Below are 57,671 nucleotides of genomic sequence, written 5' to 3'. Positions count from 1 at the left end.
GCTAGTGAGCGCTTCAAATCGGCAGACATCCATCCAGGGAGTTGGTTAAAAGTAACCGGCCTGAACATAGATGCTGTTTTTTGCGGTTCTACAGGTTGTTTAAGTTGCTTGGAATGCCAAAACCACCAGGATGTTGTACCTAGTGCAACAATAGCGACAAATAATGATGTATAAAGTATTTTCGTTTTCATAGAGGGTAATTTTTACACGTTATGGAAGAAAATGCAACTAAAAACTGGTTGTTTTTAACGCATATTACGGGCTGCGACTTTTAAAAGATCAATAGTGTAACCCATCAACGAATTGATTTCATTTATTTTCTTGTGGGAATTACCTATACAGACCCCAGATAACGCCAGCTACTAATCCCTAAACGAATTAAACGCTCATTGCCCGCACAATTGGCCATTGTGCGGGCACTAATATAACGAATTTGCAAAAAAGAAACCGGCACCCCCTCCTCCATCAAAACCACAGAAATGCGTTGATGGTAGCTTGTTCGTTTTTGCCCTTGGTCATAAACCATTAAACAGGGAAAGGAGCCTAAATCCTCGATAAAATATTGATAACTCAATTCCCCCTCATTCAAAAAACAGCCCTGATGCTGCAACAAGGTGTTCAACGCGCGATTAGCTGAGTCTTGATGACGCATGCAGCCTGAGGAAAGAAGTTTTTGCTGAGCCAATTGGAGTGCCACGGCCTCTAACTGATAAAAACGCTGGTGCAATGCTTCTTGATGATTGCTTACTTTGAAATATAACAATAGATGGTGCATGGAGCTAACTACCAACAAACTGATTACAGCAGTGATCAATAAAACGATTAGAAAAATAAACCCTTGTTCTTGTCGTTTCATGAGCCACGTACCGTAACCATAATATTTTGCGTCCCTCCCTCTGCAAGCCCTAATGCTACTTGCATAAGAACAGCTCCATTCTGGTGTTGGCGATAGCTATGCAAAGACTGGATTAATGAAGTAACCTCTTCTGGCTGCCCAAGTTGATAAAATAAAGCAGGTTTTCCTTGGGCATTTTTCTTAATAAACCAACGCTCTTCCCAATATTCACCAACATAAACCACGCCTGTATATTTAAACTGCAAGGGCTTATCCAAAGTAATTAAGACACCCTTCGCATGGGTTCTCATCGAAAAGCTTCGTTGTATTTCTGCCTGTTCACAATCCGCAATAATTAAGGGGCGTTTTTTATTAAAGGAACTCGCTTGAGGCACAAGAATTTGCCTGGTATTCGGTATATTTATTACCTCCGCAAACTGTTCATGCATGCGATTGATTTGCAGTAAATATCGCGGTCCATTTTCAATGTGCAAACCATGAACGAGCATTCCTTGTTTTTTAAGATTTAGCTGATCAATGCCTAAACATGGGGTAAAACCTGCACGACGAATGCTGTCACTCAATAAATCACTAACCCAGCGTAAATCAAAATTAGTAGCGAGCATACGTTCCATCTCAATATAACCCTGTTTACTTTGGCTATAAAATTGCATTAGCATCGTCATTAGCAGACTTGAAAGAAACAAGCCGATTAATACTTCTGATAAGCTAATTCCCGCATGTTTCCTCATAAAGAACCCGCCAACTTCATATGATGGCGCGTAAACACATTCGGCTTGGCAGCATGATGTACACGCAATATCGTGCCTTGAGAATTATGTTCAATCTGTAACTGATAGGATGGAGGAGGAGTTGGAAGTTGTTGCAGATGAGCCAATAAGGCTTCGTCAATTTGATCCAAAAACTGGGCGCTTTGTTCACGCCAGATTAATTGTTTGAGTAATTGCTTACTTTGCCATTGCTGTTGCAATAAGAATAGAGCAACCATTGTTGCGAGCAAAAGCGATGCCAGCACTTCAACAAGGGAAAATCCCTTTTGCTGATTCATATTCCATATTCCTGAGGTTGGTTAACCTGCACAGAATAGCGCTCTAATCCTGAAAATTCAACAGGGCAAGCGCCAGAATACCTTCAAAAGATATTGCAGGGTGATTAATTCAATATGCGCTTGCACTGGCCAAGGCATAGATTTTTACATGGGTTAATATTTCGTTAATCTTTGATCAGTATATTACGACACAAGATAATTTTAATTCAATGTGTGGAAAAATAAATCCCTTAATATGGAGTATCTATCATGAGCATTAAAAATCAGCACAATCATTCTTTCTTTACAACAACTTTATCTGAAAGGATAAAGAAACGTATTTCTGAAATAAAAAATGAAGTACTCTTTGACGTGGCGTTTAATGAGGCATTAAAAGTAATGAAAGAAGAACGTAATGAAGAAAAGCTTTTTGATTCCGCATTTGAAAAGATGCTTGAAGAAGAACTTTTTGATTCAGCTTTTAAAAACACGTTTAATCTCTAAAAGTCATTTGACAAGGAAATGACCTTAGATTGAGGTTCCTGGCTGGAAGTATCGATCTGCTTTTTTAATCTAATGGAGCATTTTTATGCTCCATTAGAAATCAAATTCTCAATGTACAGTTTAAAAGCAAATTTAGAGTTAGACCGTAAATTTTTGATACGGATAGAGAGAGTGTTCATCTCACTATGTCACCTCATTGATTATCTAAGTCACAGATTTAAGCTGTGTTAATAAGGTGTTTTTGATGAATAAAGTTGTCATTATTGGTGCTGGCCCCGTAGGGTTATATCTTGCCTATAAACTAAAAATGAAAGGAATCAATCCCACCATTTTTGATCCACGTGCTGGTGTTTATTTACGCCCTGGACATGTGAATGCGGAAGACATGGAAAAGGTGTTGAGTGAAATAAATGAGGCTGTACTGATAACGGGACAAATTCATATCAAAGATATTGAACGTGTGCTTTATGATAAAATTCAAACGCTTTACATACCCGTAGAAAAAAAATTATTTATTCGTTTAAGCACCGAAGGGAAAGGTATTATTGTTGCTAATAATGAAAATATAGAAGAATTCGTCGAGTGTGATTTTGTCTTTGATTGTACAGGTTCCAAACGAAGCGTAGTTAAAGCGGTTAATAGCACCGTCTCACCCGCCCCATTTACCATAAAACCAATTTACTCAGAAGTTAATGTCAAAAATAATTTTCTTGCTTATGTCGATATGACTGCAAGTAACCAACGTATTATCGACCTATTTGAAAAAGAATCGAACACCCTTATGCTTGGCCGTGAAAAACCGCTTGCCTATGTTAAAAGAATAGAACAATTACGAGCATTAGGCTGGAAAGAGCTGGGCTATCCCAAATACTACAGCGTTAAGTTCAGCAAAAACAAAGTGTGTATTTATATGGAGGCACCAGATAATTTGCCGTCTGAACTACAAAGCACCTGGGTTGAAACACTGCTTCGCAGTATGTCCGGGGTTAATTCCATTTCCTTTCAGCAATTACCGCCCTCCAATAAACCACGTTTTATTCAGTTTCAAGTTTACCCTCAGGAAGTCCTGGAAGTTGCTTATGAAAATAAAAACCATCCTACCGTAATCCCACTTGGTGATGCACAAATGGAACCCCATTACCGCCTAGCTTTAGGATTAAAATCAGGCATGGGACGGGTAGATATACTAATAGATCATCTTGAAGCATATCAGAATAATATTGCTTTTTTTGATGCTCAAGAATATTTTGAATTAATTAAAGCAAGTCTCGGTGATCATAAAAGGCGTATTGGCCTACTTTATGCAGAACGTGCAGAATATCATAAAAACTGGCTGCTACAGGCAGAGGAACATTATAAAGATGCGATTCAAGAAGCTCGAAAACAACAAATTCCTACAATAAATTTTGAAAAAACACGTGTAGAAATCAAAGCGCAAATTAAATATAAAGAAGCCAAAAAACTTGTAGCAAAGCTTGGCAGCAATGATAAGATCACTCAACTTGTAGAAAGCAACCCTGAGCAAATAGAATCTCAATTATCCTCAATATATAACCTCCTGATAAATGCGCAAGCTAACTTACCTGAATCATTTACTGAAGAACATGCAAAACTAACACAAAATTTAGCTCACTTAGCGAATATATGGAACAAATTAGGGGATCATTATTTTAAAGAATTATTATTCAGCTCAGCTAAATCAATGTATGAAAAAGGTTTAGCGGTCTACAAAAACATTAAATGTCAAGAAGCCCATGCCCTTCACGAATTGACACTTTACTTCAATTTAATTGTTAGCAAACGTAAATTGAATGAGAATGAAGAAATTATTGAGCTTGGAACAACAGCCTTAGCAAAATATCCGAAAAAGCCTGAACTCATGGTAATTAGTAAAACAATTTTGGCTCATTTGCTTCTTGCCACAGAGGAAATGATGCAATCAGGTTTGCTTACAGGCGATGAACTCAAAGAGCAAGTACGAGAAATTTCCGAGTTATATCCTGAATTAATTGATAAAACCTTGAAAAAAAATCTGGAGGATGCGGGGAATACTACAAATTATCTTCAGGAGTTTGGGTTGTTTAAATATGATGCGGAAGTGGCAACACATAACATAAAACAAGCATTCTTTACACCTAACCATTCATTGTAATTATTTTCACTCACGATAGCGCTCATTAAATTTAAAACGCGCTTCGTGACAGAAAGCGTTGCCTTAGGTAATATGAAATCAATTACTTAGCAAGGAATGTTATGGCAGTTAATTTTCAAGAAGTACCTCATCAAGGAATACGTTCATTAGTGCCTTATAAACCAGGAAAATCCATTGAAGAACTGGCTCGTGAGAAAGGGATTAGTAATATTATTAAATTAGCCAGCAACGAAAACCCTTTGGGATGTAGCCCTAAAGCTTTAGCCGCTTTGCGTGATATGTCGCCCCATGTATTGGCAATGTATCCCTCCCCTGCGAATCATCCATTAATACCTAAATTAGCCCAAAAGCATCAAGTAGATACAAATCAACTTTTCGTTAGTAATGGCTCCGATTACATCTATACCATTTTATTAAATTCATTCGTATTACATCATGATAAACACATCCTTGTTCATGATTATGCGTTCAGTACTTATGCGATTCAGGCACAAACATTAAACATCCCCGTACATTCTGTTGCGATACATGATGACTGGCATGTCGATATCACCGCAATTATTGAAGCGTGTACTCCCAAAACAGGCATTATTTTTTTAGCCAATCCCAATAATCCAACTGGGGTACTTATTAACCAACAAGAAATACAGCATCTGCTTAATAGCATTCCTGAACGTACTTTATTAGTCATTGACGAAGCCTATTATGAATTTGCAGCATCACATTATAATAACAACAGCATCGACTGGTTAGCCAAACACCCGAACCTAATCATTACGCGCACTTTTTCTAAAATCTATGGCTTGGCCGGACTACGTTTAGGTTATGCGCTAGCTCATCCCTCGATTATCGACATCATACAACGGGTACAACTCCCATTTACCGTCAATCAAGCAGCATTAACTACCGCACATGCAGCCTTAGATGATCAAGAGTTTCTCCAACTAAGTTTGAACATCAATGCAGAGGGAATGGAACAAATGCGTTCAGGTTTTGAGGACTTAGATCTGGAATACCTACCCTCCGCCTGCAATTTCTTTACCTTTAACTGTAAGGAAGATGGGATATCGCTCTATAATTATCTTTTAGACAGAGGTATCATTGTTCGACCGCTTCATCCCTATAAAATGAATAATTTCATCCGAGTAACGATTGGTACTCAAGAACAAAACGCTCGTTTTCTTGAAGCACTAAAAAGTTACTATCGTTAAAAGGAACAAAAATGACTAGTGATTTAAGTAGCAAACATTGTGAATCATGTGAAGGAATTGGGGCTGCATTGACTGCAGAGCAAGTTAAAAATTTGCTACCTCAATTAAATAAGCAATGGCAAGTTAGCGCAGATAACCGTATTATTCGACGAGAGTTATCATTTAAAGATTTTTACGAAACAATGGCTTTTGTAAATGCACTTGCCTGGATAGCAAATGTTGAAAACCATCATCCTGATTTAGAAATTGGTTATAATTACTGCAATGTAAATTTTATGACCCATGCCTTGGATGGTTTAAGCCATAATGATTTTATTTGTGCTGCCAAGTTAGACCATTTGTTATTGGGTTAATATGAAATAGAAAAGAATTGCCACGAGAAGTCAGCTTCGTGGCAATATAAATATCGAATATTTCTTAATAGAATCCCATTGACTAAAAATTGAATTTAGCGCGCTAAAAGATGGGATTCAATAACGCATTAAAACGGATCTTGGTTGAGCCAAACATACCGTATTCAGTTATCAAACCAGGATGAATTACATCTGTAGACATTTTAAACTCCAAAATAAATCTTTTAATATTTCATTACCGCGCGCTCTTCACCAAGTAGGTTAGTTAAAAGTCCTAATAATTCATCACTTGGCTCAACATACCACTGTTTTGCTAAGCTGAGCTGTGCCTTTGCATGCTCATTGGTGTAAGCAAATTGCACGGCACAGACACCTGAATGGCCTTTTAATATGGTTTGAATCGCGGACAACATACTCTGGTGCTCTGATTTTAAACGCAACTCCAAACAACGAGCAAATCTTGAGCGTGCTGAGGAGACATTATACAGACAAGTAGCCGTCATTTTAACTCCCCCACTAAAATCATCGTGAGCAACCTCACCCTCCACTACAAGCATATCCCCAGAAGCCAAGGGGGAAGTAAATGATTCAAATACTTCGCCAAAGACCACGACATCCATCCTAGAGGTCGAATCATCCATGCCAATGATTACCAGTTTTTTACCGCGTTTGGTAATAATCTTACGAATACCGGAGACTTGGGCACAAATCACGGCTTTTTTATGCACCGAAGGATTTAATTGACTTATGGGGACGATAAAATCTACAAACTCGCGACGATATTGATCTGCAGGATGGCCTGTTAGATAAAAACCTAAAACCTCTCGTTCACCATCAAGTCGCTGCGCTTCAGACCAGGGTTTGGACTCTACATATTCCTGATTGCTGGCATTATCCTCTAAGAGAGTAAATAAATCGAATTGACCGCTGGATTGATTTTGATGTTCTTTTTCAGCTACTTTGAGCGCCTTTTCCAAGGAAGCAGTCAACACCGCACGCTCAACCTTCCATACATCAAAAGCACCACTTTTAATCAATGCTTCAAGCACCCTGCGATTCACCTTTCGTAAATCTAATCGTTGGCAAAAACTATATAAATCAGTATAGATTCCTTGAGCCTCACGCTCCTGGGTAATACAATCAATCGCATTTTCCCCTACTCCCTTGATTGCACCAAGACCATAGACGATGGTCGTGTCATCAGTCACCGTAAAGTGATACATCGATTGATTAACTAATGGGGGTAGCACGGTTAATTTCATATGTGCGCATTCATCGATAAAAGTTACTACTTTATCGGTGTTATCCATATCCGAAGACATTACTGCGGCCATAAACGCTGCTGGATAATGGGCTTTAAGCCAAGCAGTTTGATATGCAACTAAAGCATATGCAGCGGAGTGGGACTTGTTAAAACCATAGCCCGCAAATTTTTCCATCAAGTCGAAGATGTAGCTTGCGACTTTTTCATCGACCCCGCGCGCGGTAGCACCCTCGGTAAAAATTTCCCGCTGCTTGGCCATCTCTTCGGGCTTCTTTTTACCCATCGCGCGACGTAATAAATCCGCAGCACCTAGAGTATAATTCGCAAGAACCTGGGCGATCTGCATCACTTGTTCCTGGTATAAAATAACCCCATAGGTTGGTTTCAAAATAGGTTCTAAATCAGGATGAGGATAATCAACCGCCGCACGCCCATGCTTACGGTCAATAAAGTCGTCCACCATTCCCGATTGTAAAGGTCCAGGTCGGAATAAGGCTACTAATGCAATGATGTCTTCAAAACAGTCAGGTTGTAATCGACCAATCAATTCCTTCATCCCGCGGGATTCCAGCTGGAATACAGCGGTTGTTTTACAGGCTTTGAGCAAATCAAAAGTGGCTTCATCATCCGTAGGAATTTGGCTGATATCAATTGTGGGCAGGCCATTTTTTTGATTTTGTTTGTTTACGGTAGCTAAAGCCCAATCAATAATGGTCAGGGTTCTTAAACCCAAAAAGTCGAACTTCACCAAGCCCGCGGCTTCAACATCATCCTTATCGAACTGGCTGACAATTTGCGTAGAGCCTTCTTCACAATAAATTGCGGTAAAGTCGGTAAGTAAGGAAGGTGCAATAACCACGCCCCCCGCATGCTTTCCAGCATTACGGGTAATCCCTTCCAGTTTAAGTGCTAAATCAATTAGCTCTTTAACTTCTTCTTCCTCTTGATAACGACGGTCTAGCTCAGGCTCCTGCTCCATCGCCTTGCTTAAGGTGATTCCTATTTCAAAGGGAATTAGTTTAGCAAGTTTGTCCACAAAGCCATAAGGATGACCTAGAACTCGCCCCACATCCCGCACCACCGCTTTTGCAGCCATAGTACCGAAAGTAATAATCTGAGACACACTTTGACGACCATATTTTTCAGCCACATAGTCAATGACCCGATCGCGACCTTCCATACAGAAGTCAATATCAAAGTCAGGCATAGAAACCCGCTCGGGGTTCAAAAAGCGCTCAAACAGTAATTCATATTCTAAAGGATCAAGGTCAGTAATTTTTAGCGCATAAGCAACTAAGGAGCCAGCACCCGATCCCCTCCCTGGGCCTACAGGAACGCCATTGAGCTTGGCCCATTGAATAAAGTCCGCAACGATGAGGAAGTAACCAGGGAATCCCATGTTGTTAATTACATCGAGCTCAATTTGCAAACGCTCGTCGTATGCACCACGTAGAGCGGCTAACTCTTCGGCGGATTTGTTTTTAAATATTTGTGCTAAACGCTCTTCCAAACCGACTTGAGATAGATGCGATAAATAATTCTCAACAGTAGATCCTTCTGGAATAGGGAAGTTGGGTAGGTAATTATTGCCTAAATCCAGTTTTACCGTACAGCGCTTGCTAATTTCTACCGTATTTTGAATAGCAGAAGGCAAGTCGGCAAATAAAGCCTCCATTTCCTCTGCTGAACGCAAGTACTGTTGGGCACTATATTGTTTACTACGGCGTGGATCCGCTAACGTATATCCATCGTGAATACAAACGCGCGCTTCATGAGCGTCAAAATCTTCTGCATCGATAAAGCGTACATCATTAGTTGCCACTAACGGCAATTGCAATTCATCTGCTAAAGCAATTAATTGCTCGTTGTATAGCGTTTCATCCGGTCTGCCGGTGCGTTGTATTTCTAAATAAAAGCGATTGGGAAAAAGATTTTGCCAATGACGTGCACGGTTTCTAGCTAATTCTAAATCATTAGCCAATAAAGCTTGCCCTATATCGCCAAACTTACCACCAGACAAGGCAATTAAGCCTGTTGAGTATTCTTCAATCCATTGATTCTGAACGCGTGGCTGTCCCTGATGTTGCCCCTCTTGGTATGCTTTAGAGACTAAACAAGTTAAATTTTTATAGCCTTGCTCATTGAGACATAAAAGCACTAAAGACGAAATCCGCTCTGGTTGCAAAGGATCATGGCAAGGAAGGTCACTACCGATAATCGGTTTAATTCCTGAGTCTAATGCATATTTGTATAATTTTACCGCGGCAAATAAATTGCAATGATCGGTAACCGCAACGGCGCACATCCCCCGTGAGGGCAATACCTTCATTAATGGCTTAATTCGCACAAGACCATCAACTAAAGAAAATTCCGTGTGAACGCGCAGGTGAACAAAACGTTGTTGCATAAAAGGATAAACTCAATCGCCGATTTTAATCTGGGTCGATTTTAACGTAATTATTGTCGGGGATCAAAAGCGTCTCTCACTGCATCAGCAAATAAGTTAATTGCCAGAACCAACAGAAACATAAATATAAAGGCCGCCAGCATAGGCCACCACACTACCGGATCCCGCGCTAACTCAAGTCGAGCACTGTTAATCATATTCCCCCAACTGATGGTCATGGGTGACACACCAACGCCAACGTAGGATAGCAAGGCTTCCGCCATAACTAAGAAACTAAAATCCAGAACCAGGGTAATTACCACGATGTGCATCACATTAGGCAATAAATGTTTGCGTAAAATGGTAAACCAATTAGAGCCTAAAGCACGAGCCGCTAAAACATAATCAACTTCACGTAATTTCAAGGCTTCGGCCCGTAAAAGACGACATAAACTAGTCCAACTGGTTACCCCTAAAATCAGGCACAAGGCGAGCAAACGGGCATCTGCGCTTTGCGCCAAAGTAGGAAATTGTTCAGGATGATTGGCAATATAGGTTTGTAATGATAAAACGGATGCGGTAATTAACAATACTCCAGGAATAGAGCTTAAGGTGGTGTAAACATATTGAATAATATCGTCTGCGAGGCCACCAAAGTATCCGGCAACTACGCCTAAAAATAAAGCCAATGGCAGCATAAAGAACGTGGTTAATAAACCAATGATTAAACCGGTGCGAATACTTTTTATCGTAAAATAAAAAATATCTTGGCCAATTTGTCCTGTTCCTAAAACGTGGAACACTCGGGATAACTGATAACCATAAACAATAAAAAAAGCCAGTATGCTTAGCGTAAGCACTACACTGAAATTTGTAGTACTGAAATGGCAACTGGGCTTGTTACCTCGCATGTAACTAGAAAAGATGAGTATACCGGCAAACACGAGGCCAACTCCTAAGCCCCATTGCAGCGAATTCCAAGCCTTGCTTTTAATGACTTGTTCCTTTTCTGCCTCAGTGCTTACCCATTTTGCAGGATAATTTAAACGTGGAAAAAACTGAGTGACTACGCCATTAACTAAGGTGGTATCTGTAACAAATTGGTATAAGGCTAAGGGGGCTGAGTAGGTCTTTTCATTAATTTCATCAATTGGCGATAAGATTTTATCCAGTACTGATATGGAGGAATCGGACTGATGATTAGATTGAAAATGAATTGAGTCTAATACGCCTATGGTGATAAATGCTAAAAGAATAATCCCCGCACTTACGGCAATAGGGCGATGGAGAATCATCGAGAACGATCGTCGGATGTGTTGTTTGCGTAAACTCAATAAAATAGTAAGCGTTCCCAATGCCAAGAGGATGAGAAAACATTTATCGGTCCATAAAAATTCAAATGTCATTTTTTATTCTCTTTTATCATCACAGATTTCTTCGACATTCTACGACTGGTGCATCCTTCCAACTCGCCCTAAGTACAGAGACCGAATTACCGTGGCAAGCGCTAATTTGGGAGACGGGCTAAATGGACACTGCGGCCAAGCCGTGATCATTCGTGAGTATGCTCTTATGTTATAAATAATTACGACAACTTAACCCGCGGATCAACCAACATATAAGAAAAATCAGTCAATACTAAACCCACGATATACATAATCGACCCCAAAAATACCATGGCGCGTACAATCGCAAAATCCTGTTGTTGGATCGCATCAATAATGTAACTACCTAAACCGGGAATACCAAAAAAGGATTCCAAAATTAAGCTTCCCATAAATAGTGAAGGAATAATAACCACAATCCCAGTAAGAATCGGCAACATGGCATTTTTTAGCACATGCTTAAACATAATTTTGCGCTCAGTTAAACCTTTAGCTCGCGCCGTTTTCACATAATCCTTATTCATTTCTTCCAAAAACAAAGTCCGATACCAACGGCCACCGGCTCCTAAACTTCCCAGTACCGCCACCACCACCGGCAGAATAATAAACTTAAAGGCATCCACTCCTCCATCGTAGCCTGAAATGGGCACCAGACGCAGTAATTTTCCAAACAGATATTGTCCACCGATAATATAAAATAAACTAGAAATGGACATTAAAATAATACAAATAATCACCCCAGTTAAATCAAGATAAGTGCCGCGGAAAAACACCATCGCCATCGCCAAAACAATATTGCTCAGCACATCAAGAAATAAAACCGGTATGGCAATCGCTAAACTAGGCCACATCCTAAAGGTAATGTCCTGACTGATGTCACGACCGGCATCCGACATCCCAAAATCGAAAGTAAATAAGAGCATCGATTTTTGGAAAAATAAGGTCGCTTCAAGCGTCTCTAAGCCAATTTTCTGCTCGTTAAAAAACAAGGGTAAATCATAGCCATGTGCCGCCTTCCAATCATCAATAACTTGCTGTTGCACATGCTTTTGCCCCAAATGCATGCGAGCAATATCATCTGGAGTATTTACCATAAAAAACAAAATAAAGGTGAGCATATTAATGCCAAAGAGGATGGGGATTGCATAAAAAAATCGGCGTATTAAATACTTCATCATGACAAATTAGTCCTCTTAGCAGGCTGTTTTTCTTTCTTTGCATAGGCAATAAATAAGGGGACGACCAAGGCCAAAATTAAAATAAGCAACAAACCCAATGGCCAAAAAATGGGTTGATTCCATTCCAGCCGTAATCGATTACGTTCTGGTACATCAATCGCTACATATTTTAAAGTGCCTAAAGCAATGCTGTTATGTTTCGTCGGCGAAACCCAATTATGAGCGAGAATAAAATTCTCCGTGTTATACCCCCAAGACCAGGGTGCATCACGGCGAACAATTTCCAACATACGGTCAATAATCTCTTGTCTTGTAGCATCGTTTTTACGATTTTTCATCAGATCAAATAAACGGTCAAATTCAGGATTTTGGTAATTAGACGCATTTTCACCGCCATGCTTTACCTTCCCATTAGCACTATAGAGCTGAAACAGGAAATTTTCCGGATCGGGGTAATCCGCAATCCAACCCCAGCTAAATATTTGGGCATTGCCTGCCCGCATTTTTTCTTGGAATCGATTATACAAAGTTGCTCGCACATTCAAATCGATACCAATACTGGCAAATTGTTTACGCATCCAATCCAGTATGGCCTTATCCCCAGGCCCTCCGGTACTCATGGTATCGTAATGCAAAATAAGCGCCTTGCCGGTTTGCGGATCAAGGCCTCCAGGATAACCAGCCTCAATCATTAATTTTTGCGCATCACTTATTGGACGTCGAACAGCCTCGTTATTGTTCCATTCAAAAACATAAGGATTAATACCATCCTTCCCCTCTCGGTATCCAAAAATACCAGGAGGAATAGGACCTTGAGCCGCATTTCCGCGCCCATTATAAAAAATAGCAATGCGCTCATCGTCATTCACCGCAATGGAAATTGCTTGTCTTAATTTACGCGCACGCTCACTCAAGCCCCCAACAACACTATCTAACATATTAAATCCCAGATAGTAGACGCTAGGTTCTTGATCCTGAGCTAAATACACACCCTTCTGACGCATTTCTGGAGTTAAAATTGCATTTCCGTGCTTATTAATATGGATTGCCTGATCGAAGCTGTCCGAACTGATAGTGGAATCGTCATAATAGCCTTGTAAAAACTTATTCCACCGTGGAATAGTTTCTTTTTCTAAAGTAAATACAATCTTATTGATTAAGGGCAAACGCTCTCCCGCATGACGCAAGAATCCCGCTTTTTTATCTTCATCTGAACCAACTTTTGGAAAAAACTGTGGGTGAAAATTAGGATTTCGCTCCAAGACCATGCCGCGATTGGGATTATTAATGGTCAGCATAAAAGGCCCTGTACCTATGGGATACCAACTTAAAGAAATGTTTTTATCACTCATTCCAGGTTGGGAGTAAAATACATCCGCCTCCCAAGGAACAGGGGCGAAAAAAGGCATCGCCAGCCAAAACAGAAACTGCATGTATTGACCTTTCAAGGTGATCTCAAAAGTATAATCATCCAGTTTTTTTAGCCCTGCCATGGGATACTTGCGTACATCGGCATATGCATTTAATCCAGGAAGTGTTTTCCCAAACTCTTTAAAACCAACGATGTATCCGCTCATTAATCCATAAATTGGGGAGCTTACCGCAGGATTAGCCAAACGTTTAATTTGATAAATGTAATCATCAGCGATCAGCTCGCGTGTGTCGGTGTCTTTAAAGTCAGATAGCTGATTAATGTGATGATCATCTAAATAATCGGGGGCTAAATGATGATATAAGTAACGGCCATCTTGGGCTCGTGCTAATGCAGGATGAGGTTGATAATAAATACCTTTATTAAGGTGTAGGGTATATACGGTATAAGCTGCTGCTGTTTGGCTGTTTTCGGCTAAAGGTTTACCTTGAGCATCTAAATATCTGGTTTGTGGTAACTGGGCTGCGGTGTAAGGTATTAACTGATAGGGTCTGGTTAGATAATCATATTCGAGTAAGGGCTCATAAATTTGCGAAATAAACAGGTATTCGTTTAATGAGTAGGATAAGGCCGGATCTAATGTTTTTGGTTGTTCGCCAAAGGAGGCGTAAAAAATAAGTTCGTTTGCCTGGCTTTGTGGATAAGGATTGTTAAAAACCCATTGAGCATAGGTTTGATTGAGGCTGTTGAGCATCAATATTAGGAACAATCCTGTTCTTAGTGTCATTGTACATCCTTATTTTTTAACTAATTGTGGTTATGGATTATATTGGGGGCCATGGCCCCAACCTACACATCATTACAAAATGCTTTATAACCCGGCAAGCAAGCCCAAAAACTGCTCCTCGTCCAAAACCGTAACACCCAAACTAGTCGCCTTATCCAACTTAGACCCTGCTTCAGTCCCTGCAACCACATAACTCGTCTTCGCAGACACACTACCACTAACCTTCGCCCCCAAAGCCAATAATTTAGCCTTCGCCTCTTCTCGACCCATGGTACTTAAAGTTCCAGTCAAAACCACTGTTTTACCAAAAAATGGGTTTTCCTGATTAATTTGTTTTTTCTCAACCCTTGGCCAATGGATCCCTAACTCCAATAAGCGTTTAATAATTTGCAAATTATGTTCTTGAGCAAAGAAATGCACTACATAAGATGCGCCTACGGGGCCAATATCATTTAAACTCATTAACTCTTCTTCAGTAGCCGCTGCAATTGAAGGAATATCACCAAAATGCTCAGCTAAAACACGAGCGCTAGCCTCGCCTATCTCGCGGATACCTAATGCGTATAAAAAGCGATTGAAACTGGTTTTTTTACTCTCTTCTAAAGCCTGTAACAAATTATGTGCAGATTTAGCACCCATACGTGGCAAATTTTCTAAGGTGGCGGCATCAAGCTCATAAAGATCCGATAAATGACGAATGAAGCCTTCATCAACCAATTGCTCGATCAATACGGAACCTAAACCCTCAATGTACATCGCTTTACGCGAAGCAAAATGCCACATCATCCGTTTTAATTGTGCTTTACAAAATAAACCACCTACGCAACGTGCAACCGCCTCCCCTTCTTCACGCACCACATCAGAACCACAAACAGGGCATTTTTCTGGTAAGTGAATCATTTGCGTATGCTCAGGGCGACGCTCCATAACCACCGAAACGACCTCAGGAATTACATCTCCAGCACGACGAATGATTACGGTATCGCCGATGCGAATATCTTTCCTGGCAATCTCATCCATGTTATGTAAGGTCGCATTACTCACCTTAACACCCGCTACACTAACTGGCTCTAAACGAGCTACTGGAGTTAATGCGCCTGTACGTCCTACCTGAAAATCAACGGCCAGTAATACGGTCATTTCCTCGGAAGCGGGAAATTTATGGGCGCAAGCAAAACGAGGCGCTCGAGAAATAAAGCCTAATTGCTGTTGCAAACGGATGCTGTCAATTTTGTAGACAACCCCATCAATTTCAAAAGGCAACTGCTCCCGTTTTTCCAGGATGCTATGGTAATAATCCAAACAACCAGCCATTCCATTTACGCGCTTGGTTTCCGATGAAACACGAAAACCAAATTCCTTCAACAACTCTAATTGCTGCCAATGTGTTTCGGGAAGTTTATAGCCCTCGCAAGCACCAATACCATAACAATAAATGGCTAGTGGACGCTGTGCTGTAACGGCCGGGTTTAATTGGCGTAAACTCCCAGCTGCTGCATTACGTGGATTGGCAAAAACCTTTTCTCCTTGCATTTGCGCTTTATTATTGTATTCAGCAAAACCCGCTTTGGGCATGTACACCTCGCCACGAATCTCAATAAAAGGTGGGGGATTATCGGTTAGTAGCTTTAACGGCACTGACGCGATTGTTTTAATATTGGCAATAATATTTTCACCAGTAGCACCATCTCCACGAGTTGCCGCAGAAATCAAGATCCCGTTTTCATAAGTCAGATTAACGGCCAAACCATCCAGTTTGGGTTCACAAACAAATACTAACTGTTGATTGGGCTCATCCAATTTGTCCGTGACTCGTTTTACAAAAGCATGTAATTCGTCATCGGTAAACACGTTAGAAAGAGACAACATTGCTTGTCGGTGGGACACCGGCATAAACGCATCAGCAGGAGCACCGCTAACACGCTGTGTAGGTGAGTCTGCGGTAAGAAAGTGTGGATTTTGTGTTTCTAAATCTTGTAAGGCCCGAAAGCAGCGATCGTATTCTATATCAGGGACTAAAGGTTCATCGAGCACATAATAGTGATAATCATAGTGTCGAATTTTCTCTTTTAGTTCGTTAATTTGCCCTGCTATTTCGTTACTCATAAACTATCCGTTAAATTAATAAAAAAATTTTGCCTAAACGCTCATCCTTAAACCCAGCGAATGAGCGCAATGGCAATGTTTTATACGTCATTATAAAAATGGCTAAACCGGGAATTAAAACATTAGTTTATCACTAAAATTTATGCTATAGATACAGGTTCAATCGAATATTGAGGCATGATAAAAATGGACTTTAAACGTGTTTTAATTGCTTTTTTATTAGCTGTATTTTCAACATTAACTCAAGCCGATGATAATTCTGGCATAGCCTTTGTTCATGGTACAGGGGATCATCGTGAAGATGCTTATGGAGACTATTGGAAAATTGATTTTATTGACAGCGTCACTCAAGGATTAGCAAATCCTGAAAATTATGTCGTCACTCATTGTAATTACACTAATTACATGTGGGATGAAACAGCAGGCGAATGCACCGTGGATCAATTATTAAAATTCATACACGATAAGAACATCAGCAAAATCACCGTCTACACCCATTCCAATGGGGCCAATGTCTTGCGCTGGATTTTATCAAACCCCACCTACAACAGCCGCTACATGGAGTTAAAAAAACACATTGGAAAAGTAGTTGCTTTAGCGCCATCAAGCACCGGCACTCCCCTTGCTGATTTAGCATTAAGTGGCCATGTAATAAGCTCAAGCTTATCCTGGATTTTAGGCTTACATGGCGATGCCATCAAACAACAACGCGTTGGTGATATGCGTATATACAACCAAGAATTACTCTTGGGTACCCAAGGCCGTCCCTCATTGCCAGTAGCGTTTAACCCAATCATTGGTACTGATGTGATTGCCTCACCTTTATCCTCTGCCAGTTATTGCAATGGCTACTTGCTGAACAGTGGATTAAAAATTACTAAATTATATCTTGATAAATGTTCGGATGGATTTTTAAATTGCAGCTCTCAGGAGGCAGCAGGAACAGTCTGGTTTTACGATAAAGATCACCTGGAAAACAATTGGACTTTAAGTCATAACCAAAGCAGACATTCCTGTTTTGGGCTGGATAAAATTCTTATAAGTGCCTTAGCTACAAAAGGAGCTGTACAATGAAAACAACCCATCTTTTTTTAATGTCTGCATTTTGCTTGAGCCAAGCCCATGCATATACATTGCCTCAGCATCCTACTAAAACTTATGAATGTAAGGAGTGCTATAAATTATCTCATGAAACCTTACGCGCTAGCTGGACAATCGCTCAGACGCCCTTAACACCTACGGTCAATAACTATCAGAAAAGTTATAGCTATAATCAAATCATTACTCAAAAGCAGCTACGTCAAGGAGTCGCCATATCGACGCGCGCCCCTGGTGCGGTGGTGCGAATTACCCCTCTACAAAAAAAATCGGTTCCAACATTTGTACTGCAAACACCACAGAAACAAGATCTAAGTTTGAAGGAAGCGTCCACTCTGTACTCTCAAGATGAAGATTTAGATGAATCCTTACTTGCAGCAGAGCATCAAACCATGACGCAACTAAAGCCTGAATTAGGCTTCGGCACCTTTATTCTTAGAAGCCAAACTACTTCGGCCAATGATGCTAACTCGTACCTGATTAATGTGTTTGATAAGTTTTCATTGCTCTATTTAAAAGTTGAACCCAGTTCCTTGCAGTATCAATATGGCGATGAATTTTCGGCAACAATTTCCTTAAAAGATTATGACACTGACTATTCTGTAGATGAGGTTAATGTGTCATTAATAGGTACCAATGACGAATTCATCCCTTTAAAGCTGAGCAGAATAAAGCGTAATGAGTTTCAAGCTAAAGCGAAATTAGTGTCTGAGTTAAACACACAGGGCGATAATTGGTATGTAGAGGCTGAGGTATTCAGTGAACAAGATGATGGCTATGTACGACGGACTGCACGAAGCGCATTTTCATACTCAATTCCATCAGCAAGTTTAGTCACGTTAAAAAAAGTATCCTCTAATCCTTTAACCTTTACGGCAACCGTGGATGTGGCTACTGCAAGTCGCTATGCGCTGCAAACCGTATTGTTTCAACACAACAACAAAGGACAACTGCAGCCTGTCGAAACATCTCAAAGTGCGCAGTGGCTAGAACCCGGAAAACAAACAATTAAATTTAGCTTTGACAATTCAAAGCATTTAACAGAGGATACGCTATCCGTTGGTTACCTACATCTTACTGATTACGGTCAGTTAAAAACCGTTTATCAATACGATGAACCAATTAAACTTAGCAAACTCATGGATTAATGCATGCAATTTTTATCGCCGTACACCCTGCTTGAGGGCATTGCGTTGGCAATTGCCCTACAGTTTTTCTTCTTTATTTGGTTCTTGGTCAGACAAAGCCAACACAAAAAGCTAAGCGCACAACTTAATGAAAAAGTAGTTGAAACCTTTACCAACCAACTGCATCAAGTGCATCTCGATCTTAATGAGAAAATTGGTCAGGGACAGTTGCTTACACAACAATTAATTCATGACACCGTACACAAACAAATGACTGATGTACGTGAACAAATCAGCCATAGCTTCAAACAACACGCCAGCGCCCTCACCTCTCATCTACAAATTCTTACCGAGGAAATTCGCAACCATTTACATAGTCTAACGCAACAAGTTAATCATAAACTGACAGAGGGCTTTGAAAAAACTTCATCGACGTTTATTGATGTAGTAAAAAGACTAACGATTATTGATGAGGCGCAAAAGAAAATTACTGAACTCTCCAGTCATGTCGTCAGTTTGCAAGATGTATTAGTTGATAAAAAAGCGCGTGGAGCCTTTGGTGAAGTTCAACTCTCTGCCTTAATTGGTAATATGATTCCAGCAACCCACTATCAAATGCAGTACACGCTGAGTAATCAAAAACGCGCCGACTGTATTTTGTTTTTACCAGACCCCACTGGAAATGTGGTTATTGATGCGAAATTCCCCTTAGAAACGTATCAACGTCTTATGAATAGCGACATAAGTTCCGTTGAGCGCAAAACCTTGCAACAGCAATTTCGCCAAGATATTCAAAAACACATTAAAGACATTGCCGAAAAATACATCATCCCTACTGAAACCAGTGATGGAGCCATGATGTTTATTCCTGCTGAATCGATTTTTGCAGAAATTCATGCTAACTACCCCGATTTAATTGCTTTATCGCAACGCTTAAAAGTATGGATGGTTTCTCCCAGCACCTTAATGGCCGTATTAACTACAGCGAAGGCAGTGCTTAAAGACGATGCGACTCGCAAGCAAATTCATATCATTCAAAAACATTTACACGCATTAGCAGATGATTTCCAACGTTTTGAAAAGAGAATGGATAAATTATCCAAACATATTAATTTGGCACATCAAGATGTAAGCGAAGTCAATACTTCGGCGAAAAAGATTAGCTCCCGCTTTCAAAAAATTGAATCGGTAGACATCGATTTAGAAGAGATAGAATTAATTGAAACGGATGAAATAAGTCAGGAAGCTTAAAAATGGGTATGTGTTTATCTCATGCAACGAGTAGGTCGTGTGTAGGTATTAAATCCTTAACCATGGGACGAGACGTAGTTGAGAATAAACTCATCAACAAATTGAACAGTTTATATTCTAACTTCTCAATTTATTTGCTACAATTCACCCCGATTTTACAACACTGGAGTAAAACATCGTGATAACACTATATAACTATTTCCAATTTGCAAAAACAGCGATTACCATTGGTCTTTTGGTTGCTGCTGGTTTACTTTTCTGGCCAGGTGCTTTAGCAACCGTTGCTAATTTCTCTCTTCTTGGGTTATCTATTGCTGGATATGTTGGCTCCAATGTTCTGTATCAAGCAGGCGCTGTAGCTGCTTTAACCTTTGTTGGTCTGCATACATTAGGCATTGCTATAGATGTAGTTGGTGGATTTTTCAGCTTACTTAAATCCTGTTGCTGTTCTTCTCGAGCTTCAGAAGATAACTACCCTACTCCTGAGCAGGGAATAGGAGCAACACAACACGCAAATTCATATCAAATGTTTAACCAGTCAATGCCTCCTTCAAATGGACACAATGTTGTGCAAACTCAGCCACCACCTAATTATTATACGATTTACCAAGCTCAGCCTGGTTATCAGCCAATTTACCCTCAACTTGATGGCCGTGGCAATCAGGTACCGACAGAAACATATGGCGGATACACCAAGAACTAATGGCGTAGCCTGGTTGCTTGCAAGCAGCCAGGCTACCGTTAAATGGCAATACCGTAGCCGTATTACGACTACGTCTGATACGGCTACGAATTTTTAATTTTTGAAGATTAAACAAGTAATGAACATGGATACCCTACTTTACCAAAGCACACAAACCAAACAAATATGGGGACAACTCCATGGCAGCAGCTTAGCTCTTGCTTTAGCTGAATATTGCCAAAAAACACCAGGCATCAAATTACTCATTGCCCAGGACAATCTCAGTGCCAATCAATTGCAGTCTGAGTTAGAGTTCTTTTTAAATCCCAAACAATCCGAGCAAGAACTCTTATTTTTCCCCGATTGGGAAACCTTACCCTATGACCAATTTTCTCCACATCAAGATATTATTTCAGAACGGCTCTACACCTTAAGCCGTATTCAGCAAGTCAGCGATGCCATTATTATTACTTCTGCAAACACCTTAATGCATCGACTCTGCCCACCTGAGTTTTTAAACCAATACGCCCTTATGCTTAAGAAAGGGCAAAAACTGGATCTGGAAGCCTTCAGAAACCAACTGCAACAATCAGGTTATCATTGCGTTAATAAAGTATTAGAGCATGGTGAATTTGCCTTACGCGGCTCAATTATTGATGTGTATCCCATGGGTTCGACCCGCCCCTTCCGTATCGAGCTCTTTGACGATGAAATCGACAGTTTAAGAGAGTTTGATACCGAAACCCAACGTACTATAGAAAAAATTCCTTATATTAATGTATTACCTGCGCGTGAGTTTCCACTCAACGAACAAAGCCAAACACTATTTCGCCGGGCATTCCGTGAATTATTCCCAGGAAACCCCAGCCACTGCCCTATCTATGAAGCCATCAGTCATGGGCAGTTTCCTGCAGGCATCGAATACTATCTCCCGTTATTTTTTGAAAAAACGGTCACCATTTTTGATTATTTGCCTCAAGATGCAAAAGTCTGTCTGATTGAAAATATTCAAGATAATGCTGAGCAATTTTGGCAAGAATTAACCGGGCGTTATGAGCAACGTCGTTATGACATTAGCCGCCCTATTCTTGAGCCAACAGCTTGTTTTCTTAATCCGACTGAGCTGTTAACTAAAGCCAATGAATATCAACAACTGCGTTTATTCCATACTCCGAGCAGTAAAAAAGGTGCGGTAACTAACTTTGATATTACCCCAGCGCCTGAATTACCTATTGATAGAAAAACACAAGAACCATTAAGTCGTTTACGTGAATACTGTGCGGATACCTCCCGCCGTTATCTAATTGTGGTGGAAAGTGCAGGACGTCGTGAAGTATTACTGGATCTACTTAAACCCAGTGGCATCCTTCCTAAAACTCAAAGCAATTGGCATGATTTTATCAAGGATACCGCTCCAATTAATATCACCACCGGAGCCTTGGTTACTGGTTGTGAACTAACCCAAAACAAGACGGTTTTAATTGTAGAATCGCAACTATTTGGTGAGCAAAGCACTCCCCAACGTCGTAGCGCACAAAAAACGGTTGACCCGGATTTAATTATCCGAGATATGGCCGAATTGCGTTTAGGTGCTCCTGTTGTTCATTTGCAATTTGGTGTGGGACGGTATCAGGGATTACAACATATCGAAACCAATGGTACAGCCAGTGAGTTTTTAATTCTAACTTATGCAGGTGAAGATAAAATCTATGTTCCGGTTACCTCCTTGCATTTAATTAGCCGTTATACCGGCGTAGACAGCGAACATGCTCCTTTGCATAAATTGGGTTCGGACCAATGGCAAAAAGAGCGAAAAAAAGCTGCCGAAAAAATTCATGATGTGGCCATCGAACTGCTTGATCTCTATGCAAAGCGCGAAGCACAACCTGGGCATCAATATGAGCTCAGCCACAATGAATATGCTCGCTTTGCCAGTGCCTTTCCCTTTACAGAAACCCCGGATCAGCTACTGGCTATAGATCAGATCATGAATGACATGTCTTCAACCAAACCTATGGACCGCTTGATTTGCGGTGATGTAGGTTTTGGTAAAACTGAGGTCGCGATGCGCGCTGCATTTATTGCGGTACAAAATAACAAACAAGTTTGTGTATTGGTACCAACTACCCTGCTTGCTGGACAACATTTTGAATCCTTTAGAGATCGGTTTGCCGATTTTGCCGTGAATATTGAACTGCTTTCGCGTTTTCGCTCAGCCAAAGAAACAGAGGCAGTGCAAGCTTCCTTAAAATCAGGGAAAGTCGATATTGTTATTGGTACGCATAAGCTATTTCAAAGCTCTATTGCCTTTAAAAATCTGGGCCTATTGATTATCGATGAAGAACACCGCTTTGGTGTTAAACAAAAAGAGCACATCAAAGCATTACGTATTCATGTTGATATTTTATCCATGACGGCAACCCCTATTCCAAGAACGCTGAATATGGCCATGGCAGGAATTCGTGATATATCACTGATGACTACCCCACCCGCGAAACGTTTGGCAATTAAAACCTTCTGGCAGGAAAAGAACGATACCACCATACGTGAAGCGGTTTTGCGTGAAATATTAAGAGGCGGCCAAGTTTTCTTCTTGCACAACAATGTGGAAACTATTGAGCGTATTAGTCAGGATATACAAACACTGGTTCCTGAAGCCAAGGTTCGCACCGCGCACGGTCAAATGCGCGAGCGCGAATTAGAACGAGTGATGTCTGAATTTTATCATCACCGCTTTAATGTATTGGTATGTACCACCATTATCGAAACAGGAATCGATATTCCTACAGCGAACACCATCATTATTGATCGCGCGGATAAATTTGGTCTGGCTCAGTTACATCAATTACGTGGCCGTGTTGGTCGTTCACATCACCAGGCTTATGCTTATTTATTAACTCCAAATGAAAAATCATTAACGTCTGATGCGGTGAAACGCTTAGAGGCGATTGTGTCCTTAGAAGACTTAGGTGCAGGCTTTACCTTAGCAACCCATGATTTAGAGATTCGTGGTGCGGGCGAACTGTTAGGCGCAGAACAAAGCGGTAATATGCATGCCATTGGCTTTAGCTTATTCATGGAAATGCTCGACAAGGCAGTCAGCGACTTGAAAGCCGGAAAAATACCCGAGCTGTCGGCTCCAATGTATCAAGGTCCTGAAATTGATTTACGTATTAGCGCGATTATCCCTGAGGATTATATTGGCGATATTCACAATCGACTCATTATGTATAAGCGCATTTCTAATGCCAAAGACAAACAGCAATTGCATGAGCTACAAATTGAGTTAATTGACCGCTTTGGTTTATTACCACCACCGGTGAAGCATTTACTGTTAATCACCGATTTAAAATTGAAAGCACAGCAAATGGGCGTTCTAAAAATCAGCGCCGGCGCACAACAGGGTAAAATTGACTTTAATGAAAACCCCTCGATTGATCCAGGAGTTTTAATCAGCCTGATTCAAGTGCATGCCAAGCGCTATCAAATGGAAGGTCCGCAACGTTTACGTTTTACCTTGGATGGTACGACTCCAGAAGAGCGTATTTTTGAAATTCACAGCTTACTTGATAAATTAATGACATAAAAATAATACATGATTTAAGCGTGTCGCCACCTCGTTAAAAATTCTGGGACATTCCAGTCCCCAGAATTCACTCGCCAACGCGACAGGTTAAAGGCCGCGACCGTCCTGTTTCCGGCACGTTTGCTCTGAACGAGCAAAGCGTATGCCTGGTTTTCATTCTTAAAACTGGGAATCGTAATTGCCTCTATCCCTTTTTGGTATTTTTTTGGATTATTAAGTTAACATAATGAAAAGGGCGTAAGAACTACGCCCTTAGTTTGAATATATAAAACAGTAAGATTGAAGGCAGTCTTGGGTCACAAAAGTGGACACCTCTGGAGTACTTTAGGCTTCTTAAAACATCTAAGCATGCACACCACACTCTCAATCTGGCACCTAATGTCGTGATATTGGCTGATCAATGTGTACCGTCTATGCTTCTAGCTTAGGTCACTAGGCGCACTTCCGCCACCAATTTAGTGCAAAGATTTAGTTAAATCTGATCGAAGTTGTATATATAATCCATGCCTACACCTTATAAAGATTTATATCCTCTTTCAGATGCTTAGCAATCGCATCTAAATTATGGATAAATGCCATCATCTCTTTAGTGCCATTAGAGAAGGTTGATGTGGTACGATTAATCTCATTCATCCCTTCAACGATTTGCTCAATACCAACCGCCTCCTGACGAATAGATGCCTCAATATGCTGGCTTGAAATCGAAGCATCATTAATCATTTTACTTAGGGCTTGAATAACCTGACCTGCTTTTTCAATGAGTTTTAACCCTGAGTCCAACGTCTTTTCTCCTTCTACAGTCACAGTGACTGCTTTTTCGGTAGTACGACGAATATCTTCAAGAATTTTTTGTACTTGCGCTGTTGATTGTTCTGATTGTTCTGCAAGATTACGGACTTCTGTTGCCACTGCAGCAAATCCCCTTCCAGCCTCACCTGCTTTTGATGCTTCAATAGAAGCATTCAAAGCCAGCATTTTTGACTGCTGGGCTAAGGTATTCACTACCGAAGTAATGTCCCCTATTTGTTGGGTGTGATTACTTAAATCCAGAATCGTTTGCGCAATAAGCTTCATTTTTTCCTCTGAAGCCTTTATACCCACGATGCTCTGCTCTACCGATTCAGTACCTAATTTTCCTTGCTCGTACGTATTTTTTGCTACATCTCTTAAACTTTGCGCCTTAGCCATTGTTTGCTTCGAACTCTTATCAATTTCCTCCAAAGAAGCACTAATTTCATTAATCGCTGATGCTTGGGAAATAATGCCTTCTGATTGTTCATTTGCTGAAGAAAAAACCGTTTCAACCATACTCACAATGTCATTACTGACTTTAGCGATTTTCTTAGTAATAGTCGCCAAGCCATCCGTCATTAAATTTAAATCATTTCCTAAATCTTGTAAGACATCTTGTTCATCAATTTTCAGACGTTCTCTTAAATCCCCTGCGGCAACTTTACTGCTATGTTCTCTAAATTTTTTCGAAGAGCTAACAAGTTTTTCAAATAACTCCCGAGATTCCTCTTCTTTAACACGAAGGCTTTTTTCATTTTTCCTAATCGATTCTTGCATGAGTTTAAGTGATGAAAGCAATTTGCCTAGCTGATCTTCAGAGCGAATTTTGATTTCAACATTACGTTCTCCAGCAGCAATTTGTTCTGCGATATTAATGGCTTTTTCTACGGGAACTGATATAGCTCTTTGAGTCATATAAGGAACAATAATGGTTAATATAATCGCAAAAATTAGTAATCCATAAGCAAAATTCTCTAATGCCATTAAATCTAAACTAATTAAGTTGGCACTATGCTCAATCCCGCTTGCCAACGTATTAAATATACCGCCAATTCGCTTCCCTTGTTCATTGGAGTAAACACCATCAAGAATAGTAATCATTTCTTTTATAAAAGCCTGTGTACTAGCTTTACTATTTTCCAGGTTATCTTTATTGTTAGCCTCCCAGCGGGAATTGATTATAGTGGATTGAGCATTATAAAGAGCCACATATAACTCTTGTAATCTATCCCATTGTTTGCGTAATTGCGGGTTATCAAGGGAATGTATGGTTGTATCCCATAGATTTCTGACACTATTAATCTCCTCCCAAAGATGCTGAAAATGTTCCCTGTCTTTAATGTCTCCTGTCATTACCCATACCTCCAGTGTATCTTGAGCTTGCAGGATTTGGGTGTCTAGAGTCTGCGGCAAACTTTCTTTGCCAATTTTGTCATTTAAAGCAATGATGGTATGTACTTTAGGAATTAAAAAGATAATTAAGAACAATAAAGGCAAACCCAAGGCCATAAATCCCATGAATAAGCGGGCTCGGATGGTAATTACAAAGCCTCTTTTATTTGCATTAGCATTCATGAACATCTCCTATACCACAATACACACTTTTAACATACTTTAGAATAACACCAAAGTGAGTTGATGTAATTGAGAAATATCTTACAGCAAATTGAGCTTCTGTCATCCTGACATTTTAAGCTACATAGCCTATGCTCTATACACGAGGAAAGACAAAGGATGTCGTGCAGGGAGTATTATCGCTTCACGGATCGAGGCTGTTCCACAAGGATGTGGCACTTTCTTCCTCGTACCCCCTCTCACTAAATAACGCTCTGTGTCGTAATGTGTCAGTTTCTCCGTCACCAAAAAATGGATGCATCATTGTCAAACCAATACTTCCAGTCAATCAATAACGTCCATTAGGTTTCATTGGGAATGTGTCGCAAATATCTCTTCAACATCTATAACTATAATAATTACCTACATAATCTGATTACTAACTCATCATCGTGATAGTCATCATCTGAATTCTGCTCTGTCAAAATCTGCTTATAATGATCTACATGAGATGCTTCTGAGGTTTTGTTTTCATCTGATGAAAGAGATGACGATTTAAACAAAGAAAGAACCCACTCTATCGGTTTTAAAAGGAAGTTCAATATTCGAACTCCCCAACCAGGCTGTGTCGCTGCAAGCTCTTGCGCTGCAACTTTGGCCATGTGCTCAAGGAATTTACCATCAGTAAGATGGTTCACTTGCTTATAACACAAAGCAAGCACTTGTTCTTTCTGCTCTGCATTAAGGTCTATTAGACGCGAATAATCCCTTAACTGATCCTCAATTACCTTTGTGTAACTTTGTATATACTTGTATTGGCCGCGGGTGATTTCATCCACCATTTGCTCTTGCACCCTGGTAATAATTTTTGCATAGGCTGACGAATGAAATAAATTTGGATTATCCTCTTCATCCAGTGTATCAAGCATCGTTTGATCTAATCGGTCAATCCCGACATAAAGCAATGCTAATAAAGGATGGCTAAACGTTTTTCGATGTTTATCAAGTTGCACTAAAGTTTGTTCATATCCATTAGTAATAACCTGCTTTTTTTGTTCTTCAGTCGGTGCTGTTGTGATCGTAGTCACCTCACCAGTATTGATATAAATCATATTATCAATATGATGAAATACTTTTTCGCGATTTAATAATGCAGTGGTAGCTTTTAGCCATTGCCCACCAATAGCATAATTAATGACTGAATCTACAGTTTGTTTAAATGCGGATACTATTTCTGGAAGATGTCGTTCCGCTTTTTGAACCCGAGCTTCATAAGCTCCTGAAGCCTCCGCTTTAACGCATAAGACTTCTTCTCGATTCAAGCCATCAATTTCAGGCATATTATCCAAGATTCCACCATCAGCAACAAACTCACCCTTGGCATTCCTTCCAGGAACGAAAAGAACCGGATGTGCTCCTGACCATTGAACAACTTGGGCAATAGATTGGTGTGGAGTACTGTTTTCGCTGTAACGCTCCAATTCTTTTTTTGTTTGATTCGTTACGGCTACGGATAGGTTTTTAATCTGATGCTTTTCCGTAACAGGTAATAATTCACGAAGCAGGCCAAGATCTCCTAAGGAGAGCCGTGGATTTTCTAATTCCTCACCATTATGCCCCATAATTTGTTGAGGCACAGTAGCCATGGCCTCATTCATTTTTTTAATGCTTTCCATCGATTTTGCTAATTTAATTACATCATCAACATTATTAACTTCTATACTCTCTTCGCTTAAAGCGTGTTCGTATAATCTTACTTTACTGGACAATTGCATGTAATTTTTTTCTAAGTGCGCAGGAATAGGCTTAGGCAAACCCTTCAGATGATTGTTGATTTGCATCGTGTAAATCACTTCAAGGAGGTTTCGAAAAGTATCACCTTTAGCCCTAAAACCCACTCCCTGAACATCAAGAAGTTTTTTGATATCCAACTCATTTACTAATTTGGTCATATCTTCTGGACTCATGCCCACGGCAATAAGGCTTGCAGTCATAGCCCCAGCTGAAGCACCACTCACATGAGTTAATTGCTCAAGATAGCCGCGTTCTTGCAGCGCTTTGAGCATTCCCATATAAGCAATACCTTTAGCACCTCCACCACTGCACACTAAACCTCTATGTTTTTCCGCCTGGACCGTATATTGGCCATTTTCATCGCAAATGATACTTACTTTCTCTCGCTTGAGTTGCTTATTTTTAGACATGGTGCCTATATTCCAAATTACTTGTGCCAATATCATCATTATATTATGGAAAACTTATGTTAGCCTTAAGCGAATAATTAAAATATTGATCTATGTGGGCACCGGATGTACAATAAGGGCCTTTAAAACTCAAAGGTGTATAAAATGAGACATAAACATGGATTCTTTCAAGGAGATAAACCGAACAAACGCGTATTAACCTTCAACGAATACATGGATGAGACTTTGATAATCGCTAAAAGAAAAAACGCGAACACTGAAGGACAACGTTATACTAGCGCCCAATTCGAAATAGCGCTTGTTTGTTTTTGCGATTATGAGGCATTAAAAAACGAGATGGATGAAGATATACAAGTAGTATTTCCTCAATTATACATTGATTATCGCGCAGGATTTGATTGGCTTGATTTGTCAGTGTCTAATAACGATGAAGACGCTATTAAATATTTTCAACAACGTCTACAAGAAGCAGATTTTGCTAGAAATTACTTGGAATATAAGTGCACCTCTCGCACTGATTGTGCTTTACAAAAGCACGAGACTGATAATTTTAAAGCCGCAGAAACAATGGTAAGATTAGACAATGTAACTTCTTCGCTTATCTCTATTTGAGGAATTGATGATGGAGCTGTCTATCCATGACAAGCTTCATCGTGTTTGTGCGACAGCTGTAATAATCCCTGTATCAAGTGCGACATCCTGTCGCTATTCCAGCTGCGCCAAACACAATTATTATAACGAATTAGCCTGAAATAATATTCATGAATAATACTTGTTGCGATGTAAGAAATTTCTTAATTTGCTTGCAGGTAATAGCTCAAATCAAAAGCTTTAACGATACCCTGTCAACTTGTTCCACCCACGGTTAAAGCATCGATTTTCAGCGTAGGTTGTCCTACCCCAACAGGTACAGACTGGCCATCTTTACCGCAAACCCCGATGCCACGATCCAAAGATAAATCATTACCAATCATACTGACTTTTTTCATGACATCTGGGCCGTTACCAATTAAGGTGGCACCTTTAACAGGAGCAGTAATCTTACCGTCTTCGATCAGATAAGCTTCACTAGCTGAGAAAACAAATTGTCCCGAAGTAATATCAACCTGCCCACCACCAAAGTTCACTGCATACAAACCTCGTTTGACTGAACGAATAATTTCTTCTGGGTCATGTTGACCAGCCAACATGTATGTATTTGTCATTCTTGGCATAGGTACATGAGCATAAGATTCACGCCGGCAGTTACCTGTAGATTGCATGCCCATTAGCTTGGCATTTAGTTTATCTTGCATGTAATTTACCAATACCCCATCCTCAATCAAGGTGGTGCATTGAGAAGGAGTCCCTTCATCGTCCATAGTCAAAGAACCACGTCGGTCTTTTAAGGTACCATCATCAACTACAGTAACGCCTGGAGCTGCGACTTGCTGGCCGATACGGCCTGAAAATGCAGATAACCCTTTACGGTTGAAATCACCTTCCAAACCATGCCCCACGGCCTCATGCAATAGCACACCAGGCCAACCTGGTCCTAAAACAACAGGCATAGTTCCTGCTGGCGTAGGCTTAGCCTCAAGATTAACTAACGCTTCTCGCACCGCTTCACGTGCATAACTTAAGGCATTGTCTTTTTCAGTGAAATAAGAATAGGCAACACGACCGCCCCCACCAGAGCGCGCTGATTCACGGTGGCCGTTTTTATCCTCAACGATAACACTTACGTTCACACTGACTAGAGGACGAACATCAGCAACCATCTTGCCATGCATGTCTGCGACCATAACCACTTCATAACAGCCACTTAAGGAGGCATTAACCTGAACTACTCGTGGATCAATACTCCGTGCTTCTTTATCAATTGCTTCAAGTAAAGCGATTTTCTCTTGCTTACTCATTCCTTCAATGGGATTCAAGCCATGATAACGTGATTCAGCAACCGCATTGATATGAACTGGCTGTAAAACCTTGGCCCCAGCTAGAGCAATAGAACGAGCAGCATCGGCGGCACGCAACATTGAAGGTAAAAGAATATCATCACAATATGCAAAGCCTGTTTTATCGCCACTTACTGCCCGAATGCCTACGCCCTTATCCAAAGAAAAACTACCGCTTTTTACTACAGAATCTTCTAAATACCACGATTCGTAGCTGCAACTTTGAAAATATAAATCGGCATCATCAATATGATGACTCATCATTGACTTAAACAGTTTTTCAATACCGCTTTCATCCAAAGAGGCTGGAGCCAGTAGAATTTCTTTTGCTGTAGTTAATGCTTCTGTCATTTAAGTACCCTTTAAATTTAATACGTGATGATCCACGGTTGGAAAGGTTTTTCGCAAATGATGCAGACCATGCAAATCAATCTCTGCGGTGACTATTCCAACACCCTCTTCTTGCTCAGCCAATACCCTTCCCCAAGGATCGATGATCATACTGTGACCATAAGTAGAGCGCCCATTTTCATGTTGCCCTCCTTGATTTGCAGCCAATACGTAACAAAGATTCTCAATCGCTCTTGCCCGCAATAACACTTCCCAATGAGCCTGGCCCGTTATTGCGGTAAATGCTGAGGGAACGGTGAACAGCTGCGCACTCAGGATCGCTAATTCTCGATACAGTTCCGGAAAACGTAAATCATAACAAACCGTTAATGCAACCTTGCCTATAGGGGTATCCACAACGACAAGATCATCTCCTCGTTCTATAGTGGCAGACTCTTGATAACTCTCTTGTTCGGAGACATTTACATCAAATAAATGAATTTTATCATAACGTGTAACACAAAGTCCTTGATTATCATAGACTAAACTACTTGCCCTGACCTTTGAGCTGCTCACATTGATGGGGATTGTTCCCGCAATAACCCACAATCCTAAGCGTTTTGCCAGCTGGCTTATTTTCTCTTGTATCGGCCCTTGACCATAAGCCTCGCCAATCTGCAACTTGTCTACGTCTTTATGCCCCATAAAGGCCAGATTTTCAGGTAATAATACTAATTCTGCTTCTTGTTCACGTGCTTGTATCATCAAAGTTTCAACTTGTTGCAAATTTTCCATTACATTTGCTGAAGAAACCATTTGGGCTACCGCAACTCGAGCCATTATACGCCTCATGTACTGCATTAAGAGTTTTTTATCATACTATAGACTAGTATAGAACCTCAAAGAGTTTGGAATTCTAAAAATTCAAATATTTCTTGACAAAACCACCCTATACTACTTGAAATATAGGAAACTTATCCCCAGATATGCTAGAATAAATATAAACGAAAGAGGAGTTCTAAACATGAACCGAAATGATGTTACCCTGATTAGCCAACGTAGGGAATCGGCACTGTCCAGCAATAAGGTACTGCGCAATACCTACCTGCTGCTTAGTTTAACGTTCTTATTTAGTGCGTTTACTGCCTATATGTCTATGGCAAGTGGTGCGCGCCCAGTAAACGTCCTAGTAATGATTGTGGGGGTTTATGGTTTAATGTTTTTAACCCATGCCTTACAAAATAGTGTTTGGGGTCTGGTTAGTGTTTTTGCCTTTACTGGCTTCCTGGGTTATACCCTAGGCCCAATATTGAACTTTTACATGCATAATTTCAGCAATGGACCTCAGTTGGTTGCTACTGCGCTCGGTGGCACTGGTATGATATTCTTTGCACTTTCAGGTTATGCATTAACCACGAAAAAAGATTTCAGCTTCTTAGGCGGATTCCTATTTGTTGGTATGATGGTGGCTTTATTAGCAATGATCGCTGGAATATTTATTCAGATCCCTGCGTTACAACTTACTATTTCAGCTGTATTTGTCCTTATTTCTTCTGGACTAATTCTATTCCAAACCAGTGCCATAATTCATGATGGTGAGACAAATTATATTGCTGCAACAGTAGGTCTTTTTGTATCTATATACAATTTGTTCGTGAGCCTGCTCAACATATTAAGCGCATTTTCAGGCCGCGACTAAAATCAGTCTTCTCTACTTGGTCCCGGCACTTACCGGGATTTTTTTTACCTTAAATTTGTTAGATGGTTTAGAGTGCAACATGTTAATCGGCAAGCGTCCTCTATGCTGCATGTAATATCGTCATTGCGAAGAACATAGTGACGAAGCAACACAGGAGTTCGAAACACCGAACCATGGGTTGCTTCACTTTGTTCACAACGATGACATAAAATTAAAAATCACCCCCTCAATTACATTGAGAGATCAGACAATTCTATTTCGTTAATTGCTAATAAATTTCCATCCAAATCAATGATGTCATCATCCGCAGTGCCTACCACTGGAATAACCGCGGCAGCAAGCATACGAATCGAACCATTAGCACGTAAATCCTTTAATTGGTCTTTAGGTGGATAGCAATGATTGCTAGTATGCGCGTCAATTAACTGAATTTTGATCGCATGCCCGGCATGGACCACGACTAAAGTCCCACGCAAATCATCAAAGGTAAATTGTACCGCCATCAGTTTTAATATGGCTTTTATTTGAGATATACCTTGAACTAAATCCTCATTTCCCATAAGAAAATCAAGGTCATTGGGATTCGGCTTAGTCGAGTCCTGTAATTGTTTCGCAGCACTACCGGTTAAGATAAATTGATGCTGCGGAAACTCAATAGCCAACAATTTAAATAATTGCTCTAAGAAGGGCAGATATACGGTTGAAGGAAAACCGCTTATCGCTGCTCCCCACTCGCCTTGGCTCTAAACAATGCAGGCAAATCCTGAACTGTTTTCTTGATTTCAGGATCGAAGCCAAACAATTCACGCGATTTTTGATAATAAACACCTAAAGGAACAGGATGTTCTGGGAAGGATAAGCCAGCAAGGCGGGTCGCTGCGGTTAAACTGCTGGAATCATGGGTATACAAACCCTCTTCCGTTGCTGACACCTTCTCAAAAGAATTCGCGTTGACATGCAAAGCCTTATCTTTCTGCGCCCCATAAACCAAAGGCTGCCCTTCTTCCAAAAGAATCGTATTTTCTGCACGATTACTTTTCACTGCAAATTCATCAAAAGCACCATTATTAAAAATATTGCAATCTTGGTAAATTTCTACAAAAGAACAACCTTGATGCTCTTGCGCTTTTTTCAGGATAGAGCCTAAATGATTTGGGTCTTTATCTACCGCACGTGCTACAAAACTCGCCCCAGCAGCTAAAGCCAAAGTTAATGGATTAACAGGTTCAGAACTAACCCCTTTAGGTGAAGTTTTGGTAACCTGACCTTTGACCGAAGTAGGTGAAAACTGGCCTTTGGTTAAGCCATAAACCTGATTATTAAATAACAAAATATTCACGTTTACATTACGACGTAGCGTATGGATCAAGTGGTTTCCACCGATACTAAGCGCATCACCATCGCCAGTAATTACCCACACGCAAAGATCATCACGCATGGATTTTAACCCAGTAGCTACTGCAGTCGCACGACCATGGATGGTATGGAAACCATAGGTATTCATGTAATATGGCAAACGTCCCGCGCAGCCAATTCCAGAAACAAACACATGTTTCTCTGGCGCCAATCCCAATTCGGGCAACATCTTTTGCAAGGCCATCAAAATGGCATAATCACCGCAGCCAGGACACCAGCGAACCTCATTTGCATTAGTAAAATCTTCGCGCTTATAAACATTATTCATAATTAGCTTCCGCTTTAATGGTGTTCACTAAATTACTGACACTAAAAGGCTGGCCATTACATTGGCTAATCGGACACGCATCCACCAGGTAGGTTGCACGAAGGATCTGACATAATTGCCCAGAATTTAATTCGGCGACTAAAACCTTATCATATGCTTTTAGCACGGAGCCTAAATCAGCAGGCAAGGGATTTAAGTGACGCAGATGCACATAAGCAATCTCTAAACCTTGTTCATGACACTCCATAACCGCCGATTTGAGCGCACCATAAGTACTACCCCAACCTACCAATAAAATAGAGGCGGAAGCACTTCCCTCAATAGCTAAAGGCGCATATTCACGTGAAGCCCCTTCAATTTTTTGCTGACGTAAGTTGACCATTTTCTGATGATTATCCGCATCGTAGCTTACACGCCCTTCTTCGCCTTGTTTTTCCAATCCCCCTAATTGATGGATAAATCCTGGAGTACCTGGAGTATTCCAGCTTCGGCTTAAAAATTCATCACGGGTAAACGGCTTAGGAAAACGATTAAATTCAATTGCAGGCAATTTTAAGGACTCAACATCAGGTATTTCCCAAGGTTCTGCCGCATTAGCCAGATAGGCATCGATCAACACAATGACTGGAGTCATATATTTGACCGCCAGATAGAACGCATCCAATATGGTATTAAAACAATCTGCGGCGGATTGAGCCGCAATAACCACTAAAGGAGCTTCACCATGACGGCCATATAAGGCTTGTCTTAAATCACTTTGGCTTGTTTTCGTCGGCAATCCTGTAGATGCCCCTGCACGTTGCACATCAATCAAGACCAAAGGCAATTCCGCAACCACCGCCAATCCCAGGCTTTCACTCTTTAAATCTAATCCTGGCCCAGAAGTACAGGTTAAAGCCAATCTCCCACCATAAGCAGCACCAATACAGGAGCAGATTGCAGCGATTTCATCTTCAGCCTGTAATAACTGTACCCCATAGTCAGCTAAACGAGCACATTCATGCAAAATAGCCGATGAAGGAGTAATTGGATAACCAGAAACTAACATGGGAACACGAGTATGCGTTGCCAAGGTAGCAAGCGCTAAGCCAATGGCTTCAACCCCGGTAATTTGTCGATATTCGCCAGCATGTCGGTCCACGTCGCCAAGCATGTAATCACGACGAGCTAACTCCAATGTCATTGCATAATTATACCCGGCGAGTAAGGCTAATTTGTTTGCCTCAGCAATGATTGGATTTGCTTTAAACTTTTTAGCAATGAACTCTTCGCAAGCTTTAGTAGTTAAATCAAATAGCCATAACACCAAGCCTAAAACATAAAAATTCTTAGTCTTTGTTGCTTGTGGCTTAGTCAGCTCAAGAAAAGCTACTGCTTGTAAGGTTTGGGTAATTAAGGGGAACGAAATAATATGATAATGTTCCGCCTGATTATCCAGGAAGCTTTTCTCCAAGCCAGCTTTTTGCCAATCCCTATCCTGATAACTGTCCTCATTTATCAGCAATAAACCGCCTTGATTTAAATGCTGCAAGGAATTTTTCAGTGCGGCAGGATTTAAAGCTACCAGAACGTCTAATGACTCCCCAGCCGTGAAAATAGTACGCTCCGCCATAGCTAGCTGGAAACCTGACACACCCCCTACAGTACCTGCCGGAGCCCTGATTTCTGCGGGAAAATCAGGTAACGTACGAACGTCACGGCCTGTAAGTGCTGCACTAATCGTTAATTGCTCACCTACCAGCTGTACCCCATCACCAGAATCCCCGGTAATCCGAATAACAATCACGTCACTCATTGACATAAAGTCTCGCTTCTAGCATTAGTTGACGCATGTGTCTTACTGCTTCTTTCATTCCACAGAATAAAGCGCGGGCAATAATGGCATGGCCAATGTTAAGTTCATGTAACTCTTTGATTGCAGCAATCGCTTGTACATTATGATAATTTAATCCATGACCCGCATTAACAATTAAATTTAGGCTGGCTGCATATTCAGCTGCGCGTTTAATACGTTCTAACTCGTGTTGTTGCTCAACATGAGTTGCATCGGCATAGCAACCAGTATGCAATTCAATAACAGGAGCACCCACATCTGCAGCAGCTTTGATTTGGTCCAGATCAGGATCAATAAACAAAGAAACTTCACTGCCCATAGCGTGCAGACGTCGCACTGCACGCTCAACTGTTTGTTGGTGTGTTAAAATATCCAACCCACCTTCAGTTGTTATTTCTTCGCGCTTTTCTGGTACTAAACAGGTATGCTCTGGAGAAATTTCTTCTGCAAATTCAAGCATAGCATCAGTCACTGCTAATTCAAGATTCATGCGAGTTTGTAATACTTCTTTGATCAAACGCACATCGCGTGCTTGAATGTGGCGTAAGTCTTCACGCATGTGTAAGGTAATTCCATCAGCCCCAGCGTCTTCAGCATCCATGGCAGCTTGTACAGGATCCGGATAACGGGTACCACGTGCTTGTCGTACTGTAGCGACGTGATCAATATTTACGCCTAATAAAATCAACTTACTCATTTTGCACCACACAAGGTAAAAAGAAGAGTATAATGTTCCTGCCTACCTAAACTCAAGCCGAGCTTTGCATTAGCCTAGTAAACTTGTTACCATGGTGCTCATTTTTCGTCAAAAATGGAATGATTATGAGACTTAACAAGGCACTTTTTTTGAGTATTATGTTCAGTAGCAATACCTTTGCCACTACTCCTGTTGCGCAAACAGCCCTTAAATATCCAGCAACAAAGGAAACACATACTTTAGTGCAAGCACGTCTGAAATCACTACAGCACTCAAACCCGCTTAGTACACAAGACAGTTTAGCTGCAACAAAACAATTGGGTATGAATAATGTCCCTGTTTTAAATCAAGGCAATAACCACTTTGACTCAGAATACGCCAGCACAGCAGCCATTGATGCCCTGTTGGGTCAAGGTGATTATATAAGCCAACTTTGCTTCATCAAATTAAGTAATTATATGAATCCTGCGGATAAAGGCTTGGGTTTTACATTATATAACTCATTAAGCCGACTTGAAAATTATGGATACATCAGGAAGGTACACCAGAAAAGTGCTGGCTGCGAAGACGCTGACACCCCTTTTATAAACTATGAAAGTTACAATCGACTTAGTCACAATACTGTTAAAGAATCGATCATGTGGTTTCCGCTCTTACACTTGCGTAAATCACTAGGTGAACGAGTCAATACCGAAAAGACACTCATAGAGGTCAAAACAGCCATTAACCAGGAACAACGCGTTACCATGGCCTTTTTAGCATTCGCCAAAAACGGAAACACATTAGGAACTATGGGTTCTTATCATGAGAAGAATGATACTTGGATTCTTAATACCCAAATGAAACGGGATCTCTATAAATTCGTTACCATGTATTACCACAGTGTAGTAATCACTGGATATGATAATGACGCAATTTCCGTAGATGATACGGGAGAAAAACATAAGGGTCTACTGACATTACGTGGCTCCTGGGGTAGTGAAGCAGGAGATCAAGGCGATTTTTATATGTCCTACGATTATTTCCGTGTCCTAGTAATCGAAGCGCAACAAATAGTTCGCGCTTACATTGATTAATAGATTCAGTAGATAAAGGAGTTACTCCATGCAGTTAAATAAAATTCTTATGTTAAGTATCGCATTATTTGGTAATGCATTTGCTACTGAAATAGAGCCGGCAGGTACTATGGATTATGCATTGAAACCCGCCGGAAAAGCTCAGTTTGCTATGCCTAAAATGCTTAAACTGTTGCAGTTTAAATTATCAAGCAATGCTATAGAAGCAATGCAACAGAAAGTTCAGGTAACCCATCAAAAAAGCTTTATCCCCTCAATTATGCCAGCGCAAAAGCAATTAGGAATGAATGGCGTCCCAGTTCTTGATCAAGGCTACTTTGGAACTTGTGTCACCTTTGCTAATACCGCTGCAATTGATGCAATCCTAGGAAAAGGCGATTACATAAGCCAACTATGTTTACTCCAGTTGGGAAATTATAAGTATTATTATCCAGGTAGTGGTTGGGCCGGCTCGTTAAATCGCAGCATTTTAAGCAGACTTGAAGACCATGGTTTTGTCTCTAAAGAAACCCAACGTGCAGTAGGCTGTGGCGGTCTTAATGAATATCCCGGGAATAATGACCCCATGCCAACCTCAGCGATTAGTTTTGATAGCTACCATAAAATCAGCGAGGGCTTACTCGATAATAAGATCTATTCAGTACCAATTCTTGATGCTTATAAAGTAATGCTCACCAAAGAGGTTGATACCCAAGAATTGATCAGTGAGATTAAGCAAGCAATTAATAGCGAGCAACGCGTCACCATGGCCAGCTTCTTGCCTGCGATCGATTTAGGTCTTGCAGGTGCAGTGGGTAAACATCATGTGACTAATGATACCTGGGTATTATCGACAACCATTGAGCGTGAACTCTACCAATCCCTCTTAATAGCTGGCCATGCGATGGTCATTACCGGCTATGACGATAATGCGACAGCAGTTGATGATTTAGGCCGTGTGCATACAGGTTTATTCACCTTACGTAATTCCTGGGGAGAACAGGTTGGGGACAAGGGTGATTTTTATATGTCCTATGATTATTTTAAAGTCTTGGGCTTGGAAGCAAATCAGATCGCTTATGATGAGTTCAGTAGCGATGAAAATGCTGAGGATGAAGTGAAATAACTTGGAGTAATTTATCTCTCCCATCACCGTTGCCAAGGTAGCCCGTATTATGCTGCTCGAATACGGGCTACCTTGGCAACGCAATATTAAATAACATACAAGCCACGAGCCTTAATCTCCCTTCCCCCAAGCAAATGACTAACCGCCTTACGCATAATCACTTTTGCTGAGTACAAACAACCTGGCTCCGCCAAATTATCTTGAGCTAAAGCAAAGATGTGAGTACCTGGTATCCCCCGATCGCTAGGTACAAAGCCCTCTCCTGCAATAAACTGATAATGCCTATCCTCTCGAATCAGCTCTTCAGATCTAGCCTCATACGTTAATGAAAAAGAATAGCCGCAAGACGTCAACAAAGCCCATTCAAAACGCCTCAGTAACACTTCCAGAACCAAACGATCCTTAGCCAAAGTCAAACCATTTAACGTAAATAAATAGGCATCAAATAATGCGGGATCGGGAGCCTGGGGGCTTAGAACATAATAGAGAATTTCATTCACATACAATGCTGAAAAAAGAGCATGGCCTTCAAGGGTTAAAGACGGGGAAATGCTTTCGACCGTTTTCATGTACAAACGTTCGTAACGCTCATCAACGGTCAACCATAAAGGAGTAAAGGCTTGTAACAAAGCCTGTTTCTTGGGGGTGCGCCCTCCTTTGCAAAGACAATGAACCAGCCCCAAATCACGAGTAAAAAAAGTCACTCTGGCACTGGTATCTCCGGTCCATTGTTTATGTACGACCCATGCTTCGATTGTTCTAGTCATAGCCCAATTGTTTTAACATGCGCTCGTCATCAGCCCAGCCAGATTTAACCTTACACCAGCATTGTAAGAACACTTTTTTACCCAATAATCGTTCCATATCAATACGAGCCTCGGTTGCCATTTCTTTTAATTTCTGGCCTCTATCACCGATAATCATCCGTTTATGATTGTCTTTCTCAACCAAAATTAATGCATGAATACGAACTAAATTTCCTTCATCTTTAAACGATTCAATATCTACAGTAACCGCATAAGGTAATTCTTGCCCGCAAAAACGAAAGATTTTTTCGCGTAATAATTCAGAACATAGAAACTTTGTGGGGCGATCAGTCAATTGATCATCCGGGAATAAATGAGGGCCTTCTGGCAAATAAGTCTGCAACTTATCCTGCAATTCGGTAACTTGCACTCCGGTTCGTGCAGAAACAGGAATGATCGCCGCGAAATCATGACGCTGGCTCATTTCTTCCATCCAGGGCAATAATTGTGTTTTATCGTCTATTTTATCCACTTTATTAACGACTAAAATACAAGGTATATTGGCTTGTTTAACCAACTTCAATACATACTCATCTTCCTCTTGCCAATGCGTGCCATCAACCAAAAATGCAATCACATCAACATCACGTAACACGCTAATCGCCGTCTTATTCATCAAACGGTTCATTGCTTTTTTATTTCCCTGCTGATGAATACCTGGGGTATCAACATAAACGAATTGATAATCCCCTTCAGTACGAATACCTAAAATACTGTGTCGTGTTGTCTGCGGTTTTTTAGAGGTAATACTTACCTTTTGCTCTAAAATACGATTAAGCAACGTGGATTTTCCCACATTCGGTCTGCCAACTAAGGCGATGTAACCACAATAACTAGTCATTAATTTATTCCTGTATACTTTTAAGACATTTTATCAGTGCCCCCAGCAAATAGCCAGACATCATTATCTCCTACTTGCTATTTCAGATAAAAACCAAGTATGCTGAACGATATCTGCACAATGAACAAAGTCTATGGCCGATTATCTCACAACTGAAGGACACACTCAGGTTATCGTTCCGCTCATGATAACCCCCTTTAGTCATCAAGCACTTCCAACAGTCGCCGGAAATTTATTTAGCGATGAAGCGGGAGCAGTGCTCATAGGCCATTATAAGATGGAGTATCTCCTTCCCAAGAATGATCAGATACGCCTTATCGCAAATCACGATCAAAAAACAGTGCAACTTATGTTGTTTACGCATCAAGCAGAGCTCATTAACCTGCTTCCGGGAAAACGTCATTCTTCATTAATTGCGGATCTAATAAATAAGGTTCACAGCTATTGCATCCGTTCGAAAAGTTATACCCACCCTCTTTCCTTGCCACAAGAACAAAAACTACAAATCGCCAATGACTGCATTCATGCTCTAAAACCTTTATTAAAAGAGGAACGCTGCTTAAACGGTGATGATTACGAACAGCAAGAATCATTAAGACGGAAAGCCATTAGCATTATTAGGCTGCACCGCGATAATAATCGCATGCTGGCGAATAATCCCCTGATTTCTGAAGGCTCATTAGGTGACTCTCTATTTGATGCCTATAAAATCGCACAGAATTACTCGTTTAATCGTATGCACTCGGTTTCACGCCAAGATCAAATGGATTTTAGTAAAGTCAAAAAAGCCAATACTGACACCCCATGTTTCATCTGGGACAGCGAAGTACACATTGGGCACAACAAACGGGATTTAGATGATACCTTAAGAATTATTTGCCACTATTATGGAATTCCCCAAGCCCCCAGCTTAAATGATGTACCAGCAAACCGGTTTGAAAAAATTCATTCATTTTTTTATAAAATGTGGCATGACGGCCATGATTGGATCAAGCATCTAGCATCAGAAAACAAACCCGAACATAAAATTGAAGAGGAACAACCGCGACAAGGTATTTCTCTAATACAAATCACCCCCTACTACAAACTTCAGGGACTGGATCAAAAAGCTTATCCCAGTATCAATCTGCTTGTTGCTGATTTAATACAAAGTCCTTATGAACCGATTCAAGCTGATAATGTAAAACAAGGAAAAAAAATACTGGCTAACCTGGGCCATGCACATTGCGTAATTATTGCCAAAGAACAACGAATTCTAATCCGACAAGAAAATAAAATAACGGAATTACGCTATTTCCATCATGGAGAGCATTTCTACCCATTACCTACAGGCCAAGACCTTTATACTTTGGCTCAGATTTGCAAACGTCATCTCTATCTTCCTGAGCGAGCAAGTTTGCAATTTAAAACCTTCATAACACAAATTCCCCATTTCTTTTCTAATTTTTATAAACGCATGCATCGATTTATTATTCATGATTTAAAAGAAGAATTTGTAAATCATATTCATGCCTCACATCAACAGAAAACCTCACAAGAACGCATTGTTCAATCCAAACTACGAAGTCCTAAAAAAAACTCATTGGCTCGCGTCTTGAGAAACAAAGGCCTGCTAACTAATGGCCAAACTTTAGAAGAGTTTATTAAGGAACAGATCCGTAATAATCCCTATGTGATTGTCCTAACAAATCATCCTCCCCAACCCCCAGCTTATGATAATCCGCTGCATCGTGTGCTTAATATTGTTCGCCACATAGGAACTATTTTTATTGATGCCAGTGAACGTAATCCATTAATTGGCTCATTAGCGATGGCTGCATATACGTTCGGTGGCGGCGCAATTCTTGCACCGAAGCAATTAGAAGACATTTTAATAAAATTGCACTTAAGCGGTTTGATTAGCGCCATAGAACCAACCCAAAAACTAGCGCATCTGCTCAATCACAGCACCTACTCACAGGCAATATCTATATCCGCCTTATATTGGCAAGGCACGGTTGTGGGCGGGAGTATGGATAAGTTTTTTATTGAAGCATTCCAAGTTCTTAAAGAAGATCCTGCACAAATAGCCATTATTGCCGCATTAGCACTGAGTTTAGGTTATGGTTTAACTAAAGCAATCCCTGCTCTAGGAAAAGAAATGGGGGATTTTCCCTATAGCAACTACGCTACCTTAGGAGGTAAAAGTGGTGCCGCAATATATGATACCATCATGCATCCTGGGGATGATTGGTTTTTAGGCACCTGTAAGTGGATTTGCAAAAACGTCCTCACACTTGGCAAACTGTTTGTTGCTCCGTTTATCGAAGGATTTTATTACGGATTTCACGATGGATTCATTCATGGATGGAAAAAGAATGTTCCCTTGTTCCAAAAACTTAGCAAGCAATTATTTGCAGCTATTTCGGATCTGAGCTTATCACTATTTACCTTAGTATTAATTGGACTGGGATCTCTATTTATCCATGTGCCATTTTGCGGGATAACCAATCTGCTTACTAAAATTTTAGGTATCCTCGGACACATTGAACCTATAGGCAAGCTACTTCTGGCTTTTGCTGACAGAGTCCCAAGACCTAACCTTCTTGCTAGTTTTAGCTTTTCACCACTTTATGGTTTTAGCTCCCCCTTCGGGCATTTTTCAGAGAACCTTGTCATTAATATAGGCATTAATGCCGTACATGGTCTATTTTTACCGACCTTACAGCTTCTTAAAAACCTGTTAATCCTACCTCTAATCGATATATGCTCATTGAGTATACGCCTCGGCATTACACTTATGAATCCTGTGACTCGAGTGTTAGCCCATTCTCTGGTAATAGTGCTTTGTACTTTTGGAGCAGTATGGGATCCTTCTGTAGGGAGGGTATTTGCAAGCAGCGCCGATGGATTAACTGTCTTGTTTAATGGGATAGACAATCAAATAAGTACAGGAAAACAATACTTGCTCTCGTATATAGAAATCCAACGCCGACAACTATACCACTGGGCCTTTGAAGAGCCTAACAGTACCTTAAATACCTCGCTAACCGATGAGCGCTATTTTCTAGACAAGCCCAACCGCTATGAGCAGGTACCCCACCGCCAAGACAGTCATCATTGCCTGTTAAAAGCCCTGCTGGAACAACCAGAAAGCCTGCCTCAACCGCCCTGCATCGAGCCTGCTCATTACGATTTTTTTTCTTCAATACCCCCCATTGATCAGTCTTTAGAGGAAAGAGCAAGCCCATCCAGGAATTGTTTGTAGGTCGTAATAAGTGGAGCTGATGTCACCTCACCCGTATTACGACTTCGTCTAATGCGGGCTACCTGTTTTATTTCCTTAAAAAAGCAATTAATCCTATAAAAAATAGTTAAATCATAGTAAAAATATTTAATGTCCATGACAGATGCCAAAAAACTGGTGTTTTATTAAGCAATGTTGTGTATAATTAACAGAAATGGGGCAATTAGGAACATATATATGAGTAAACACCAATCTATCACCGATCGCGATTATCCCCTGGCAAACAATCCCGAGGCAGACCACTGGTTAGACGAGGCAATTAAGTCTCAACCTCTATATTTTGCCAAGCCGTCTGATAAAGATCTGGAACCAAACTCCCCAATTAATTTAAGTCGTTTTGGCCTTCATAATGCAACTCAAGTAAAAGCATTCTTAGCATCATCCGCTGGAGAAACCCTAAAAACTGAAATCAAGGCTCAAGCAGCACTTGATGAGGTCATTGAAGAACAACAAATATTTGAACTCCGTGAACAAGAAAACCTAAACCAACGTATCAAAGCACATCTATTACTTTGGTTCATTGAAAAAAAAGGGCATGCAGCAAGCCACCTTAGAGAACTCATTGAAGAACAAAATACGAAAGCCATTAATCAAAATAAGCCTGATGCGAAAGGAACTGCGCCAAAAGAATCATCCAAAGCGCCTCCTGAATTACTACGAAACACTTTAAATAGCTATAACTCAGCAATTAAAGAATGTGAAGAGCAACATAAATTAGTATCTACAGAAGAATCTAAATTAACTGACGAGTTCGAAAACTTACATAAACAAAAAGCGCGTCTTGATAACAAACATGAATTGTTCATAAACCAAATGGCTGCCTTTCATGAGCAGATCGAAAATTATGAACAATTATCCAATGAAGAGCTTGATGCTCAAATGGGCGAGATGGAAGCAGAACTTCATAGTTTAACTGACGTTATTTTTAAAACATTAGAAAACGACGAACCAGGAAGTGAAGAAAAAGCACGTGAGCTATTGGATCAACAGGTTGCGTTAAACCTTGATATAGCCCAACTGAAAGACATACGCGCCAAACGTGATAAGCAAAAATCTTTTTATGATGCAAACGGCGTAAACGTCCCATCTGCCAAAGAAGCAGCATTTATTGTAAGCAACGATAAAAAAGTGGTTAACAAAAATGGACAGATGTATCTTGTAAAGAAAGAAGCCAAGATTGAGGACATGACTAAAGAGCAACTGGCCCAAGCTTCTTCTGATTTCCAAAAATCAGAGCATGAGATATCAACGGTTCGTAAAGCAGTAACCAAAACCCTTAAGATGGAAAGAGAATTCCATAATCTGGAGCAACGCATCGTTGAGGTCAGTGTAAAAACTCGAGAAAAACGTGATGAAAAAATGAATCTTGAGAATAAAATTGCACTTTTACAGTCCGTAAAAGCTTCATTTATGCAGCAAAATCCGGGATTAGAACAAGATACTGCGCCTAAGCCTAGTCCTACTCTTTCTGGTAAGGCTCAACCCGTATCTATGCCGGCACCAGCTCCACAATCAGTAATTAAGATTACCCATACCTTAATACCGTTCTTGAGTTTGAGACCCCGTTCACCTATCGAAATATCTGAAGAGGTCGATAAAAATAAAAGCCTCAACAAGAAAGAAAAAGGGGAAGCAAAGGATTATTTTAGCCGATTAATAAAGCTCTTAAGCCTGGGTAAAATCCCTTCTGTTGCCCCATTACCTGAGACAACCATGCAATCATTGCTACAGCATATGTCGCGATTTGGAGCAGTCCAAGCCAAGCCAGGAGTAAGTACCGAAAAAGGTCCTTTGGATTTGCAACAGGATGTGAAAATGTCACCTCCTTTAGATGGCCCATATGCAAAAGTTGGCCCAAAACCACCAACGCCAAAGAGCGCACAGGAAGAGCCAGAAATGAAACCATTTAATCCATCACCTTTTAAAAAAGGTTATTAATCAATCTAACCTGGTTGCGTGCAACCAGGTTTTCATTTGACATACCCTGTGTAAACACAGAACATAGCCTATATTAGCGCAGGGTAAAACAGGAACAAAACAACCTATTCCTCATACTCAATACGGCAAATATTAAGGAATATCCTAGGCCTTACAGCCCAACCGACTCCGTTTATTATAAAAGTCTGGCTCATCCATCAACAGGTAGAATTAGTTATGATTTTAGATACGTTATTGAGCAATCAATCCATAATCATCTCTCTGGATGTTGATAATTTTTTATTTGAGCGCTTAGAACAAATTGTTCATGCAGGTTTTTCACTAATTGAGATTAATTCCACCGATACCCAACTCTTGCAACAAGCAATAGCCCAATTCCCATCAATTAAAATTGGTGCGAGAGGAGTGACAGAGGTGCAGCAATTAGAATATTGCTACCATGCTGGAGCACATTTTGCCAGCAGCCCTGGATTTTTATGATAAGATATGTATTCAAACACTTGAAATCTCCTTAGTGATAGATAAACAAAACGTTTAACTTAGTATTTAAAATTGGCTTGGTTTAGCATTACAATTATCCTCAGAATGCTCGTTGGGTAACACAATGGATTCACGAAACCCCTTCATTGCATCTCGAAAATTGGTTATTTGTGTTTTTTTAAATCGAACTCGATATTGTTCAGTGATTTTATGATTGATGCCCCACCACTGAATTTACTACTTACCAAGAGTTCGAGAAATCCTTTTCTTGAATGATCAATTAACGCAATAGCATTTGTAATATCATTCCTCTGAATAAGATAACTTATCTGTCCACATTCCTTGCTTCGTATGTTTTTAATATATAAAGAGAACCTTTCGGAAAGGTGATCTTCGCATGAAAAATAGAAATGCACTGTAACTAATAAGAATGAAGCATATGAGGATAAAAACAATTTAGAAAGGGATGGTGAAACTACTAAGGAAAGCGATGTACGCAACTCGCTCTCTTAGATATAGGTTGGTGCTCAGCACCAACCTATATACCTTAATTATTTTCGATTTATAAGCACATCTAATACAAAAAATGCAGCGCCAACACAAATCGCACTGTCAGCAATATTAAAGGTTGCAAAATGGTGATGTTGATAATACACATCGATAAAGTCAATCACATAACCATAAAAGGCACGGTCAATTAAATTACCAACAGCACCACCTAAAATAAGGCTAATTCCGGCGCATAAAAGACGATCTTTACTGGAGGCACGGATTAGCCAAACAATAAGAACCACACTCATAATTAAGCTAAAACCAGCAAAAAACCAACGGTGCCAGCCCCCTGCTCCATTTAAAAAGCTAAAGGCAGCACCAGTGTTGTATGCCAGAGTGAAATTGAGCATAGGAAAAATGGGCACTGGTTTATAAGCAGTTAAAGAAGCTCCAGCCCAGTATTTACTTGCCTGGTCACAAACTATAACTAAAATACTTAGCGCAAACCAATGCCATTTTTTCATATAAATTGCCTCATTTCATCTTGGCCACTAATATTGCCAACACAGCGTAAACACAGTTCGGGATGATTTGCATCGTGCCCTACATCAGGTCGACGATGCCAGCAACGAGCACATTTCTCATGAGCGCTTGGCGCTACTAAAATAGAAACACCATATTCAGTGGTCGCTAATCCAGCAGGAGCAGCGCTCATAGGCTGTACTGTTGCTCCTGAAGTAATAAGTAAGAAGCGTAACTCTTCACCTAAACGAGTTAATTTAGGTAAGGTAGCTTCTTCAGCGTATAAAGAAACCTCAGCAGCTAAAGCAGAACCAATCTCTCCTTTTTGTCGTGTTTCTTCTAAGGCCTTATTTACTTCATCACGAATCACATGCAACTCTTCCCACTCTGCCATGTCCACACCTTCAACTGCAGGCCAGGCATCATACCAAAGCTCAGTGAAAATCGTCTCATTGCTATAGCCAGGAATAAACTTGACAATCTCTTCTGCGGTAAATGACAGTATGGGAGCTAACCATAAAGTAAATGCTCTGATGATGTGATACATCGCCGTTTGGCAAGAACGTCGTGCTTTGCTTTGTTTTGCACAGGTATATTGACGGTCTTTAATTAAATCCAAATAGAAACTACCCATGTCCACAGCACAGAAATTATGAACCTTCTGATAAATCACGTGGAATTGATAACTTTCATAAGCAGCAATAATTTCTTCTTGTAAAAGCTGGCAACGCTTAATAGCCCACTTATCTAATTCCAACAGCTCCTTAGCATCAACCGTATCTACCTTAGGATCAAAATCAAATAAGTTCGCTAATAAAAAGCGCGCTGTATTACGAATTCTACGGTAAGCATCGGCATTACGTTTAATAATTTCATCCGAAATACTTACTTCATGACGGTAATCGGTAGAAGCTACCCATAAACGTAGAATATCCGCTCCATGCTGATTAACCATCTGATCTAAAGCAACATAATTTCCTTTAGACTTAGATAGTTTTCTACCTTCAGCATCTACAGTATAACCATGAGTTAATACGGTTTTATACGGAGCCACACCATACATCGCCACAGAAGTGGTTAATGAGGAGTTGAACCAACCACGATGCTGATCAGAACCTTCAAAATAAATATCAGCAGGGAAAGCCAATTCTTTATTTTGCTGTAACACACAATAATGCGTTACGCCTGAATCCAACCAAACGTCCATCGTGTCATTAATTTTATCGTAAAATGGTGCATCATCGCCTAGCAACTCTGTTTTATCCATTTCAAACCAGGCATCAATTCCTGCTTGCTCAATACGCACCGCAACCTGCTCAATGAACTCCAGAGTTTTTGGATGCAGTTCACGAGTAGTACTGTGTACAAATAGTGGCATGGGCGTACCCCAAGCCCTTTGTCTTGATATACACCAGTCAGGTCTGTTTTCAACCATATTGCCAATACGCGCTTTACCCCAATCAGGAACCCAGTTAACCGTATCAATTTCTTTTACAATTGCCGGTCTTAACTGATTTTTATCCATGGAGATAAACCATTGTGGCGTTGCCAAAAAGATCATCGGGGATTTATGGCGCCAGCAGTGTGGATAGCTGTGTCGAATGGTTCCGTTCGCTAATAAAACTCCATTCTCAGCCAATACGTCAACAACATGCTCATTGACCTTTAATACATGCTGCCCCGCAAATAAACCTACATCTTCAGCAAAACATCCATTAGCCTTAACTGGATTAATCAAAGGTAAATTATAGGCTTTACCAATTAAATAGTCGTCAGGACCATGAGCTGGTGCAGTATGTACTGCTCCAGTACCGGAATCAGTCGTTACGTGATCACCTAAAACAACAGGAACAACACGACTATAAAAAGGATGCTGTAATTTTAAATGTTCAAACACCTTACCTTGTACTGAACTTTTAATGGTGTATCCAGAGATTCCGTAACGCTCCATTGCTGATTCAACAAGATCAGTAGCCAGCACTAAATAAAAACTTCCAGCATCAACTAGAGAGTACTCAATTTCAGGATGCAAACATACGGCTTCGTTCGCAGGCAAGGTCCAAGGAGTTGTTGTCCAAATAGGGACACTCACCTTTTTAACATCTGCTTTGATATTAAAGTGACTGATAAACTCTTCAGGATTAACCGCAGTAAAAGCCACATCAATAGAAATAGAGGTTTTTTCTTCGTAATCCACCTCTGCTTCTGCTAGAGCTGAACCACAATCGATACACCAATGCACAGGTTTAAACCCTTGTTGCAAGTGCCCGTTTTTAATCATTAAACCTAAAGCACGGACAATATTGGCTTCATAGCGAAAATCCATTGTGACATAAGGATTATACCAATCACCTAATACGCCCAAGCGCTCAAATTCTTCACGTTGAATATCAATTTGGCTACCCGCATATTCACGGCATTTTGCACGAAACTCGCGAGCAGAAACCTTATCACCAGCACGACCTATTTTTTTCTCAACGTTCAGTTCAATCGGCAAACCATGGCAGTCCCAACCTGGAACAAAAGGCGCATCATAGCCACTAAACGACTTAGACTTGATAATAATGTCTTTAAGAATCTTATTTAAAGCATGACCACAGTGTAAATGCCCATTAGCATAAGGAGGACCGTCATGCAGAATAAATTTTTTACTGCCCGCACGCGCTTTACGAATTTGTTCGTAAATTTTCTTTTCCTGCCATTGGGCCAAAGCTTCTGGCTCTCGTGTTGCCAAGCTTGCCTTCATTGGAAATGAAGTATTAGGAAGGTTTAATGTATCTTTATATTCTGCCATAACTGACCACCACTTTACGAAATCGTTAGGTTATTGACGAATGTTTTCGCCACCTCAATATCATCACGTATTTGCTCGATCAAAGCATCCACCGAAGTGAATTTAACCTCATCACGTAGCTTGTGCAAGAAAAAAACCTGCACTAATTCTCCATAGATTGATTGTTCAAAATCAAATAAATGAACCTCCAAAACACACTTGGTGCCATCTACTGTAGGTCGCCTTCCGATATTAGCAACCCCGTATGCTATTTCCTGAGTTGCAAGACGAGCTTTTACTGCATAAACCCCTTGCAAAGGAACAGACAAACGTCGAAGGCCGATATTTGCAGTAGGAATCCCCCACTGACGCCCACGTTGTGCACCATGGACTACTCGTCCACAAATACTGTAGATTCTACCTAAGTATTTAGCTGCAGTTTCCAAATCTCCTGCATCTAATGCGGTTCTGATTTTTGTAGAGCTAATTCGATCTTCATTAATACAAAAATCAGAATAAACGTCTACATCACAGGCATACTCTGAACTTAGTTGCTGCAATAAGTTCACATCCCCTTCTCTGTTTTTTCCAAAACGAAAATCTTCGCCTACAAGAAGATGTTTTATGTTTAATGTAGAAAATAAATAATTACGTGCAAATTCAGTTGCCGTAGTTTGTGCAAACGCATCATCAAACTTAATACAATAAACATAGTCAACCTGACAACGACGCAATACATCCAGCTTCTCTCTTAAACCAGAAAGTCTTGCTGGAGCTTGTTCCTTTTGAAAATATTCTCGTGGTTGTGGTTCAAATAAAATTAAAACTAAAGGAAGATTCAAGGCATTTGCCTTAGCTCTTAAGGTTTTAATTAAATGTTGATGTCCTAAATGAACCCCATCAAAATTGCCAAGGGTTGCAACCACGCCCTTATCAAAAACAGAAAAATGGTGAACACCACGCAACAATCTCATTGAATCATTCAATCGGTAAACTAAAACGTCATAGTATACTTCTTTTCTTGCTTATTGAGAAATGATAAGGAAAAGAAACAATAGTTAGACAATTACTATTTCCTGTTTCTAACTTAAAGGTTTCTATAAACTTAGTTGAGACTTGGCAGATTTGAACTCAAATTAGACGACAAAGTCGCTGAGAGAAGGCCTCATACATCCGAATGTGGGCATCAGCGGCTTTGTCGTCCAAGGTAAATAGCAACTATTTTTTACTTGATTTCAGCTACTTGAGAACGCACAATTAAGACATCACATTGCGCATTATGTAAAATAGAGTTAGCAGTAGAACCCAGTAATAAAGAAAGGCCATGCTTTCCATGACTACCAGTAACAATTAAATCAATATTACGTTCTTTAGCCACTCTTAGTATTTCATTCTTTGTTGAACCAAATTCGATAAAGCGATGTTGATCATCAACCCCTAATTGATCGCCCAATTCATTCAGTTCTTTTTCTGCTTGTTCACGAATAGACAATTCCACTTCAGCAAAGCCCGCAAAACCAGGGTAAGCGTAGGCAGGAATAGGTTCAACAACATGAACTAAAATCAAATCAGCCCCATTTTCATCAGCAATTTTTTTTGCCTTATGGGCAGCCAATACGCCAACCGCATCAAAGTCAGTCGCAAACAATACCCTCTTATACATCATTTTCTCCTTAAAATACTGATGTCTATCTTAAAGACTAGCAGATTTCTTATGAAATTGTAGCTTTAAATTAACAAAACAAGATCGCAAAATTGGAATATCTCATAAAGCTTGGCTAGCCTTAATTTATGCTCTTGAATTAAATAACGATAAGAAACCAAGAGGGAGAAAGGAATGTTCTTTAAAATTTTTATGGATAAAACCTCTACGAAAAAAAATGATTTTAATGTCAAACTTAAGGAAGCAATCGAAATAATCAGAGCCAATCAATCCATCGTTGCAACACGCGTTTTAGAGGTTCTTGATTCTCAGAGAATTACCGTCAATTCTTTTTTTAATATGTCACCAAAGCATTATCAGGAAATACAAGAAGACTTGTTAAAAGAGGAACACATTACGATCCCGCCAGATTATCCACCAACAGAAGAAACCGTAGAAATTATGGTTTTGTCGCAAAGATTTTTTCAGGCACAAGACGGAAAAACGCTGGGCGAGTTTATGCTGCGAGTCCATAAAACTGTTCAAAGATGGATTGATTTCCAGCCTGAGAATGCTGTCCTTTTCTAAGCATATGGTGAAGCTCCATTCCAGCCAGCGTGGAATTAGCTGAATGGAATGCCTTGAATTCCTTCATGGGTTTTGTGATTTTCTTGATGAATCGATGATTCTGTTCCACGATGTTGTTGAGGTATTTGATTTGCCTCACGTTTGCACGATACAGATACACCCATTGTCCCTTTGCCTTTATATAGGTCTCATCCATCCTCCAGGAACTACCAACAGGATGCTTGTGCCGCTTGCGAAATATTTCTTCCAGCTTGGGAGCATACTCAATAACCCAGCGGTTAATGGTTGAGTGATCAACCTTAAGTCCGCGCTCCAGAGCCAATTCTTCAACATCACGGTAACTCAATGAGTAGGCCAAATACCATCTGACTAACATCAAAATAATGTCTTGTTTAAAATGACGCCACTTGAAGTTCAGCATCGGTAACCTTTCTTTGAAAAAATGCAAACTCTACCTCAGAAGACAACTTTTTGCGACAAAACCAGTCGTCATGAAGGCACAGGCCCCCGAGAAATTAAAGGATTTATTCGTGTTTCTTATGGACATTATGGGCTGGGATGCAGGGCAAATAAACACCGCGTTAGATGTATTTGCATCGAATTCCATTTCAGACTCTAGTGTAACGAATTTTATCGGTTCACAAGGTGGCGCGAAACGAAATTTCGATCACTAAAGTCGTAGTTTGTCTTCAAAAGATACTTGGACGTTGTTAATGGACGGCAATTTCTGGAGCCGTTCTATGCTCTCCTTGGGAGGGATTCAGCGCAGGGGACTTTTCTGAGAATAATCCAAAGGGAGTTTGTGCGGGAAAGATATCCAACTTAGCGGTAGGCGTTAGCATGGATGTTTCGGCTTCATTATGTTGTTCTACAAGAGTCTCTATTTTATCGAAAAGTCGCTTTTGTTCGTTTAACAAGCTACGAAAGTCGTTGGTTGAATCCGTAAACCGTTCCGTTGTTGCTGCTGTTTGTGTGCTCGTTTGGGAAAGAACTTCGAGAACGCGTTCAAATTTCTGGGAATTATCATCAAGATAAGAGGTCAAATTTTTCTCAAAAGCGGCGCGTTGCTCTTCCCCTAACGTGAGCACTTTTGACAGTGAGCTGACTGACTTGGTAAGTATTTGTATGGTCTTTTGAGTTTTGGTGCGGTCTGCCTCCACCTCTGCTTGAACTTGGGTGACTTTCTGAATGTGTTCTGCTAACTGAATTTTATTTTGTTCGTATTCATGACGTACCGTTTCCAGTTGAGCAAAGGTTTGCTCATACAAATCAGATTGAATTTCAGCGGATTGTTTTAATTGCTCTACAGAGGATTCTAATGTGATTACTAAATTTTTTAAACGGTGTTCGTTGATTCTTAATTGCTCTATTATGGAGGACAGGGTTAAGCATTCTTGATTTAGAAGAGCAACATTGTCGGTTAAATTTAAGTTTTCATTACTTAGCGCCTCGACTTCTTGTTTGAATTGCTCATGTAATTCTTCAGTGAGTTCTATAAGAGATACCTGAAGGCTATTTAAGCTGCTCACAATGTCTTTGAATTTTTGCGTATTTCTTGAAAGAAGCTGGTGATGTGAGGTAAGTAATACATCCCCACCAATGAACATTGTGGATACAAAAAAAGTTATTGTAAATAATACGGCAAATTGCAGAATGATGCTGAGTGCCAGCAGGGGAACAATCACTGTAATGCCGATTCCTACGCGTTGCCAAATCGGTTTTTGTCCCCAATACGTTGCTATTTGGGTGAGCGTGCTCGCATCACGTCCAAAGGCATCAAGTGCTTCATCCAGCGATTTTTGTAGTTCCATTAAGCGTTTATGGTTCGAATTGATTACTTGAAGTTTTTGTTCTTGAGCAGCGCTAGGTGAGTTTGTATCCGTCATAATTTTTTTCCATAGTTGATGACATTAAATGAGCATATGCGGCAAAATAATGTAACAATGATTCAAAATAAACCATTATACTAGGACTCCTTGTATCCGTCATCAGCAAAATAGGCCGATTCTGGCCTTGGGAATAATCCTGAAAGGTAACCTCCTGTTTTTCAACGAGTTCGTAAACAAATTTTTTTTAGGAATTTTAAGATGAGATAAGAACGAATAAAACCATAGCCATTATAATGAGTACGAGCAGTTGCGCAACCAGCCCTCTAAGCGGTCTTCATTAATGATCTAGTGCCAATCTGGGATTTGGTATATCTTTAGCCTACTCAAAATTACGTAGATCCTAAAGAGTCATGATAAGGATATCGCTAAAGGAAGAAGAACGAGCGGCGTTAAACCGATTGAGACTTGAACGAAAATCAAATATTGGTGAACGAGCGCATTATGTATTGTTAGCCGCATCAGGCATGTCAGCCCCTGAAATATCACACCATTTAAACAGGAACATTATCACGATTCGACTGTGGCTTAATCGTTATGTTAAGCAGGGTTTATCAGGATTGACTCCTCGCAAGCCCACGGGTCGTCCGGCAAAAAAAGCGCCATTTATTGAGAGACATCTCCAGGAGCTTTTGAGTAAAACCCCACAAGATTATGGATATCAGGAAGCAGGGTGGCAGCTTAACTTACTACGCGATTGGTTTGAAAAAAAGGGATGTAAAGCATGCGACAACACCTTGGTGAAAGCAAAAAATATATGGCTGTAAATCGTTTACGAAAATGGAAGAACTTATACAGCAAGCCAGAAAATTAATTTGGTATTACCACGGGGGCAGAACCATTTCGAAGATAAATTTTAATTATGAAGCCTATGCAAATTTATTCTAGATATTTAATGATGCTTGCTTAACAAAGATAATGTCGATTCGTATAAAAATTTAACTAAAAAGATTCAACTAACTACGTTTCCTGAAATGAAAATTTTAGGTGAAATACTGACTGAATTAAGTAATCAAATTGCTATCAATGGAGTAATACCAACTCGAGTTCCACTGAATCCGCTTATTATTAATGCAGAAACACACAATACCCCGACTATTCTTGGCTTTTTTAATACAGGATTAGAAAAGAAGTCGCCAATGATAATAAGAGATGATATTTCAGAGCAGCAATGCTTAAGTAATAATCCAAAGATTTGTAGCTTATAAAAGCGATCGCGAGTTCCTTTGGACTTCAATGGGCACCGTCACGTCAACTTGACGGTGCCGCCATCGCATTCCCTCGCAAATGAAACGCGCTACCGCGTGAAGGTGATTAAATTTAATTATCTACATCAATCCAAGCTTTCCTTTTTAAGCTTAATTTGCTCTTCAGCCTTCGCAATAGCCTTACGAATCGCCTGAGCCTCTTCAGACTGCTGGGGAGCTAACTTAAGTAAGCGTTGCCAATAACCAATAGCATCTTCGTAAGCATCACTTACATAAGCATTCATCGCCATCATTGCCAGGGCATCGGGTTGATTAGGATTATTTTTTAATAAATTAGCAAAAATTTCCGTAACTGGCTCGGTAAACTGTCGATTATTTAATACCCACAAACTGTGCGCATAATTAACCGCATATTGCTCATCCTTCGGGTCAAATTGATAAGCCTTCGCAAAAGCATCTACTGCGTTTTGTTTTTCTTCTTGACCTGTATACAAACGACCTAAAAGATACCAACCTTTTGCGCTCTTAGGCGTATCATCCAATTTAGCACGTAGCTTAGTGATTAACTCCTGAGGACTTTTAATCGATTTAAGCATAGCATCTGCTTTTTGCTGTTTTTCTTGAGTTTGCAAATAGTACTGCCACTTGGCAAAACCACCCCAATTGAAATACCCAGAAAATGCCAGGATAAAAATAATTGGAACCAGTAATAAACTAGCAAGCCAATGACGTCTTAAAGGATAAATAATTACCATACTAGCTAACAGAGTTAGCGTAGCGAGTAGCACTAATAACCACCATTCATTCATATTAAGGACTCACTGAGATTTTTTTCTTAGCAAAACAAGTTCGCCAAAAAATCAAAAAACCTAAAATTAAAAATAAACCCGGGCCAAACCACAATAAATAAGTTATTGCTTTAACCGGCGGTTTAAACAAAATAAAGTCTCCATAGCGTGCGGTAAGATAATCAGTAATTTCACTGTCGCTCTTGCCTTCCTTCACTAACTGATAGACCTGCCCTCTTAAATCCTTGGCCAGCTCCGCATTGGAGTCTGCTAAATCCTGGTTTTGGCATACCAGGCATCGTAAATCTTTTAACAAATGATTAAATTGGGCCTCTTTTTTGGCTGAATTTAAAGGGTACATACCATTTGCCCAAACACCAGTAGGGACTAAAACCAACCAAAGCAAAACATAAGACCACTGCAAGCGCTTCATGCCATCTGCTCCAATTGTTTGATTAAAGGTAAGACTTCTTTTTGCCACAGCTCTTGATTCATTGCTCCAGCATGGCGGTAACGAATCACTCCTTTTTTATCAATCACAAAAGTTTCTGGTGCGCCATAAACGCCTAAGTCAATTGCAGCACGCCCCTCGCGATCTTGCATCACTAACTTATAAGGATTCCCCCATTGGCTTAACCATTGCAATGCATCTTCAGACTTGTCTTTATAATTTAATCCATAAATAGGCACCCCTTCACGTGCTAATTGCAACATAAAGACTTGCTCATCAGTACAGGCGGCACACCAACTAGCCCAGACATTTAATAAAACGACTTGATTGCGAATTTTCTGAGAGCTAAAAGAGGACTCCGGACGATGCAATTCAGGTAAGATAAAATCAGGTACTAACTTTCCTACTTGCACTGAAGGCAAATTACGGGGATTTAAAGAAAGCCCACGCCAAAGAAAAATACTCAATAAAACAAAAAGCACTATAGGAATTATTTTCCATCCTGTTTTTCTCATGCTAAAGCTCCCGCTGTTTGTCTTTTTTGATAATAACGTCTGTCCGTCAAAGCCAAAAAACCACCGGCTAGAATCATAAACCCACCAGCCCAAATCCAGCGCACAAAGGGTTTATAATAAAGACGAACTGACCAGGAGTCACCATTTAAAGGCTCGCCTAAAGCAACATAAATGTCTCGAAATGGAGTTACATCAATTGCCGACTCAGTCATTGCCAT

48 protein-coding genes and 1 pseudogene (2 of these 49 cut by a window edge) are annotated in these 57,671 nt (G+C 40.3%); 20 read left to right on the top strand and 29 right to left on the bottom strand.

Annotated features, from left to right (window positions below; all coding sequences use genetic code 11):
- The 4 genes from mltA to ACQY7T_RS10790 all read right to left on the bottom strand — a co-directional run.
- Positions 1-191 carry the 5' portion of a murein transglycosylase A gene (gene mltA, locus ACQY7T_RS10805; RefSeq protein ID WP_428413296.1) on the bottom strand. Its footprint begins 1,048 nt before the window's first position, so only the first 191 of its 1,239 coding nucleotides appear in the window; its start codon is at positions 189-191; its stop codon lies beyond the left edge, outside the window.
- Between the two features lie 143 nt (positions 192-334).
- On the bottom strand, positions 335-856 hold the full coding sequence (locus ACQY7T_RS10800; RefSeq protein ID WP_428413294.1) for a type II secretion system protein: 522 nt from the start codon (positions 854-856) through the stop codon (positions 335-337).
- Positions 853-1,587: a PilW family protein gene (locus tag ACQY7T_RS10795; RefSeq protein WP_428413292.1), complete on the bottom strand. Its 735-nt coding sequence runs from the start codon at positions 1,585-1,587 to the stop codon at positions 853-855. The genes ACQY7T_RS10800 and ACQY7T_RS10795 overlap by 4 nt, the downstream gene beginning before the upstream one ends.
- Complete coding sequence (locus ACQY7T_RS10790; RefSeq protein ID WP_428413290.1) at positions 1,584-1,904, bottom strand: PilW family protein; 321 nt, start codon at positions 1,902-1,904, stop codon at positions 1,584-1,586. The genes ACQY7T_RS10795 and ACQY7T_RS10790 overlap by 4 nt, the downstream gene beginning before the upstream one ends.
- A gap of 249 nt (positions 1,905-2,153) precedes the next feature.
- Between ACQY7T_RS10790 and ACQY7T_RS10785 the strand changes: the two genes are divergently transcribed.
- The 4 genes from ACQY7T_RS10785 to ACQY7T_RS10770 all read left to right on the top strand — a co-directional run bounded on the left by ACQY7T_RS10785 (position 2,154) and on the right by ACQY7T_RS10770 (position 6,103).
- On the top strand, positions 2,154-2,387 hold the full coding sequence (locus ACQY7T_RS10785; protein ID WP_428413288.1) for a hypothetical protein: 234 nt from the start codon (positions 2,154-2,156) through the stop codon (positions 2,385-2,387).
- A 244-nt stretch (positions 2,388-2,631) separates the two neighbouring features.
- Entirely contained in the window at positions 2,632-4,539 is a 1,908-nt protein-coding gene (locus ACQY7T_RS10780) for an FAD-dependent oxidoreductase (RefSeq protein ID WP_428413286.1), read from the top strand.
- A gap of 101 nt (positions 4,540-4,640) precedes the next feature.
- Entirely contained in the window at positions 4,641-5,750 is a 1,110-nt protein-coding gene (gene hisC / locus ACQY7T_RS10775) for a histidinol-phosphate transaminase (RefSeq protein WP_428413284.1), read from the top strand.
- Positions 5,751-5,761: 11 nt separating this feature from the next.
- Positions 5,762-6,103, top strand: a complete 342-nt coding sequence (locus tag ACQY7T_RS10770) for a 4a-hydroxytetrahydrobiopterin dehydratase (protein ID WP_428413282.1) — start codon at positions 5,762-5,764, stop codon at positions 6,101-6,103.
- 224 nt (positions 6,104-6,327) lie between these two features.
- Here the strand turns inward: ACQY7T_RS10770 and dnaE are convergent, their stop codons facing one another.
- From dnaE to ligA, 5 genes are all read right to left on the bottom strand, one after another.
- The gene (dnaE, locus tag ACQY7T_RS10765) at positions 6,328-9,774 is read right to left on the bottom strand and encodes a DNA polymerase III subunit alpha (RefSeq protein WP_428413280.1); all 3,447 of its coding nucleotides are present in this window, start codon (positions 9,772-9,774) and stop codon (positions 6,328-6,330) included.
- A 50-nt stretch (positions 9,775-9,824) separates the two neighbouring features.
- Entirely contained in the window at positions 9,825-11,159 is a 1,335-nt protein-coding gene (locus tag ACQY7T_RS10760) for an ABC transporter permease (protein ID WP_428413278.1), read from the bottom strand.
- Between the two features lie 179 nt (positions 11,160-11,338).
- On the bottom strand, positions 11,339-12,316 hold the full coding sequence (locus tag ACQY7T_RS10755) for an ABC transporter permease (RefSeq protein WP_428413276.1): 978 nt from the start codon (positions 12,314-12,316) through the stop codon (positions 11,339-11,341).
- Positions 12,313-14,475 (bottom strand): ABC transporter substrate-binding protein, encoded by a 2,163-nt coding sequence (locus ACQY7T_RS10750; RefSeq protein WP_428413274.1) that lies wholly within the window; start codon positions 14,473-14,475, stop codon positions 12,313-12,315. The genes ACQY7T_RS10755 and ACQY7T_RS10750 overlap by 4 nt, the downstream gene beginning before the upstream one ends.
- Before the next feature lie 84 nt (positions 14,476-14,559).
- Positions 14,560-16,581 (bottom strand): NAD-dependent DNA ligase LigA, encoded by a 2,022-nt coding sequence (gene ligA, locus ACQY7T_RS10745; RefSeq protein ID WP_428413272.1) that lies wholly within the window; start codon positions 16,579-16,581, stop codon positions 14,560-14,562.
- A 186-nt stretch (positions 16,582-16,767) separates the two neighbouring features.
- Here ligA and ACQY7T_RS10740 point away from each other — a divergent pair, with 186 nt between their 5' ends.
- The 5 genes from ACQY7T_RS10740 to mfd all read left to right on the top strand — a co-directional run bounded on the left by ACQY7T_RS10740 (position 16,768) and on the right by mfd (position 24,325).
- Entirely contained in the window at positions 16,768-17,655 is an 888-nt protein-coding gene (locus tag ACQY7T_RS10740; RefSeq protein WP_428413270.1) for a hypothetical protein, read from the top strand.
- Positions 17,652-18,827 (top strand): DUF4785 domain-containing protein, encoded by a 1,176-nt coding sequence (locus tag ACQY7T_RS10735; RefSeq protein WP_428413268.1) that lies wholly within the window; start codon positions 17,652-17,654, stop codon positions 18,825-18,827. The genes ACQY7T_RS10740 and ACQY7T_RS10735 overlap by 4 nt, the downstream gene beginning before the upstream one ends.
- 3 nt (positions 18,828-18,830) lie before the next feature.
- Positions 18,831-20,057 (top strand): DNA recombination protein RmuC, encoded by a 1,227-nt coding sequence (locus tag ACQY7T_RS10730; RefSeq protein WP_428413267.1) that lies wholly within the window; start codon positions 18,831-18,833, stop codon positions 20,055-20,057.
- Between the two features lie 178 nt (positions 20,058-20,235).
- Positions 20,236-20,760, top strand: coding sequence for a hypothetical protein (locus ACQY7T_RS10725; RefSeq protein ID WP_428413265.1), 525 nt, complete (start codon positions 20,236-20,238; stop codon positions 20,758-20,760).
- Between the two features lie 118 nt (positions 20,761-20,878).
- Positions 20,879-24,325, top strand: coding sequence for a transcription-repair coupling factor (mfd, locus tag ACQY7T_RS10720; RefSeq protein ID WP_428413264.1), 3,447 nt, complete (start codon positions 20,879-20,881; stop codon positions 24,323-24,325).
- Positions 24,326-24,832: 507 nt separating this feature from the next.
- On the opposite strand, the gene ACQY7T_RS10715 is transcribed toward mfd, so the two are convergent.
- Together ACQY7T_RS10715 and ACQY7T_RS10710 are read right to left on the bottom strand one after the other, a co-directional pair.
- Positions 24,833-26,692 (bottom strand): methyl-accepting chemotaxis protein, encoded by a 1,860-nt coding sequence (locus ACQY7T_RS10715; RefSeq protein ID WP_428413262.1) that lies wholly within the window; start codon positions 26,690-26,692, stop codon positions 24,833-24,835.
- Between the two features lie 398 nt (positions 26,693-27,090).
- Positions 27,091-28,875, bottom strand: coding sequence for a patatin-like phospholipase family protein (locus ACQY7T_RS10710; protein ID WP_428413260.1), 1,785 nt, complete (start codon positions 28,873-28,875; stop codon positions 27,091-27,093).
- Between the two features lie 144 nt (positions 28,876-29,019).
- On the opposite strand from ACQY7T_RS10710, the gene ACQY7T_RS10705 reads away from it, so the two are divergent.
- Positions 29,020-29,487 (top strand): hypothetical protein, encoded by a 468-nt coding sequence (locus ACQY7T_RS10705; RefSeq protein WP_428413258.1) that lies wholly within the window; start codon positions 29,020-29,022, stop codon positions 29,485-29,487.
- 233 nt (positions 29,488-29,720) lie between these two features.
- On the opposite strand, the gene tldD is transcribed toward ACQY7T_RS10705, so the two are convergent.
- Together tldD and ACQY7T_RS10695 are read right to left on the bottom strand one after the other, a co-directional pair.
- Entirely contained in the window at positions 29,721-31,163 is a 1,443-nt protein-coding gene (gene tldD / locus ACQY7T_RS10700) for a metalloprotease TldD (RefSeq protein ID WP_428413256.1), read from the bottom strand.
- Entirely contained in the window at positions 31,164-31,982 is an 819-nt protein-coding gene (locus ACQY7T_RS10695; RefSeq protein WP_428413254.1) for a carbon-nitrogen hydrolase family protein, read from the bottom strand.
- 184 nt (positions 31,983-32,166) lie between these two features.
- Between ACQY7T_RS10695 and ACQY7T_RS10690 the strand changes: the two genes are divergently transcribed.
- Positions 32,167-32,841 (top strand): Bax inhibitor-1/YccA family protein, encoded by a 675-nt coding sequence (locus ACQY7T_RS10690; RefSeq protein ID WP_428413253.1) that lies wholly within the window; start codon positions 32,167-32,169, stop codon positions 32,839-32,841.
- 230 nt (positions 32,842-33,071) lie between these two features.
- Here ACQY7T_RS10690 and ACQY7T_RS10685 read toward each other — a convergent pair whose 3' ends face one another.
- The 4 genes from ACQY7T_RS10685 to pdxJ are packed head-to-tail and all read right to left on the bottom strand — an operon-like array spanning position 33,072 to position 37,056.
- Complete coding sequence (locus tag ACQY7T_RS10685) at positions 33,072-33,503, bottom strand: hypothetical protein (protein ID WP_428413251.1); 432 nt, start codon at positions 33,501-33,503, stop codon at positions 33,072-33,074.
- 53 nt (positions 33,504-33,556) lie between these two features.
- Positions 33,557-34,525: a 2-oxoacid:ferredoxin oxidoreductase subunit beta gene (locus ACQY7T_RS10680; protein ID WP_428413249.1), complete on the bottom strand. Its 969-nt coding sequence runs from the start codon at positions 34,523-34,525 to the stop codon at positions 33,557-33,559.
- Entirely contained in the window at positions 34,518-36,326 is a 1,809-nt protein-coding gene (locus tag ACQY7T_RS10675; protein WP_428413247.1) for a 2-oxoacid:acceptor oxidoreductase subunit alpha, read from the bottom strand. The genes ACQY7T_RS10680 and ACQY7T_RS10675 overlap by 8 nt, the downstream gene beginning before the upstream one ends.
- Entirely contained in the window at positions 36,313-37,056 is a 744-nt protein-coding gene (pdxJ, locus tag ACQY7T_RS10670; protein ID WP_428413245.1) for a pyridoxine 5'-phosphate synthase, read from the bottom strand. Before pdxJ ends, ACQY7T_RS10675 begins: the two co-directional genes overlap by 14 nt.
- A 125-nt stretch (positions 37,057-37,181) precedes the next feature.
- Between pdxJ and ACQY7T_RS10665 the strand changes: the two genes are divergently transcribed.
- Together ACQY7T_RS10665 and ACQY7T_RS10660 are read left to right on the top strand one after the other, a co-directional pair.
- The gene (locus tag ACQY7T_RS10665; protein ID WP_428413243.1) at positions 37,182-38,132 is read left to right on the top strand and encodes a hypothetical protein; all 951 of its coding nucleotides are present in this window, start codon (positions 37,182-37,184) and stop codon (positions 38,130-38,132) included.
- A 28-nt stretch (positions 38,133-38,160) separates the two neighbouring features.
- On the top strand, positions 38,161-39,237 hold the full coding sequence (locus tag ACQY7T_RS10660; RefSeq protein ID WP_428413241.1) for a C1 family peptidase: 1,077 nt from the start codon (positions 38,161-38,163) through the stop codon (positions 39,235-39,237).
- Positions 39,238-39,323: 86 nt separating this feature from the next.
- Here ACQY7T_RS10660 and recO read toward each other — a convergent pair whose 3' ends face one another.
- Positions 39,324-40,004 (bottom strand): DNA repair protein RecO, encoded by a 681-nt coding sequence (gene recO, locus ACQY7T_RS10655; protein WP_428413239.1) that lies wholly within the window; start codon positions 40,002-40,004, stop codon positions 39,324-39,326.
- Complete coding sequence (gene era, locus ACQY7T_RS10650; RefSeq protein WP_428413238.1) at positions 39,997-40,884, bottom strand: GTPase Era; 888 nt, start codon at positions 40,882-40,884, stop codon at positions 39,997-39,999. The genes recO and era overlap by 8 nt, the downstream gene beginning before the upstream one ends.
- A gap of 133 nt (positions 40,885-41,017) precedes the next feature.
- On the opposite strand from era, the gene ACQY7T_RS10645 reads away from it, so the two are divergent.
- The 3 genes and pseudogenes from ACQY7T_RS10645 to ACQY7T_RS10635 form a co-directional block, all read left to right on the top strand.
- Positions 41,018-44,131, top strand: a complete 3,114-nt coding sequence (locus ACQY7T_RS10645; RefSeq protein ID WP_428413237.1) for a hypothetical protein — start codon at positions 41,018-41,020, stop codon at positions 44,129-44,131.
- Positions 44,132-44,347: 216 nt separating this feature from the next.
- Positions 44,348-46,108 (top strand): hypothetical protein, encoded by a 1,761-nt coding sequence (locus tag ACQY7T_RS10640; protein ID WP_428413236.1) that lies wholly within the window; start codon positions 44,348-44,350, stop codon positions 46,106-46,108.
- Between the two features lie 216 nt (positions 46,109-46,324).
- A pseudogene (locus tag ACQY7T_RS10635) lies at positions 46,325-46,585 on the top strand (multidrug DMT transporter permease); the annotation flags it as partial.
- A gap of 554 nt (positions 46,586-47,139) precedes the next feature.
- Here the strand turns inward: ACQY7T_RS10635 and lspA are convergent.
- The 4 genes from lspA to ACQY7T_RS10615 form a co-directional block, all read right to left on the bottom strand.
- A complete protein-coding gene (gene lspA, locus ACQY7T_RS10630; RefSeq protein WP_428413235.1) occupies positions 47,140-47,604 on the bottom strand; it encodes a signal peptidase II in 465 nt (154 codons plus the stop codon).
- Positions 47,601-50,396, bottom strand: a complete 2,796-nt coding sequence (gene ileS, locus ACQY7T_RS10625; protein WP_428413234.1) for an isoleucine--tRNA ligase — start codon at positions 50,394-50,396, stop codon at positions 47,601-47,603. The genes lspA and ileS overlap by 4 nt, the downstream gene beginning before the upstream one ends.
- Positions 50,397-50,410: 14 nt before the next feature.
- A complete protein-coding gene (gene ribF, locus ACQY7T_RS10620) occupies positions 50,411-51,349 on the bottom strand; it encodes a bifunctional riboflavin kinase/FAD synthetase (protein WP_428413233.1) in 939 nt (312 codons plus the stop codon).
- 251 nt (positions 51,350-51,600) lie between these two features.
- A complete protein-coding gene (locus tag ACQY7T_RS10615) occupies positions 51,601-52,038 on the bottom strand; it encodes a universal stress protein (RefSeq protein ID WP_428413337.1) in 438 nt (145 codons plus the stop codon).
- Positions 52,039-52,212: 174 nt separating this feature from the next.
- Here ACQY7T_RS10615 and ACQY7T_RS10610 point away from each other — a divergent pair, with 174 nt between their 5' ends.
- Positions 52,213-52,605, top strand: a complete 393-nt coding sequence (locus tag ACQY7T_RS10610) for a hypothetical protein (RefSeq protein WP_428413232.1) — start codon at positions 52,213-52,215, stop codon at positions 52,603-52,605.
- Here the strand turns inward: ACQY7T_RS10610 and ACQY7T_RS10605 are convergent.
- On the bottom strand, positions 52,535-53,026 hold the full coding sequence (locus tag ACQY7T_RS10605; RefSeq protein WP_428413231.1) for an IS6 family transposase: 492 nt from the start codon (positions 53,024-53,026) through the stop codon (positions 52,535-52,537). The genes ACQY7T_RS10610 and ACQY7T_RS10605 overlap by 71 nt on opposite strands.
- Before the next feature lie 70 nt (positions 53,027-53,096).
- On the opposite strand from ACQY7T_RS10605, the gene ACQY7T_RS10600 reads away from it, so the two are divergent.
- Positions 53,097-53,279 (top strand): hypothetical protein, encoded by a 183-nt coding sequence (locus tag ACQY7T_RS10600; protein ID WP_428413229.1) that lies wholly within the window; start codon positions 53,097-53,099, stop codon positions 53,277-53,279.
- Between the two features lie 36 nt (positions 53,280-53,315).
- On the opposite strand, the gene ACQY7T_RS10595 is transcribed toward ACQY7T_RS10600, so the two are convergent.
- The gene (locus ACQY7T_RS10595) at positions 53,316-54,491 is read right to left on the bottom strand and encodes a hypothetical protein (protein ID WP_428413228.1); all 1,176 of its coding nucleotides are present in this window, start codon (positions 54,489-54,491) and stop codon (positions 53,316-53,318) included.
- Positions 54,492-54,844: 353 nt separating this feature from the next.
- On the opposite strand from ACQY7T_RS10595, the gene ACQY7T_RS10590 reads away from it, so the two are divergent.
- Complete coding sequence (locus ACQY7T_RS10590; protein WP_428413227.1) at positions 54,845-55,258, top strand: helix-turn-helix domain-containing protein; 414 nt, start codon at positions 54,845-54,847, stop codon at positions 55,256-55,258.
- 207 nt (positions 55,259-55,465) lie between these two features.
- Complete coding sequence (locus ACQY7T_RS10585; protein WP_428413225.1) at positions 55,466-55,699, top strand: hypothetical protein; 234 nt, start codon at positions 55,466-55,468, stop codon at positions 55,697-55,699.
- A gap of 125 nt (positions 55,700-55,824) precedes the next feature.
- On the opposite strand, the gene ACQY7T_RS10580 is transcribed toward ACQY7T_RS10585, so the two are convergent.
- The 4 genes in view from ACQY7T_RS10580 to ACQY7T_RS10565 are tightly spaced (at most 1 nt apart) and all read right to left on the bottom strand, a layout consistent with a single transcriptional unit that may run on beyond the window.
- Positions 55,825-56,508 (bottom strand): tetratricopeptide repeat protein, encoded by a 684-nt coding sequence (locus ACQY7T_RS10580; protein WP_428413224.1) that lies wholly within the window; start codon positions 56,506-56,508, stop codon positions 55,825-55,827.
- A 1-nt stretch (position 56,509) separates the two neighbouring features.
- Complete coding sequence (locus ACQY7T_RS10575; RefSeq protein ID WP_428413223.1) at positions 56,510-56,920, bottom strand: cytochrome c-type biogenesis protein; 411 nt, start codon at positions 56,918-56,920, stop codon at positions 56,510-56,512.
- A complete protein-coding gene (locus ACQY7T_RS10570) occupies positions 56,917-57,453 on the bottom strand; it encodes a DsbE family thiol:disulfide interchange protein (RefSeq protein WP_428413222.1) in 537 nt (178 codons plus the stop codon). Before ACQY7T_RS10570 ends, ACQY7T_RS10575 begins: the two co-directional genes overlap by 4 nt.
- On the bottom strand, positions 57,450-57,671 hold the end of the coding sequence (locus ACQY7T_RS10565) for a heme lyase CcmF/NrfE family subunit (protein WP_428413221.1). Its footprint extends 1,719 nt past the window's final position; the window shows 222 of its 1,941 coding nt (coding positions 1,720-1,941); the start codon falls outside the window, past its right edge; the stop codon is at positions 57,450-57,452. The genes ACQY7T_RS10570 and ACQY7T_RS10565 overlap by 4 nt, the downstream gene beginning before the upstream one ends.

The organism is Legionella sp. (assembly GCF_965140895.1).
In the GTDB taxonomy this organism is placed as follows: domain Bacteria; phylum Pseudomonadota; class Gammaproteobacteria; order Legionellales; family Legionellaceae; genus Legionella.
This window is presented reverse-complemented; position numbering and strand designations above follow the sequence as displayed.

What these genes read in the sequence shown, in the direction of transcription:
- ACQY7T_RS10800 (WP_428413294.1), bottom strand. Translation starts at nt 856, where the DNA reads ATGAAACGACAAGAACAAGGGTTTATTTTTCTAATCGTTTTATTGATC.
- ACQY7T_RS10795 (WP_428413292.1), bottom strand. Translation starts at nt 1,587, where the DNA reads ATGAGGAAACATGCGGGAATTAGCTTATCAGAAGTATTAATCGGCTTG.
- ACQY7T_RS10790 (WP_428413290.1), bottom strand. Translation starts at nt 1,904, where the DNA reads ATGAATCAGCAAAAGGGATTTTCCCTTGTTGAAGTGCTGGCATCGCTT.
- ACQY7T_RS10785 (WP_428413288.1), top strand. Translation starts at nt 2,154, where the DNA reads ATGAGCATTAAAAATCAGCACAATCATTCTTTCTTTACAACAACTTTA.
- ACQY7T_RS10780 (WP_428413286.1), top strand. Translation starts at nt 2,632, where the DNA reads ATGAATAAAGTTGTCATTATTGGTGCTGGCCCCGTAGGGTTATATCTT.
- hisC (WP_428413284.1), top strand. Translation starts at nt 4,641, where the DNA reads ATGGCAGTTAATTTTCAAGAAGTACCTCATCAAGGAATACGTTCATTA.
- ACQY7T_RS10770 (WP_428413282.1), top strand. Translation starts at nt 5,762, where the DNA reads ATGACTAGTGATTTAAGTAGCAAACATTGTGAATCATGTGAAGGAATT.
- dnaE (WP_428413280.1), bottom strand. Translation starts at nt 9,774, where the DNA reads ATGCAACAACGTTTTGTTCACCTGCGCGTTCACACGGAATTTTCTTTA.
- ACQY7T_RS10760 (WP_428413278.1), bottom strand. Translation starts at nt 11,159, where the DNA reads ATGACATTTGAATTTTTATGGACCGATAAATGTTTTCTCATCCTCTTG.
- ACQY7T_RS10755 (WP_428413276.1), bottom strand. Translation starts at nt 12,316, where the DNA reads ATGATGAAGTATTTAATACGCCGATTTTTTTATGCAATCCCCATCCTC.
- ACQY7T_RS10750 (WP_428413274.1), bottom strand. Translation starts at nt 14,475, where the DNA reads ATGACACTAAGAACAGGATTGTTCCTAATATTGATGCTCAACAGCCTC.
- ligA (WP_428413272.1), bottom strand. Translation starts at nt 16,581, where the DNA reads ATGAGTAACGAAATAGCAGGGCAAATTAACGAACTAAAAGAGAAAATT.
- ACQY7T_RS10740 (WP_428413270.1), top strand. Translation starts at nt 16,768, where the DNA reads ATGGACTTTAAACGTGTTTTAATTGCTTTTTTATTAGCTGTATTTTCA.
- ACQY7T_RS10735 (WP_428413268.1), top strand. Translation starts at nt 17,652, where the DNA reads ATGAAAACAACCCATCTTTTTTTAATGTCTGCATTTTGCTTGAGCCAA.
- ACQY7T_RS10730 (WP_428413267.1), top strand. Translation starts at nt 18,831, where the DNA reads ATGCAATTTTTATCGCCGTACACCCTGCTTGAGGGCATTGCGTTGGCA.
- mfd (WP_428413264.1), top strand. Translation starts at nt 20,879, where the DNA reads ATGAACATGGATACCCTACTTTACCAAAGCACACAAACCAAACAAATA.
- ACQY7T_RS10715 (WP_428413262.1), bottom strand. Translation starts at nt 26,692, where the DNA reads ATGAATGCTAATGCAAATAAAAGAGGCTTTGTAATTACCATCCGAGCC.
- ACQY7T_RS10710 (WP_428413260.1), bottom strand. Translation starts at nt 28,875, where the DNA reads ATGTCTAAAAATAAGCAACTCAAGCGAGAGAAAGTAAGTATCATTTGC.
- ACQY7T_RS10705 (WP_428413258.1), top strand. Translation starts at nt 29,020, where the DNA reads ATGAGACATAAACATGGATTCTTTCAAGGAGATAAACCGAACAAACGC.
- tldD (WP_428413256.1), bottom strand. Translation starts at nt 31,163, where the DNA reads ATGACAGAAGCATTAACTACAGCAAAAGAAATTCTACTGGCTCCAGCC.
- ACQY7T_RS10695 (WP_428413254.1), bottom strand. Translation starts at nt 31,982, where the DNA reads ATGGCTCGAGTTGCGGTAGCCCAAATGGTTTCTTCAGCAAATGTAATG.
- ACQY7T_RS10690 (WP_428413253.1), top strand. Translation starts at nt 32,167, where the DNA reads ATGAACCGAAATGATGTTACCCTGATTAGCCAACGTAGGGAATCGGCA.
- ACQY7T_RS10680 (WP_428413249.1), bottom strand. Translation starts at nt 34,525, where the DNA reads ATGAATAATGTTTATAAGCGCGAAGATTTTACTAATGCAAATGAGGTT.
- ACQY7T_RS10675 (WP_428413247.1), bottom strand. Translation starts at nt 36,326, where the DNA reads ATGTCAATGAGTGACGTGATTGTTATTCGGATTACCGGGGATTCTGGT.
- pdxJ (WP_428413245.1), bottom strand. Translation starts at nt 37,056, where the DNA reads ATGAGTAAGTTGATTTTATTAGGCGTAAATATTGATCACGTCGCTACA.
- ACQY7T_RS10665 (WP_428413243.1), top strand. Translation starts at nt 37,182, where the DNA reads ATGAGACTTAACAAGGCACTTTTTTTGAGTATTATGTTCAGTAGCAAT.
- ACQY7T_RS10660 (WP_428413241.1), top strand. Translation starts at nt 38,161, where the DNA reads ATGCAGTTAAATAAAATTCTTATGTTAAGTATCGCATTATTTGGTAAT.
- recO (WP_428413239.1), bottom strand. Translation starts at nt 40,004, where the DNA reads ATGACTAGAACAATCGAAGCATGGGTCGTACATAAACAATGGACCGGA.
- era (WP_428413238.1), bottom strand. Translation starts at nt 40,884, where the DNA reads ATGACTAGTTATTGTGGTTACATCGCCTTAGTTGGCAGACCGAATGTG.
- ACQY7T_RS10645 (WP_428413237.1), top strand. Translation starts at nt 41,018, where the DNA reads ATGGCCGATTATCTCACAACTGAAGGACACACTCAGGTTATCGTTCCG.
- ACQY7T_RS10640 (WP_428413236.1), top strand. Translation starts at nt 44,348, where the DNA reads ATGAGTAAACACCAATCTATCACCGATCGCGATTATCCCCTGGCAAAC.
- lspA (WP_428413235.1), bottom strand. Translation starts at nt 47,604, where the DNA reads ATGAAAAAATGGCATTGGTTTGCGCTAAGTATTTTAGTTATAGTTTGT.
- ileS (WP_428413234.1), bottom strand. Translation starts at nt 50,396, where the DNA reads ATGGCAGAATATAAAGATACATTAAACCTTCCTAATACTTCATTTCCA.
- ribF (WP_428413233.1), bottom strand. Translation starts at nt 51,349, where the DNA reads ATGAGATTGTTGCGTGGTGTTCACCATTTTTCTGTTTTTGATAAGGGC.
- ACQY7T_RS10615 (WP_428413337.1), bottom strand. Translation starts at nt 52,038, where the DNA reads ATGTATAAGAGGGTATTGTTTGCGACTGACTTTGATGCGGTTGGCGTA.
- ACQY7T_RS10610 (WP_428413232.1), top strand. Translation starts at nt 52,213, where the DNA reads ATGTTCTTTAAAATTTTTATGGATAAAACCTCTACGAAAAAAAATGAT.
- ACQY7T_RS10605 (WP_428413231.1), bottom strand. Translation starts at nt 53,026, where the DNA reads ATGCTGAACTTCAAGTGGCGTCATTTTAAACAAGACATTATTTTGATG.
- ACQY7T_RS10600 (WP_428413229.1), top strand. Translation starts at nt 53,097, where the DNA reads ATGAAGGCACAGGCCCCCGAGAAATTAAAGGATTTATTCGTGTTTCTT.
- ACQY7T_RS10595 (WP_428413228.1), bottom strand. Translation starts at nt 54,491, where the DNA reads ATGACGGATACAAACTCACCTAGCGCTGCTCAAGAACAAAAACTTCAA.
- ACQY7T_RS10590 (WP_428413227.1), top strand. Translation starts at nt 54,845, where the DNA reads ATGATAAGGATATCGCTAAAGGAAGAAGAACGAGCGGCGTTAAACCGA.
- ACQY7T_RS10585 (WP_428413225.1), top strand. Translation starts at nt 55,466, where the DNA reads ATGAAAATTTTAGGTGAAATACTGACTGAATTAAGTAATCAAATTGCT.
- ACQY7T_RS10580 (WP_428413224.1), bottom strand. Translation starts at nt 56,508, where the DNA reads ATGAATGAATGGTGGTTATTAGTGCTACTCGCTACGCTAACTCTGTTA.
- ACQY7T_RS10575 (WP_428413223.1), bottom strand. Translation starts at nt 56,920, where the DNA reads ATGAAGCGCTTGCAGTGGTCTTATGTTTTGCTTTGGTTGGTTTTAGTC.
- ACQY7T_RS10570 (WP_428413222.1), bottom strand. Translation starts at nt 57,453, where the DNA reads ATGAGAAAAACAGGATGGAAAATAATTCCTATAGTGCTTTTTGTTTTA.